Source organism: Lysinibacillus sp. A4 (genome assembly GCF_024919535.1).
GTDB lineage: Bacteria > Bacillota > Bacilli > Bacillales_A > Planococcaceae > Lysinibacillus > Lysinibacillus capsici.
This window is the reverse complement of record NZ_JANWTB010000008.1, coordinates 57,672-115,342: the sequence shown is the minus strand read 5'-3', so window position 1 is coordinate 115,342 and position 57,671 is coordinate 57,672. Positions and strand designations below refer to the sequence as shown.

At 35.4% G+C, this 57,671-nt stretch carries 52 protein-coding genes and 1 riboswitch (2 of these 53 cut by a window edge); of the genes, 25 read left to right on the top strand and 27 right to left on the bottom strand.

Going from position 1 to position 57,671, the window contains the following annotated elements:
* A protein-coding gene (locus NY607_RS16950) for an acyl-CoA dehydrogenase family protein (RefSeq protein WP_259420043.1) crosses the window boundary here: on the bottom strand, positions 1–339 show its 5' end (the start). 861 nt of this gene lie to the left of the window's left edge; only the first 339 of its 1,200 coding nucleotides appear in the window; the start codon lies at positions 337–339; its stop codon lies off the left edge, out of view.
* Between the two features lie 282 nt (positions 340–621).
* On the opposite strand from NY607_RS16950, the gene NY607_RS16945 reads away from it, so the two are divergent.
* On the top strand, positions 622–1,368 hold the full coding sequence (locus tag NY607_RS16945) for a hypothetical protein (protein ID WP_259420042.1): 747 nt from the start codon (positions 622–624) through the stop codon (positions 1,366–1,368).
* 86 nt (positions 1,369–1,454) lie between these two features.
* Here the strand turns inward: NY607_RS16945 and NY607_RS16940 are convergent, their stop codons facing one another.
* On the bottom strand, positions 1,455–1,835 hold the full coding sequence (locus NY607_RS16940) for a VOC family protein (RefSeq protein WP_115673245.1): 381 nt from the start codon (positions 1,833–1,835) through the stop codon (positions 1,455–1,457).
* A 225-nt stretch (positions 1,836–2,060) separates the two neighbouring features.
* Between NY607_RS16940 and NY607_RS16935 the strand changes: the two genes are divergently transcribed.
* Positions 2,061–4,010 carry a methyl-accepting chemotaxis protein gene (locus tag NY607_RS16935; RefSeq protein WP_054548513.1) on the top strand — a complete coding sequence of 650 codons (1,950 nt, stop codon included), beginning with the start codon at positions 2,061–2,063 and terminating at the stop codon, positions 4,008–4,010.
* Between the two features lie 278 nt (positions 4,011–4,288).
* On the top strand, positions 4,289–6,238 hold the full coding sequence (locus NY607_RS16930; RefSeq protein ID WP_259420041.1) for a methyl-accepting chemotaxis protein: 1,950 nt from the start codon (positions 4,289–4,291) through the stop codon (positions 6,236–6,238).
* A 61-nt stretch (positions 6,239–6,299) separates the two neighbouring features.
* Here NY607_RS16930 and NY607_RS16925 read toward each other — a convergent pair whose 3' ends face one another.
* Positions 6,300–6,719 (bottom strand): VOC family protein, encoded by a 420-nt coding sequence (locus NY607_RS16925; RefSeq protein ID WP_016992246.1) that lies wholly within the window; start codon positions 6,717–6,719, stop codon positions 6,300–6,302.
* Positions 6,720–6,954: 235 nt separating this feature from the next.
* Here NY607_RS16925 and guaC point away from each other — a divergent pair, with 235 nt between their 5' ends.
* Together guaC and NY607_RS16915 are read left to right on the top strand one after the other, a co-directional pair.
* Complete coding sequence (gene guaC, locus NY607_RS16920) at positions 6,955–7,938, top strand: GMP reductase (protein ID WP_004233490.1); 984 nt, start codon at positions 6,955–6,957, stop codon at positions 7,936–7,938.
* A 194-nt stretch (positions 7,939–8,132) separates the two neighbouring features.
* Positions 8,133–9,863 (top strand): methyl-accepting chemotaxis protein, encoded by a 1,731-nt coding sequence (locus tag NY607_RS16915; protein ID WP_237898917.1) that lies wholly within the window; start codon positions 8,133–8,135, stop codon positions 9,861–9,863.
* 55 nt (positions 9,864–9,918) lie between these two features.
* Here NY607_RS16915 and NY607_RS16910 read toward each other — a convergent pair whose 3' ends face one another.
* Positions 9,919–10,143: a hypothetical protein gene (locus NY607_RS16910; RefSeq protein ID WP_004233486.1), complete on the bottom strand. Its 225-nt coding sequence runs from the start codon at positions 10,141–10,143 to the stop codon at positions 9,919–9,921.
* A 207-nt stretch (positions 10,144–10,350) separates the two neighbouring features.
* Between NY607_RS16910 and psiE the strand changes: the two genes are divergently transcribed.
* Complete coding sequence (gene psiE, locus NY607_RS16905; protein ID WP_131521775.1) at positions 10,351–10,803, top strand: phosphate-starvation-inducible protein PsiE; 453 nt, start codon at positions 10,351–10,353, stop codon at positions 10,801–10,803.
* Between the two features lie 17 nt (positions 10,804–10,820).
* On the opposite strand, the gene NY607_RS16900 is transcribed toward psiE, so the two are convergent.
* The gene (locus tag NY607_RS16900; RefSeq protein WP_259420040.1) at positions 10,821–12,077 is read right to left on the bottom strand and encodes a GNAT family N-acetyltransferase; all 1,257 of its coding nucleotides are present in this window, start codon (positions 12,075–12,077) and stop codon (positions 10,821–10,823) included.
* Positions 12,078–12,207: 130 nt separating this feature from the next.
* Between NY607_RS16900 and NY607_RS16895 the strand changes: the two genes are divergently transcribed.
* Both NY607_RS16895 and NY607_RS16890 read left to right on the top strand, forming a co-directional pair.
* On the top strand, positions 12,208–13,215 hold the full coding sequence (locus tag NY607_RS16895) for an HAAS signaling domain-containing protein (RefSeq protein WP_237898919.1): 1,008 nt from the start codon (positions 12,208–12,210) through the stop codon (positions 13,213–13,215).
* A 151-nt stretch (positions 13,216–13,366) separates the two neighbouring features.
* Entirely contained in the window at positions 13,367–14,515 is a 1,149-nt protein-coding gene (locus NY607_RS16890; protein ID WP_131521772.1) for a SpoIIE family protein phosphatase, read from the top strand.
* 39 nt (positions 14,516–14,554) lie between these two features.
* Here NY607_RS16890 and NY607_RS16885 read toward each other — a convergent pair whose 3' ends face one another.
* Entirely contained in the window at positions 14,555–15,409 is an 855-nt protein-coding gene (locus tag NY607_RS16885; protein ID WP_237898922.1) for a CheR family methyltransferase, read from the bottom strand.
* Between the two features lie 5 nt (positions 15,410–15,414).
* Complete coding sequence (locus tag NY607_RS16880) at positions 15,415–18,156, bottom strand: ATP-binding protein (RefSeq protein ID WP_259420039.1); 2,742 nt, start codon at positions 18,154–18,156, stop codon at positions 15,415–15,417.
* Between the two features lie 189 nt (positions 18,157–18,345).
* On the opposite strand from NY607_RS16880, the gene NY607_RS16875 reads away from it, so the two are divergent.
* The 7 genes from NY607_RS16875 (at position 18,346) to NY607_RS16845 (ending at position 23,452) form a co-directional block, all read left to right on the top strand.
* Entirely contained in the window at positions 18,346–19,536 is a 1,191-nt protein-coding gene (locus NY607_RS16875) for a M14 family metallopeptidase (RefSeq protein WP_131521769.1), read from the top strand.
* A gap of 180 nt (positions 19,537–19,716) precedes the next feature.
* Positions 19,717–20,046 (top strand): PadR family transcriptional regulator, encoded by a 330-nt coding sequence (locus NY607_RS16870; protein ID WP_004233468.1) that lies wholly within the window; start codon positions 19,717–19,719, stop codon positions 20,044–20,046.
* Entirely contained in the window at positions 20,043–20,450 is a 408-nt protein-coding gene (locus tag NY607_RS16865) for a permease prefix domain 1-containing protein (RefSeq protein ID WP_048395459.1), read from the top strand. The genes NY607_RS16870 and NY607_RS16865 overlap by 4 nt, the downstream gene beginning before the upstream one ends.
* Before the next feature lie 41 nt (positions 20,451–20,491).
* Complete coding sequence (locus NY607_RS16860) at positions 20,492–21,109, top strand: hypothetical protein (protein ID WP_259420037.1); 618 nt, start codon at positions 20,492–20,494, stop codon at positions 21,107–21,109.
* Between the two features lie 12 nt (positions 21,110–21,121).
* A complete protein-coding gene (locus tag NY607_RS16855; protein WP_259420036.1) occupies positions 21,122–22,153 on the top strand; it encodes an alpha/beta fold hydrolase in 1,032 nt (343 codons plus the stop codon).
* Between the two features lie 87 nt (positions 22,154–22,240).
* Complete coding sequence (locus NY607_RS16850) at positions 22,241–22,648, top strand: MarR family transcriptional regulator (RefSeq protein WP_054548503.1); 408 nt, start codon at positions 22,241–22,243, stop codon at positions 22,646–22,648.
* 144 nt (positions 22,649–22,792) lie between these two features.
* Complete coding sequence (locus NY607_RS16845; RefSeq protein WP_259420035.1) at positions 22,793–23,452, top strand: hypothetical protein; 660 nt, start codon at positions 22,793–22,795, stop codon at positions 23,450–23,452.
* 377 nt (positions 23,453–23,829) lie between these two features.
* Here NY607_RS16845 and NY607_RS16840 read toward each other — a convergent pair whose 3' ends face one another.
* The 5 genes from NY607_RS16840 to NY607_RS16820 form a co-directional block, all read right to left on the bottom strand.
* Positions 23,830–24,909, bottom strand: a complete 1,080-nt coding sequence (locus NY607_RS16840) for an ankyrin repeat domain-containing protein (protein WP_237898930.1) — start codon at positions 24,907–24,909, stop codon at positions 23,830–23,832.
* A gap of 247 nt (positions 24,910–25,156) precedes the next feature.
* Positions 25,157–26,638, bottom strand: a complete 1,482-nt coding sequence (locus tag NY607_RS16835; RefSeq protein ID WP_004233452.1) for a malate:quinone oxidoreductase — start codon at positions 26,636–26,638, stop codon at positions 25,157–25,159.
* Positions 26,639–27,028: 390 nt separating this feature from the next.
* Positions 27,029–27,796, bottom strand: coding sequence for a nucleotidyltransferase domain-containing protein (locus NY607_RS16830; protein ID WP_131521763.1), 768 nt, complete (start codon positions 27,794–27,796; stop codon positions 27,029–27,031).
* Positions 27,797–27,888: 92 nt separating this feature from the next.
* Positions 27,889–28,824, bottom strand: coding sequence for a hypothetical protein (locus NY607_RS16825; protein ID WP_131521762.1), 936 nt, complete (start codon positions 28,822–28,824; stop codon positions 27,889–27,891).
* On the bottom strand, positions 28,821–29,378 hold the full coding sequence (locus NY607_RS16820; protein ID WP_259420033.1) for an RNA polymerase sigma factor: 558 nt from the start codon (positions 29,376–29,378) through the stop codon (positions 28,821–28,823). Before NY607_RS16820 ends, NY607_RS16825 begins: the two co-directional genes overlap by 4 nt.
* A gap of 429 nt (positions 29,379–29,807) precedes the next feature.
* Between NY607_RS16820 and NY607_RS16815 the strand changes: the two genes are divergently transcribed.
* The gene (locus tag NY607_RS16815) at positions 29,808–30,299 is read left to right on the top strand and encodes a hypothetical protein (RefSeq protein WP_131521759.1); all 492 of its coding nucleotides are present in this window, start codon (positions 29,808–29,810) and stop codon (positions 30,297–30,299) included.
* Between the two features lie 68 nt (positions 30,300–30,367).
* Here the strand turns inward: NY607_RS16815 and NY607_RS16810 are convergent, their stop codons facing one another.
* Together NY607_RS16810 and NY607_RS16805 are read right to left on the bottom strand one after the other, a co-directional pair.
* Positions 30,368–30,640, bottom strand: coding sequence for a hypothetical protein (locus tag NY607_RS16810; protein ID WP_131521758.1), 273 nt, complete (start codon positions 30,638–30,640; stop codon positions 30,368–30,370).
* Between the two features lie 175 nt (positions 30,641–30,815).
* The gene (locus NY607_RS16805; protein ID WP_131521757.1) at positions 30,816–31,022 is read right to left on the bottom strand and encodes a hypothetical protein; all 207 of its coding nucleotides are present in this window, start codon (positions 31,020–31,022) and stop codon (positions 30,816–30,818) included.
* Between the two features lie 237 nt (positions 31,023–31,259).
* Here NY607_RS16805 and NY607_RS16800 point away from each other — a divergent pair, with 237 nt between their 5' ends.
* The 4 genes from NY607_RS16800 to gnd are packed head-to-tail and all read left to right on the top strand — an operon-like array spanning position 31,260 to position 36,314.
* Positions 31,260–31,991, top strand: a complete 732-nt coding sequence (locus NY607_RS16800; protein ID WP_131521756.1) for a GntR family transcriptional regulator — start codon at positions 31,260–31,262, stop codon at positions 31,989–31,991.
* Entirely contained in the window at positions 31,984–33,525 is a 1,542-nt protein-coding gene (gene gntK / locus NY607_RS16795) for a gluconokinase (RefSeq protein ID WP_259420032.1), read from the top strand. Before NY607_RS16800 ends, gntK begins: the two co-directional genes overlap by 8 nt.
* A gap of 15 nt (positions 33,526–33,540) precedes the next feature.
* On the top strand, positions 33,541–34,887 hold the full coding sequence (locus NY607_RS16790) for a GntP family permease (protein ID WP_131521754.1): 1,347 nt from the start codon (positions 33,541–33,543) through the stop codon (positions 34,885–34,887).
* Positions 34,888–34,913: 26 nt separating this feature from the next.
* Complete coding sequence (gene gnd / locus NY607_RS16785) at positions 34,914–36,314, top strand: decarboxylating NADP(+)-dependent phosphogluconate dehydrogenase (protein ID WP_131521753.1); 1,401 nt, start codon at positions 34,914–34,916, stop codon at positions 36,312–36,314.
* Between the two features lie 53 nt (positions 36,315–36,367).
* Here gnd and NY607_RS16780 read toward each other — a convergent pair whose 3' ends face one another.
* On the bottom strand, positions 36,368–37,912 hold the full coding sequence (locus NY607_RS16780) for a histidine kinase N-terminal 7TM domain-containing diguanylate cyclase (protein ID WP_237898939.1): 1,545 nt from the start codon (positions 37,910–37,912) through the stop codon (positions 36,368–36,370).
* A gap of 95 nt (positions 37,913–38,007) precedes the next feature.
* Between NY607_RS16780 and NY607_RS16775 the strand changes: the two genes are divergently transcribed.
* Positions 38,008–38,340 carry a BRCT domain-containing protein gene (locus NY607_RS16775; RefSeq protein ID WP_131521751.1) on the top strand — a complete coding sequence of 111 codons (333 nt, stop codon included), beginning with the start codon at positions 38,008–38,010 and terminating at the stop codon, positions 38,338–38,340.
* Between the two features lie 48 nt (positions 38,341–38,388).
* On the opposite strand, the gene NY607_RS16770 is transcribed toward NY607_RS16775, so the two are convergent.
* The 3 genes from NY607_RS16770 to NY607_RS16760 all read right to left on the bottom strand — a co-directional run bounded on the left by NY607_RS16770 (position 38,389) and on the right by NY607_RS16760 (position 40,896).
* Positions 38,389–39,477: a DUF4179 domain-containing protein gene (locus tag NY607_RS16770; RefSeq protein WP_259420031.1), complete on the bottom strand. Its 1,089-nt coding sequence runs from the start codon at positions 39,475–39,477 to the stop codon at positions 38,389–38,391.
* Positions 39,474–40,028, bottom strand: a complete 555-nt coding sequence (locus NY607_RS16765; RefSeq protein WP_259420030.1) for a sigma-70 family RNA polymerase sigma factor — start codon at positions 40,026–40,028, stop codon at positions 39,474–39,476. The genes NY607_RS16770 and NY607_RS16765 overlap by 4 nt, the downstream gene beginning before the upstream one ends.
* Before the next feature lie 193 nt (positions 40,029–40,221).
* Positions 40,222–40,896, bottom strand: a complete 675-nt coding sequence (locus NY607_RS16760; RefSeq protein WP_259420029.1) for a peptidylprolyl isomerase — start codon at positions 40,894–40,896, stop codon at positions 40,222–40,224.
* A gap of 461 nt (positions 40,897–41,357) precedes the next feature.
* On the opposite strand from NY607_RS16760, the gene NY607_RS16755 reads away from it, so the two are divergent.
* Positions 41,358–41,804, top strand: coding sequence for a MarR family winged helix-turn-helix transcriptional regulator (locus tag NY607_RS16755; protein WP_259420028.1), 447 nt, complete (start codon positions 41,358–41,360; stop codon positions 41,802–41,804).
* Between the two features lie 224 nt (positions 41,805–42,028).
* On the opposite strand, the gene NY607_RS16750 is transcribed toward NY607_RS16755, so the two are convergent.
* From NY607_RS16750 to NY607_RS16740, 3 genes are all read right to left on the bottom strand, one after another.
* On the bottom strand, positions 42,029–43,498 hold the full coding sequence (locus NY607_RS16750) for an alpha/beta hydrolase family protein (RefSeq protein ID WP_259420027.1): 1,470 nt from the start codon (positions 43,496–43,498) through the stop codon (positions 42,029–42,031).
* A gap of 367 nt (positions 43,499–43,865) precedes the next feature.
* A complete protein-coding gene (locus tag NY607_RS16745) occupies positions 43,866–45,734 on the bottom strand; it encodes a leucine-rich repeat domain-containing protein (RefSeq protein WP_259420026.1) in 1,869 nt (622 codons plus the stop codon).
* A gap of 160 nt (positions 45,735–45,894) precedes the next feature.
* Entirely contained in the window at positions 45,895–46,905 is a 1,011-nt protein-coding gene (locus NY607_RS16740) for a GNAT family N-acetyltransferase (protein ID WP_259420025.1), read from the bottom strand.
* Positions 46,906–47,129: 224 nt separating this feature from the next.
* Here NY607_RS16740 and NY607_RS16735 point away from each other — a divergent pair, with 224 nt between their 5' ends.
* Positions 47,130–48,113, top strand: coding sequence for a tRNA dihydrouridine synthase (locus NY607_RS16735; RefSeq protein WP_259420024.1), 984 nt, complete (start codon positions 47,130–47,132; stop codon positions 48,111–48,113).
* Positions 48,114–48,152: 39 nt separating this feature from the next.
* On the opposite strand, the gene NY607_RS16730 is transcribed toward NY607_RS16735, so the two are convergent.
* Positions 48,153–49,397: a TerD family protein gene (locus NY607_RS16730; RefSeq protein WP_259420023.1), complete on the bottom strand. Its 1,245-nt coding sequence runs from the start codon at positions 49,395–49,397 to the stop codon at positions 48,153–48,155.
* Between the two features lie 244 nt (positions 49,398–49,641).
* Between NY607_RS16730 and NY607_RS16725 the strand changes: the two genes are divergently transcribed.
* The gene (locus tag NY607_RS16725; protein WP_259420022.1) at positions 49,642–50,832 is read left to right on the top strand and encodes an MFS transporter; all 1,191 of its coding nucleotides are present in this window, start codon (positions 49,642–49,644) and stop codon (positions 50,830–50,832) included.
* Between the two features lie 105 nt (positions 50,833–50,937).
* Here NY607_RS16725 and NY607_RS16720 read toward each other — a convergent pair whose 3' ends face one another.
* The 5 genes from NY607_RS16720 to queF all read right to left on the bottom strand — a co-directional run bounded on the left by NY607_RS16720 (position 50,938) and on the right by queF (position 53,978).
* Positions 50,938–51,477 (bottom strand): VUT family protein, encoded by a 540-nt coding sequence (locus NY607_RS16720; RefSeq protein WP_131521743.1) that lies wholly within the window; start codon positions 51,475–51,477, stop codon positions 50,938–50,940.
* A 41-nt stretch (positions 51,478–51,518) separates the two neighbouring features.
* A complete protein-coding gene (queE, locus tag NY607_RS16715) occupies positions 51,519–52,247 on the bottom strand; it encodes a 7-carboxy-7-deazaguanine synthase QueE (protein ID WP_237898955.1) in 729 nt (242 codons plus the stop codon).
* A complete protein-coding gene (gene queD / locus NY607_RS16710) occupies positions 52,240–52,710 on the bottom strand; it encodes a 6-carboxytetrahydropterin synthase QueD (protein WP_259420021.1) in 471 nt (156 codons plus the stop codon). The genes queE and queD overlap by 8 nt, the downstream gene beginning before the upstream one ends.
* Before the next feature lie 3 nt (positions 52,711–52,713).
* Positions 52,714–53,373: a 7-cyano-7-deazaguanine synthase QueC gene (queC, locus tag NY607_RS16705; protein WP_054548829.1), complete on the bottom strand. Its 660-nt coding sequence runs from the start codon at positions 53,371–53,373 to the stop codon at positions 52,714–52,716.
* A 104-nt stretch (positions 53,374–53,477) separates the two neighbouring features.
* Entirely contained in the window at positions 53,478–53,978 is a 501-nt protein-coding gene (queF, locus tag NY607_RS16700) for a preQ(1) synthase (protein ID WP_004233404.1), read from the bottom strand.
* Between the two features lie 126 nt (positions 53,979–54,104).
* A riboswitch (PreQ1 riboswitch) is annotated at positions 54,105–54,151 on the bottom strand.
* A gap of 309 nt (positions 54,152–54,460) precedes the next feature.
* Between queF and NY607_RS16695 the strand changes: the two genes are divergently transcribed.
* Positions 54,461–57,671 carry the 5' portion of a S8 family serine peptidase gene (locus tag NY607_RS16695; protein ID WP_259420020.1) on the top strand. Its footprint extends 533 nt past the window's final position, so the window shows 3,211 of its 3,744 coding nt (coding positions 1–3,211); the start codon lies at positions 54,461–54,463; its stop codon lies beyond the right edge, outside the window.

Here is a 57,671-nt window from a genome sequence, read left to right as displayed (position 1 = left end):
AGAAAAAGCTATTAATAGATCATCAGTCCATAGTTTAGTTTCATAAATTTCCCCAACAACACCTAATGTCCATCCAAGGGAAAGAGAGGCATTTTCGTCATAGCTTGCTAGCGTCTCTTGTACAAGCACCATATCATAAACAGATAACCCTTCTCCGCCATATTGTTTCGGTAAAGTAAGTTGAGGATAGCCAATTTGTAAAAGTAATCGATGAGCTTCGAACGGAAAACGAGATTGCTCATCTACCTCAACAGCCTCTGCCTTGATTGGCTCAGCTATAGCAGCTAGTTGATCTAGCCAATATCGTTGTCGCTCTGTCTTTACAAATAAATTCTTCAAATGAATCTCCTTCTTCCCAATATATATAAATCGTATAAATTTACTAAGGATTGATAATGAAAAAAAATCTCTTGCTACATGAATGTAGTGAGATACTATTTGGTACTGAATTTTCTGATTCGTTGACACTTATAATACTTTTCGCATTAGAAAATGTCAATGGGTGAAATTCAAGTTTTTTTGTAAGTTTAATATGTATTACAAAGTTTCAACTTTTACCTTTGATTTATGCACCAAGCTTTTCTTACAACATATGCTAAGACTAATGAAAGAGGTGCATATATGACCAATAATTTAAATTCGCCACTAAACGGTGGAATCATAACCCATTCGGCTCCACAAGTTATTCAAACTAAGTTTGGAGATATTAACGGGGATGGTTTTTTTGAAACCATTTTTTTAATGGGCACTAAACAGCCTGATAGTCCTTTCTGGAGAAATCTAACACTGTCTATTTTTTATGGTCAAACAAGACAAATGGAGCAAATTCCATTGAAACAAAATATGGGCTATAATCCGACCATTTTCTTGGGCGATTTTACTGGTAATCATATTGAGGATATTCTGGTTGTGTCTGATACAGGAGGTAGCGGCGGAATTGTAAATGGTGAGATTTTTTCCTCCATCAACAATCAAGTTCGTTCCATCTTTGATGCAGAGTCTTTTAATAATAAACTTAAATATAAGGTCAATTATGTAGATCATTATAAGGCTGTTGTTCAGAGTTTTAATCCTGCTATTAAATACACAATTGATTTACAGTATAAAGGAACCGACTACTTAGCTGAAATTTATAATCCAGATGGCACCTTGAAGCAACCGATTGAAGGCTGGGTAGATCCTTTTGGAGGACTATATCCTGTTGATTACGACCGAGATGGAACGTATGAAATTTTAGGATATCAAGAAATTGCAGGTAGATATCATGCTGATGGATTAGGCTATGTAGAAAATATTTTAAAATGGAATGGCCATGAATTTTTAATAGATCGGCAAACGGTTGGTATTTTTGGTGAGGATTTATCATAGACGACAAATCTAGCTATTAAATAATCTAAAACAGGAATCTGCTCATTTTTACTTAACTCTAACAAAAAACAAGCAGATTCCGTTATTTATTTTTTCTTTTCAACCAAGGCAAAGTAGTTATTTTCAGGGTCAGCAAAGTTAAAAACCCTACCCATTGGCATCATGACTAGATCTCCTACTTTTACGCCCTTTGCCTGAAAATCTTGGTACATCTCTTCAATTTTATCAGCGTAAAACATAATAGAAGGTGTTCCTAAATTTAGATCAGGTTGCATTTTAGCAATAATTTCTTTGTTATGAAGCACAAAGGATGTTTGAGCTTCCTTAGTTGGTGCAATTTCAATCCAGCGCATGCCTGCCTCTTCATGTTCAGAAATGACCACAAACCCCACTTTTTCTGTCCAAAACTTAACAATTGCATCTTGATCATTAACATATAACATTACTTGTCCTATTTGATGAATCATGACTTCATTCCCTCCTCTTTTGAGCATTAGTATACATCAAAAAGCAGCTTTATATAGCTTCTAACGCCATCAATTTAAGGAAATTTCAAACAATTGATAATGATATACATTACTAAGAAATAATTAATTCAAAGTACTTAACTTTTATTTTATTTCTGATAGAATGAGTATTATTTACCTTTAAGGGAAAAGTATAGAATAAAATATTATGTGAGGATAATACAATTGAAACAACTAAGTTTAAGAAAAAAGCTTATTTTTTCGTTTTTAGCCATGCTTCTCATCCCAACACTCTTGATTGGAATAGTATCTTACCAAAGTGCTGAACAGCAAATTTCAGAGGAGCAACGCGCAAGTGCGACTGAAAGTGTACGCATTCTAAATTCCAATATTACAAACATGATTGAACCTAAATTGAAAGATGTACAATATTTTTCACAGAAATTTAGTGAAACTTACTTTCAAGATGAGAGCATTTTAGAACTGAAGTCATTATTAAGTGAATATGTCAACATGCACCCTGAAGTAGATCTGATATATATTGGAACTGCTGAAGGCAAACTGTTTGATCAGCCTGTTCAAGAGTATCCTGATGGCTTCGACCCTCGGACAAGACCTTGGTATAAGCAGGCTTTAGCTAATAATGGGAAGACCTCAATTACTGCACCATATGTTACACAATCTACAGGTGACATTGTCATCACAATTACTCAGGCATTACCGGATGGTTCTGGCGTATTAGGATTAGATCTAAATATTTCTACATTAAGTGACATTACGAATAATATTCGTATTGGAGAAACGGGCTTCGCTTCTCTTTTAGATAACAATAAAATTTACATTGCTCAGCCAGATAAAGAAAGTGGTACAGAGGCAACGGAAAGCTACATAACAAAAATTTATGAGCAGGAAAGCGGTACTATCATTGAAAAAGACCGTCACTTACAATTTGTTACGAATGAGTTAACGGGTTGGAAAGTAATTGGTACAATGTTTACTGCGGAAGCTGCAAAAGCTGCAGCATCCACATTGAATATAAATTTAATTATCATTATTGTTTCCATTCTCGTTGGCGTTATTTTCATGCTCTTTATGATAAAGTCTATTGTTAACCCAATTAATCAATTGAAGCAAAGCGCATTAAAAATTAGTGACGGTAATTTAACGGAGTTTATTGAAATCCATTCTAAAGATGAAATAGGTCAACTTGGAGAAGCTTTTATCTCTATGAAGGTGAGCTTAAAAAAATTAATTCGAAATGTTGATCAAAGCTCACAACATGTCCAAACAGCCGCTCAAAATTTATCTGCTAATGCAGAACAAAACATCGCTGCTTCAGAGCAAGTTGCCGATGCCATGCACCAAATGGCAATTAGTACAGAAAAACAAACAACAGGTATTGATCAGAATGCCATTTCAGTTGAAGAAATTGCTAAAGGCGTTGTTGAAGTGGCAGACAGTTCCATGCAGGTTTCTGACCTATCTAGTCATGCTATCCAATTGGCAGAAGAAGGTGGACAATCTGTCAAACAAACGGTACAGCAAATGAATTCTATCCATAATTCTGTAACTCAATCAGATACAATGATTAAAGCACTGTATGATCGCACGAAAGAAATTGGTTCCATTTTAGAAATGATTAGTGCTATATCAGATCAAACGAATTTACTAGCGCTTAATGCAGCTATAGAAGCTGCTAGAGCAGGAGAACATGGCAAAGGCTTCGCGGTAGTGGCAGATGAAGTACGCAAATTAGCAGAGCAATCTCATCAATCAGCAGAGCAAATTTCTGCGCTTATAACTACTATTCAGCAAGATACGGCAAAATCTGTAGAGACAATGGTCAAAGCGTCGACAGATGTTCAAGAGGGCTTACAATTGACAGAAGAAACAAGTAGAAAATTCGCGAGCATTATCGAAAGTCTTCGAAACATCGCGCCGAAAATGGAGGATATTTCAGCATCTGCTCAAGAAATGTCTGCCGTTGTAGAAGAAGTTTCAGCGACTGCTATTGAACTTTCCGATCACGCAAAATTAAATGCTGCTGCTACAGAAGAAGTTGCTGCTTCCACGGAACAAACTTTATCTTCTATGCAAGATATGGCTTCGTCTGCCAAAACCCTACTTGATATGGCGGATGAATTGCAGGGTTATGTTAATCGTTTTAAATATTAATTATTTAACTGCTAGATCTGAGTTCACGATAGTATTGAACTCAGATTTTTTCTATTCCAAAAAGATAGGAAATTACAAAATAAGATATTTTTCTACAAATAATAGCGTTGCATAACTTTATTTTCCAGATTTTTCAGAAAATTGTGTTGATTATTATTCATTTTCCTCTTAGAATCAGATTAAACATTTGAACGACTTAGGAGTCTACTAGTGTAATATAACCCATCTCGTAGTTAATTCTATTACACTTAATAATGTCGTTTAAGGAGGAATACTATATGAAACGAATCAGTTTAAGAAAGAAACTCATCTTTGCATTTTTAGTCATACTTCTCATTCCCGCACTTTTAATCGGGTATACCTCCTTTAAAAGTACCAAAAATCAAATACTCGAAGAGCAGCAAGCAAGCGCCAAGGAAAGTGTGCGTATGCTTAATAGTAATATTACCAATACAATTGCTCCTAGAGTTCATGATATCGAATATTTTGCCAAGAAAATAAATCAGTCTTATTTACAAGATGATAAAAAAGCTGAATTAAAAGGGCTTTTTCAGGAATATGTAAATACACACCCAGAAGTGGAGCTAGTATATATAGGGACTGCTGATGGGCGGATCATTGATGAACCTGTCCATGACTATGCAAGTGATTATGATCCTCGTAAACGTCCTTGGTATATAGAAGCCATTGATAATAAAGGGCATGTATCCATCACTTCTCCATATATCTCAAAATCAACAAATAACATCGTTGTAACAGTTATGCAAGCTCTTCCTGATGATTCTGGCGTAATTGCCTTAGATTTAAATATCTCTCTTCTAAGTGCACTGACAGATCAAACACGTATTGGAGAAACGGGCTTTGCCTCTCTGTTAGATAATAATAAGTTATATATTGCTCAAAAAGATAAGGAAAGCGGCACAGAGGCAACAGAAGATTATATTTCAAAAGTTTACGAAAAGCAGGAAGGTATTATTACTGAAGGTGACCGTCATTTACGCTTTGAAACAAATGAAATCACAGGCTGGAAGATAATTGGTACAATGTTCATTGCAGAGGCTACTAACGCTGCTACCTCAACCTTTACTATTACATTACTTATTATTGGTATTTCTATTATTGTTGGTATTATCTTTATGCTCTCAATGATTAAATCTATTGTTAACCCAATTAAACAACTACAGCAAAGTGCTCTTAAAATTAGTGAAGGTGATTTGACAGAGTATATTGATATTCATACGAAAGATGAAATAGGACAGCTTGCTGAAGCATTTGTCTCAATGAAAGTTAGCTTAAAAAGACTGATCCGCAATGTTGATCAAAGCTCACAACATGTTCAAACCTCGGCACAAGGCCTTTCAGCGAATGCTGAGCAAAATATCGCTGCATCTGAGCAAGTGACAGAGGCTATGCAACAGGTAGCGATTAGTACGGAAAAACAAACAACAGGAATCGATCAAAATGCTGTTTCTATTGAGGAGATTGCAAAAGGTGTTGTAGAGGTAGCAGATAGTGCCCTACAAGTTTCAGACCTATCCAGCCAGGCCATCCAATTAGCGGAAGAAGGTAGTCAATCTGTTGAGCACACTGTTAATCAAATGGTATCCATTCATGATTCTGTGGCTCAATCCGATACGATGATTAAATCCCTTTTTGATCGTACAAAAGAAATTGGCTCCATTATAGAAATTATTAGCGCTATTTCAGACCAAACAAACCTTCTTGCTCTTAATGCTGCTATTGAAGCAGCACGAGCAGGTGAACACGGTAAAGGCTTTGCAGTTGTAGCAGATGAAGTACGTAAATTAGCGGAGCAATCTCATCAATCAGCAGAGCAAATTTCTACTCTGATTACTGGCATACAACAAGATACAGCTAAATCTGTACAAACGATGACGAAAGCTTCTGCAGACGTTCAAGAAGGTTTACAGCTATCCGAGGATACGAAAAAGAAATTTATAAGTATCGTTGGAAGTCTTCGAGAAATTGCTCCTAAAATGGAGGATATATCAGCTTCAGCACAAGAAATGTCTGCCGTTGTAGAGGAGGTATCCGCTACTGCTATTGAACTGTCAGATCATGCAAAACTAAACGCAGCTGCATCTGAAGAGGTTGCCGCTTCAACGGAACAAACATTATCTTCCATGCAGGAAATCGCCTCTTCTGCTAAAACATTGCTTGATATGGCAGATGAATTACAAGGCTATGTAGATCGTTTTAATTACTAAATAAGAAAGCACGATGATACTTGGTTTAGCCCTATCATCGTGCTTTTATCTTGTTATTTAATTATTCATTTACCTCATGGCTAAATTGCCATTCAACGCCAAATTTGTCTGTAAGTGAGCCGTAACATTTGCTCCAAAATGTTTCTTGAAGCTCCATTCTCACGTTACCACCTTCTTTAAGCTTATCAAATGCTTGACGCATTTGCTCTTCATCATCGGATACAACAGCTAATGTGACATTATTCCCTGTGGAAAATGGCATGCCTGGAAATGTATCTGAGAACATAATTCTACTACCGAATACAATAAGTCGTGTATGCATGACAAGATCTTTTGCTTCTTCTGGTAATGGATAGTCTGGATTTTGTGGTGTCTCTCCAAACGTCATAATTTCAGCCTTGTCCGTATTAAAAACGTCTTCGTAAAACGCAACTGCCTCTCGACAATTTCCATTAAAATTCAAATAAACCTCTACTGCCATTTTCAACACTCCTTTGTCATTTTTTGAAACAATTCTATTGTACATGGATTACAAAACATAACACAAATTATAACTAGAATATTTCATCTTCAAAGTAAGTTTGCTCCTTTCTTTTTAAATTTTTTATTTATTTTCACAAAAGCTTTGACATTTACTCAAAAATCATGTAAATTACCAAATGGCGAACAATTTAAATTAAATCTTGAAAAATATTCGTATTTTAGGAGTGTATATAATGGATAACGTATTTGACTATGAGGATATTCAACTTATTCCCGCAAAATGTATTGTAGAAAGTCGTTCAGAATGTGATACTTCTGTTACTTTAGGTGGTCACACTTTTAAACTGCCAGTAGTACCTGCAAATATGCAAACAATTATCGATGAAAATCTTGCTAAGAAACTTGCTGAAAACGGTTACTTTTACATCATGCACCGTTTCCAACCAGAAACTCGTCGAAACTTTATTCTAGAAATGCAAGGAAATGGCTTAATTGCTTCTATTAGCGTTGGTGTAAAAGAAGAGGAATATACATTTATCGAAGAATTAGCAGCTGCTAATTTAGTACCTGATTTTATTACAATTGATATTGCACACGGTCATTCAAATGCTGTTATTCGTATGATTCAGCATATTAAAAAGCATTTACCAAAAAGCTTTGTCATTGCAGGTAATGTAGGGACACCTGAAGCGGTGCGTGAGCTTGAAAATGCTGGTGCAGATGCAACAAAAGTTGGGATTGGACCAGGTAAAGTATGTATTACTAAAATCAAAACAGGTTTTGGTACTGGCGGCTGGCAACTAGCTGCACTACGTTGGTGTGCAAAGGCTGCTACAAAGCCAATTATTGCTGATGGTGGCATTCGTACACATGGAGATATCGCTAAATCTGTACGGTTTGGTGCTTCAATGGTAATGATCGGTTCATTATTCGCTGGTCATGAAGAGTCACCTGGTGAAACAATCGAAATCGAAGGTAGAACAGTGAAGGAATACTTCGGCTCTGCTTCTGAATTCCAAAAAGGCGAACGTAAAAACGTCGAAGGTAAGAAAATGTACGTTGAACATAAAGGTAGCATCAAAGATACATTAATCGAGATGCAACAAGATTTACAGTCATCTATTTCATATGCTGGTGGCACAAAGCTAGAGGCTATTCGCAATGTTGATTATGTGATCGTGAAGAATTCTATTTTCAATGGAGACAAAGTATACTAATCGATGTAAATCCGCTATTTTAAGCTTCAACATCACCCCAATTAAGAGCTGCTTTTTACTCTTGGTTGGGGTGATTTTTTTGGGACTCTTCACTTAAAAGACAATATTTATTTTCAGAATTTTCTATTTTATTAAAAAATTATATATTATAATAGAACTATATTGAAGGAATGAAGGAACGGGGGTTGTATCTTATGAAATCAGTACGTAATAAACTTGTTAGTCTCGCTATTATCGTTATTCTACTATCAACAGGCCTAGTTGGAACCGTCAATTATATGGTCGTGAAAGGAGAACTCGATCAGGTAGGTAGAGATAGTCTTAAAAACGGCACACTTGGCATACTTGAACTTATTGCACAGTTAGATACTCAAGTTCAAAATGGGAAATTAACGCTAGAGGAAGCTCAGGAAAGTGCTAGAACACAGATCGTTGGTCATAAAAATGAAGATAACAAAAGATCCATTGATAATCCCGTTAAATATGGAGATAATTTTTATTTCTATGCTTTCCAAGATAGTGGTATGGTTGAAACCCACCCCTCTCTAGAAGGACAAAATATCTCAGATTTACAAACAGAGGATGGGCGCTATTTTGTACGAGAAATGATTGAAGCAGCAAATGCTGGAGGAGGATATGTACGTTATGATTGGGCCCTTCCCTCAAATCCTGAAATTGTTGCGCCTAAGATTACTTATGTAGAAAAGGACAAGCATTGGGGCTGGATTATAGCAGCTGGTACATACGAAATGGACTTTAATGCGGGTACAAAAAATGTTTTATATTACACACTAGGCATGACCTTCCTTGCAACGATTATTGGTGTATCACTCTTCTGGTTCTTCTCTGGACGAATGACAACCTATATACGAAAAATTATGGTCATTACATCTGATATTGCTAAAGGCAAGCTAACTGGTGATGACATACCTGTTACTACAGAAGATGAACTCGGTATACTAGCTAGTAACGTGAATAATATGAAACGTAGCTTATACGAAATGGTCAACAATACAAAGGATAGCGCGTCCCAAATGCGCGTTTCTTCAGAAATGCTGAGTGCCATTACTGAGGAGACGACTGCCTCTGCTGATGAAATTCATCAAGCCATCAATGATATATCTAAGGGAGCTGTAGTACAAGCTGAGGAAGCAGAAATGGCCATTAGTAAAGTAGAAACATTGTCCTCACTTATCTCAAATGCTACAGATAAATATAGTGAGATTACAGAAAATATGAATATCATTAATCAATCTCAAGAAAACGGTAGACAAAAAGTAGATGTATTACTTCAAAATTCAAGTGAGTTTACGCAAGTGATTGAGGAATTGAGAACAACTTTTTCAAGTTTGACGAGCCAAATGAAAGAAATTCATCAAGTCGTACAAACAATTACATCCATTTCTGAACAAACAAATCTATTAGCACTAAATGCAAGTATTGAAGCAGCCCGTGCAGGTGAACATGGCAAAGGGTTTGCTGTCGTAGCTGAGGAAGTCCGTCATTTATCTGAGGATACGAATGAAGCCACGAATCGGGTTAGAAATCTATTACAGCGTATTGAGGTCGATACCGCTAATTCAGATTCAAAAATGATACACACGCTCCAACTGTCACAAAATCAGGCAATGTCGATTACGGAAGTAAAGGGAGCCTTTACTTTCCTAGCAGACTCCATTCATGACATTACAAAGCACCTTGTTTCTTTAGACAAAGGAATGAATGACATGGCGGAAAATCGAATAGTCGTGATGAACGCCATCAATGAAATAGCAAGTGTCGCTACACAATCTGCCGCAGCTACTGAACAAATTAATGCTTCTATTGACGAACAAAAGTCAGCGGTGACATCTATCATGCACTCCTCTATGGAGCTTCATACAGAGGCAGAGCGTATGTACGACTTGGTAGAACGCTTTACATGATAAAATACTATATAAAAAAGAATGCTACGCATATCCGTAGCATTCCTCTTTTACATTATAGTTTGTTAATTACTGCGTGGATTGTTTCCTTAAGCTCTGCATCGTGATCTGCTAGATCTACAAGGTTTCCTAGACGTTCACGTAATACAGGACGCTCAATTACTAGCTTTTCATCAAGTACTTGTACCAGTAGCTCGATAATAAGTCGATCACGAACATTTAACGCTTCTTCTAAACGTTCTGGTGTAATTTTCGCATCAGTTTTTGCAGCTTTTGCCATTTTAAAAACCCCTTTTATATTTTATATTCATGCACATCTATTTTAGCATACCACTAAATTATTTTGAAAACTTTCTTTCATTAAAATATACCAAAACTTTACAAAATCATAAGAAAAGATTTACGACAAATTGTTATATTTATATCATAATACACAGCTACTCGACCATATGATGATGTATTTACAAAACTCGATTGGAGGAATGGGATGAATCAAAAAAATACGACTTATTTACAGCTCATTAAAGTTGTGCCAAAATCTCTACAGCTCTTTCTCAATGTTTGCCTTGTACTATTAGCACTCATTCTCTGTTTTTTGTTATTTAAGGAGCTAATTGAATTTCTTAAAATATTACTATTCGCTAAGGAAGATGGTGATTATAAACTATTCCTTGCCAATATTCTTATTTTCTTTTTATATTTCGAATTCATCACAATGATCATTAAATATTTTAAGGAGGATTACCATTTTCCACTTCGATATTTTATCTATATAGGTATCACAGCGATGATTCGATTAATTATTGTGGAGCATGATCATCCTCTAAATACGTTAATTTATTCATTAATTATCCTCATACTAATCATAAGCTACTTTATTATCAATATAACGCCACTTGAAAGGCCAACACGTTCTTCCATTCTCATCAAAAAAGATTAAAAGCCCTCACGCCCATTCTAAAATGCCGATATACATGTGGGCTTTTCAAACACATAGAAGAATTGCTGTAAAGCCTGTAAATACTGATTATCGCTAATCTGTATTCGACTCAGCATAAATAGCTCTTGGACCGTTACGACGCCCATTACTAGTGATGAAAGCTCAGCTACATCTATCGTTACTTCAACATCATAGCTATCACTTTCTAGCAATTTAATTGTACCGTTAACAGCCTCAACAATAAGTTGCTGATTATTTTTTGCCAGTAACGAATCCATAACATTCAATTTAAATGTCAAAGTGACACCGTTAAAATTGCGTGTTAGGAGCTCATCAAAAAAGCCCTTCACATTTATGATACGGTACATTAGACCAACTCCTGACACGGCACTTGCGTAATATACACTTGGAATTAAATGATTTGTACCATTTCTTACATCCTCTAAAAAGAAATGGACATTTTCTTCTTGTGTATTCCATTCGATTCGGGTTACTTGATCCGCTTGACTGTTTAAAAATGTACTAAGCTCTAGCAAAGCCTCAGGAGTTTCATAGATCCACTCTTTAATGACCAAATTATTGAGCATAAAATTACTATCGCTTTGTTTATTAAAAGAAAAGGCAATATAGCCCTGAACTGTACCTTCCTGTTCCATTGCAATCACATAGTTATCTGGATTATTAAAAATAAAAGATAGTTCCGATTGTGTTTTAAGAAACATCCCATGTTTTTTTGCTACTACCCTGTTGTAGCAATCTACTAGCTGTTGTTGATCTTCAACTGTCAAATATTTAAGGTGCTTTTTGGTTGGTCCTTTAGGGAAGCTCGAAGGCTCTACCAAGTATTGATAGATTTTCGGTCCATAGCCAAAACCCATTTTCTTATAAAAATCTGGTCTAAACGGATACAAAGCCACAAAATGAATATTTTTTTCTAAAAAGATGTTAAAGAAATGTTGGATTAATTCTTTTGCAGCCTTCTCTTTTTTATGTAATAAATCAACTGCAACAAGTCCTACCCCACCAATTGGTAACATTTTAGAGAATAGATTCATTTGAAAGTCATGTAGTCGCATACCACCAATGAGTTTGTCCTTTTCCCAAAGTCCATAATAATGAAGAGATTCATCGTTGCTCTGATTTTGCATAAAATGCTTTTTCAGCTCTTCTTTTGTTGTATGTGTTCCATTCAATCTTCCTGGATATGCACCTACAACGATATTTACAAAGGCTACAAAATCTTGCTCTTTTAATAATTTCTCTACGACCCTCATTATGTCCCCTCCATTTTCAAATTGTTGCATGTTGTTCACGAATTTTTCATATTAATTTTTATACCCCATAATAACATATATTACCACGACCAATTAATGAGTACTGAAAATGATTAAAGGAGGAAAATGTATGACTTTAATTGATTCATATATTCACGAAGTGACTAAAAGGCTACATAAAAATAAACGTGAGATAATCAAGGTTGAACTAAAGGCTACTATTGAGGATATGTTGCCAGAGCAATATACAGAATCTGAGGTGAAGGAAGTACTTAGGAAGCTTGGAAGCCCTTCAGAAGTTGCTGCGAGCTATCAGGTTACTCCCCACTTTTTAATTGGTCCAAAGAATTTTGAACAATATACAAGAACCATCAAGCTAATTATTCCTTGGGCAATTCTTATTACGATCATTGTTCAAATAATAGAGAAGATGGTTCTCTATTCTGGAGAAGAAGCACTTCTCACAACCATTATTACAGCATTTGTAGGGATTATTGTTGCAATTATTGCTGTGTTATTTCACGTTTTGTTTTGGCTTACGGTTATTTTTATTATTAAGGACCGTTCTGGGGCTGAAAAGTTTTCGATCCCTTTTCTGAGAGATACCAAGCCATGGTCACCTGATGATTTAATACAAATTAAAAAGATTCCCAAAGATAAAATCATTCCTATAAGTGATACGATTTTTAGCCTTTTAGGAATACTTATTTTTTCTTTTGTTTACTGGAATGCCTATCGTCTTTTAGGTATTTATACAACGAATGACAACGGCAGCTTGAAATTTGTTATGCCTATCTTTAATCAAAATATTTTACAAGCGTTTGTTCCCATGGTCTTACTATGTATTATCCTAAGTCTAACTTTAACCTTATTAAAATGGCGTGCAGGACAGTGGACAATGCCTATCGCCATCACTAATGCACTACTTCAAAGTGTAGGAACAATTGTGTTTATTTTAATAGCGATACACCAAGATTTTATTCACAGCGCCTCTATTCCTTATATTGCGGCTATAACAGAAACAACCTCAGCTAAAGTTGCCTTCACTATTGATAAAATCCTACTTGTCAGTATAATTATTGCTGTTTTAGCAAATGCATTTGATATCTACCAAGGATTTAAAAAGGCGAAAATATAAATTCCTTTTAATTCATGTATTTAGTAAATCACACATTCAAATCGCCAAAATACCTTTATTCTTTGATGTTTTGTATAATGATAAAGTTGAAAGTATTTTATATACATGAAAAATAATCTGCACAATTCAATCAGAGTAAGGGGAAAGTACTATGACCATTCTTCTAGTTGATGACAATCAAGTCAATTTATTTGTCATTGAGAAAATACTAAAAAATGCAGGTTATGAAAACTGTGTTTCTCTTTCATCTGCTTATGAGCTATTTGATTATTTACAATTAGATGCACCCAATCCGACAGGAAATTCAGTAGATTTAATTTTGTTAGATATTATGATGCCGGAAGTAGATGGTATTGAGGCCTGCAAACGCATTAAGCAAAATGAGAGATTAAAAGATATTCAAATCATTTTTGTTACAGCACTTGAGGATAAAAACAAACTGGCAGAAGCCCTAGACATTGGTGGTGTAGATTATATTACTAAACCAATTAATAAAACAGAGTTGCTTGCCAGAATGCGTGTTGCCTTACGTTTAAAGGCGGAATTAGACTGGCACACACAGCATGAAAAGAAAATACAATATGAACTAGATTTAGCAACCCATGTACAAAGGAGTCTTCTTAGCCCACCGTTAAATGAGAAGGACATCCGTATTGAAGTTTCTTATTTACCATCCTCTAATTTGGCAGGAGATATGTATTATTGGTACAAAATAGACGATCATCGTTATGCCATTATATTATTGGATATGATGGGTCACGGTATATCGGCAGCGTTGGTTTGTATGTTCATCTCCTCTGTTCTAAGAGAGGCGGTTAAGCAATTGGTGGAACCTGAACTTGTCATCCAAGAACTGAATCGTTATATGACGCTATTACAAGATGGGAAAGAGAATAATCTTTATTATTTTACAGCGATTTATTTAATCATTGATACAGAGCAAAAAACAGTCGAGTACATAAATGCTGGCCATCCTCCTGGATATGCACTAATCGATGAAAAATCATGTATTCCATTAGATCAGGGTAGCTGTGCAGTCGGTTTCTTCGATGAAATAAAAGTAAAAAAGCAATCTATTCAATATGAGCATGACATTCAAATCGTGTTATTTACAGACGGTGTATTAGAGGCAATGGGACCCTGTGAATTAGAATCAGAAAAGCATTTGCAAACGCTAACATCCTCCAAGTGGGATTATTCACAATGCCTAATCGATAACCTTTTGCCTAAGGATAAACAAGAGAATCAGCCTGATGACATGTGTGTTTTAATGATTCAAGCTAGCACTAAAACTATATAAAAAAGCAGAGGCTATCCGTTAAAGATAGCCTCTTACTCATTAATACATTTTTTGATAAATTCTTTCGTTTCCAGAAATCTCCTTATACTTTGAAATAACCTCTTCAAATCGCAATGTTTCTTTATCCCCTAAGCATAAAAAACCTTTGTCACTTAGACTTTCATAAAATAATTGATGTACCTGGCTCTGCAGCTTAGGTGAAAAATAAATAAGAACATTTCTGCACAGAACAACATGAAATTCATTAAATGAATGATCTGTTACTAAATTATGTTGAGCAAAAATAATATTTTTCAATAATGTTGGATGAAAGTAAGCATATTGATAATCTGTTTGATAGTATTCTGAAAAAGCATGGGCACCTCCAGCAAGCATATAGTTTTTTGTATATGCCTGCATTTTATGAATTGGAAAGGCCCCCTTCTTAGCTTTTTCCAATACTTGCTCGTTCATATCTGTTGCATAAATTACAGATCTCTCTATTAGCCCCTCTTCTTGAAGCAAGATAGCCATAGAATATACTTCTTCACCTGTTGCACAACCTGCATGCCAAATACGGATTTCTGGATATTCTCGTAAAACGGGGATGACCGTTTCACGAAAGGCCTTAAAAAAGGTTGGGTTGCGGAACATCTCTGTTACATTTATCGAAAAATCGTTTAATATCTGCTCTAAAAATTCTTTATCATGAATGACCTTTTCTTGTACACGTGAAATCGTTGGGATGTTATTTATCCCCATCCTATTGTAGATTCTGCGCGAAATGGATGAACGATTATATTGACGAAAATCATAGCCCGATAAACGATAAATAGCCTCTAGTAACAAATCAATTTCTAAATTTGTATGCTTATTTAATTGTATATTTTGCTCCAAAGGCTGAAATTGTTCCATGTTCATTAACTCCCCTTAGAAACTAACCATACTCTTAAAACTGATATTAATTGATCTAAATTTAATGGCTTACTAATATAATCAGATGCACCTGCCTGCAATGATTTATCACGGTCATTTTTCATCGCTTTAGCAGTCAATGCAATGATTGGCAAATCGATACGTTTCATTTGCTGACGAATAATAGTCATCGCTTCATAGCCATCCATATTAGGCATCATTATATCCATCAGAACAAGATCGATATCTGGATTAGCCTGCAAGACCTCTAAACATTCTAGCCCATCTTTGGCAACTAGAATGTGCATGCCTCTTTTTTCTAATGCCGTTTTTAACGCATAAATATTACGGTTATCATCATCAACTATTAAAATATTTTTCCCTTGAAACACCTCAACCTCAAGTTGAAGGGCTTCTTCCATTGCTACTGGCTGCTCTTTGATTTGTTCCTCTTCCACCGTCGTAACAGCCACTTCGTTCATGGCAAGCTTTTGGCAGTGCTCCTCTTCAATTCCATTTGGTAGGCTCGGAAGCGTTAACGTAAAGCTACTACCTTGCCCTTCAGTACTTTGTAAAGTAATCCAGCCACCAAGTAATTTGGCAAATTCCTTACAAATAGAAAGACCAAGACCCGTTCCACCATATTTTCGGACCGTAGCTCCATCTGCTTGCTGGAATGATTCAAAAATCAGCTGGTGTTTGTCTTTTGGAATACCTATTCCTGTATCTGAAACTGTAATTTCTAACCAATCAGTACTTATATCCTGCATATTGTTTGTTAGTTGTTCTGGTGTAAGCTGGTTAATGTCTAATGTGACAGAACCCTGCTCAGTAAATTTAAAGGCATTCGATAATAAATTCTTTAAGATTTGCTGGAATCTCTTCTCATCCGTATAGAATACATCCACTACATGATCTGCCTTCGAAATATGGAATGCTAAGTTTTTCTTCCTCGCAACTGGTGAGAAGGTATGTTCAATTTGTACAGGTACTTCGCTCATATTCACTTCGTTAAAAATAATATCAAGCTTCCCTGCCTCGACTTTAGATAAATCTAATATGTCATTGATTAAAGCAAGTAAGTCCTCTCCTGAAGAATGAATAACTTTAGCAAACTCTGCTTCCTCGTCTGTTAGATTGTGTTGGCTATTTTCTGCTAGCATTTCCGATAATATTAATATGCTGTTTAAAGGTGTTCTTAATTCATGTGACATATTCGCTAAAAATTCGGATTTGTAATTGGAATTAAGGATAAGCTGCTCTGCACTTTCTTCTAATTCCTTCTTCGCTTTCTCTAGCTCTCTTGATTTGGACTCTGCCTCTTTCGTGCGTTCCTCAAGCTGTTCATTAATCATTGTCAGCTCTTCCGTCTGCATTTGTAATTCCTCAGATTGTGTCTGAAGCTCCTCTGATTGAACCTGTAATTCCTCAGTCATTGCTCTTGATTCATTCAATAGACGAACAATTTCCATACGCCCTAAAACGCTATTCACTGTTAGCCCAAAGGTTTCAGTGACCTGTCTCACGAGTTCTTGCTGTAACTTACTGAACTTAGCCATTGTTGCTATTTCAACAACCGCTATAACTTCATTTTCAAAAATGACAGGAATCAATAAAATATTTTGTGGTCTAATCTCACCTAATCCCGTTTTGATTAAACGATAGTCTCTCGGAATATTATCATAGAATAGTACTCTTTTTTCTAATGCACATTGACCGATTAACCCTTGTCCTATTTTGAAACTCTCCATACCAACACCTTCATCCGTGTCAGCAAAAGCAGCCTTTTTCACAAACTGTACTTGGTTCTCTGTAACTTCCCGAACATAAAATGCGCCAAGGGATGCTTGGGTTTTTTGTGCTACTTCTGATAGGAAAGTCTCCGCTAATTTTGTAATTGCTGAAATACCTTGATAATTTGTCACGATTTCAGCTACATTGCTTTGTAGCCACTCTCTTTTTTCAACTGACTCTAAAAGTGTATTCGTTGCATTAGCAAGTTCATTCACTTCATCATTTGTATTCACATGAATTCTTCTTGTGAAATCACCTTTTGTAGCTGCTATTTCTTGAATTGTTTGTGTTACTTCCGTTATCGTTTTTACAATTGAACGGGAAATACCACTAGCGATGGCAATGGCTATTGTAGAAACTAAAATTAAGATCCCAAATAAAGCACTAGTTAATTTACTATTTCGCTTGTCTAACTGACTAGCCTTCGCCTGTGTATAAGCATTTTCAGTGGCACGGAATGAATCGAATAATTTGCGCATTTTTTCCATATCCTGACGACCATTATCCACTTTAAAAAAATTATTTACTGCTTCTACATCATTATCCTTTTTATATTGAATAGTTGGTTCCCCTGACGTTGCAATCCAATGTTCAATTGTTTCCTCTATCTCTTTAAGTTTGTCCTGCTGAACTGGTTTATCTTTCATTTGTTGATAGAGTTCATTAAAATCTATTTTCCAATTTTCAGCTGCATTATCGTAGGGTTCCAAATAACTTTGCTTACCCGTAATGATGAAAGCTCGCTGACTTGATTCCATATCCAATATATATTTTTCAATTTCATTCGTTAAAGTTAGAACATTGGAATCGTACTTAATAATAAAATTTCTTTCCTTCTGCAAAGATGTAATTTGATTATTTAATATGACAACCGTCGCAAGTAGGCAAAGAATGATTACGATATAACCTAATGAAATCTTTGAGCGTATACCCAATTTTAATCTATTTAACATTTGGTTTTCCTACCTTTACCTTTCTTTTACTTTAGTATGATTACTAGTATACATGTAAAAATAACTAATTATCTCCTATTTTAGATTCTTAATAAAGTAATTTTGCTGAATTTGTATCAATAAGTCTATGCATTTATCATATACATTTTATATTGAACCATTTCTAATTTAATTAAGGAGAGAAAACATGTGGATATTATCGTAAGACCAGGAGATTCACTTTGGCATTTCAGTGAGGTATTTAAAATTCCTCTTCAACTCATTTTAGATTCTAATGAAAATATAAATCCCCAATTTTTAAGAGTTGGACAACGGGTTCGTATTCCTGGTTTTGTGACCAACAACTATCAAATTAAACAAGGAGACTCTTTTTGGCAGATTGCCCAGAGCCGAAACCTTCCCCTAGTCGCCCTCTTGCTTGTTAATCCTGAGTTCAGTCCAAATCGATTACAAATCGGTCAAATGATTCGCATACCTCAACGTATCACATGGCGTTTAGTTGAAGGTAAGCAAAATTACACGTATACCCATATGATGAACGATCTCAAAAAGCTCCTTGACGCATATCCTTTTCTTCATAGCTCAAACATTGGCAGCTCCGTTTTAGGGAAAGAGCTACCTGAGCTGTCAATTGGCCATGGTGCAAAACGTGTACACTATAATGGCTCCTTCCATGCAAACGAATGGATTACTACACCTATTATTCTAACATTTTTAAATGACTATTTGCTCGCCCTCACCAATCAAAGTAGTATTCGTGGAATTTCTCCATTTTCTCTTTATCAGCAAACATTCCTTTCTATCGTTCCTATGGTAAATCCTGATGGCGTAGATTTAGTAATACAAGGCCCACCAAATGATGAAGCATTAAGAAATCAACTAATTGCATGGAATAATGATAACGCTGATTTTTCTGGCTGGAAAGCAAATATTCATGGGATTGATTTGAATGACCAATTCCCTGCCAAATGGGAGCTTGAAAGTGCCCGTAATCCAAAAACACCAGGGCCAAGAGATTATGGTGGTGAAAGACCACTATCTGAACCTGAAGCCATTGCAATGGCTGATTTGACCAAGCAACGTGATTTTTCAAGAGTATTAGCCTTTCATACACAGGGACGTGTCATATATTGGGGTTTTGAAAATCTAGAGCCCCCAGAATCAGAGGTGCTTGTAAATGAATTTAGTAGAGTAAGTGGCTATGAGCCCGTTCAATCTGCTGGAAGCTATGCTGGTTATAAAGATTGGTTTATTCAAGATTGGCGTAGACCAGGCTTCACTGTTGAATTAGGAAGTGGTACAAATCCTTTACCAATCAGCCAGTTTGATGACATTTACGAGGAGTCTTTAGGGATTTTCCTTGCTGCATTGTATATGTAAAAAGAGTACTCGAACTCCATTCGCTATGAAATAGTCCTTTTGGGCTTTTCAGCGAATGGGTTTTTTTATTGAAAATCTCATCATCATTGTAAAAAAAGGGGAATAAATTACTTTGACAGACAGAGTAATGTTTGCTACTATTACTCTGACAGATAGAGCAATAAAAAAAGTAGGTGACTTATGGTTCGCAGTGATATTATCCGAGGACATTTGGATTCGATTATTTTACGGTTAATTTCAGAAAAAGACCGTTATGGCTACGAAATTTCTCAGGAAATAAGTCTCCGTACAAACAATCGGTTTCAAATCAAGGAAGCAACTTTGTATGCAGTTTTTCAACGTCTCGAAAAAAAAGAAATTATTGAAGCCTATTATGGAGATGTCTCACATGGAGGCAAAAGAAAGTATTACCGTATTACATCATTAGGTAAGGCCTATTTAAATGAGCTAGTGAAAGAATGGTCGGAAGTAAAGGAAATAATCGATTTATTTATGGAGGGCTTAGAATGAAAAGAATAAAAAACCATATTGATGAGCTTTTTAAAGACATTCCTCGAACTAACGAAACGGAAATGGTTAAACAAGAAATCATTGAAAATCTTGAAGAAAAAGTATTTTATTTGATGGACCAAGGTAAAGAACAAGAGGATGCCATTAATAAAGCCATTGTAGAATTTGGAGATATCGAAGACTTAAAGCAAGAGTTAGGTGTTAAAGAACCAGCAAAGAAAAACATGGCTAAATTAAACTTAGAATTTTCAATTTGGGGTAGTGGCTTAATCATTGCATTTTTTATTTTTATTAATCTTTATTACACACCACATACTATTTGGGCAATCTATCCGATTTTCGCCATTCTTTGGTGGCCTTTATCGATGTACTTTGTGTGGTCTCGTAAGAAATGGGGTGAATAAACATGAGGAACTTTATTAACTTTTCTATAGCGGGGAGCTTGATGACAATGATTTTTTTAGGGGTTGTTAATTATACGACATCTCCTCAAACAATGTGGTTTGTATATCCATGCTTATTGCTACTGTTTTGGCCTATTACGTTATTCTTTATGGCTAAAAAATTGTATAAACAATACTCAATTGTTTGTAGTGCCTTAATTATTACATTTCTAATAGTTGAAAATTATATTTACGCACCAGATCATTTATGGTTTATCTATGCGATTTATCCAATTATCTGGTGGCCAATCCTCATGTACTTAGATGAAAAGGCAAAAACGTTAAAAACAGCTCTAATTGGATGTGCTTCTACCATCATCTATTACTCTATATTGAATATGATTGTATCTCCTCAATACCCTTGGGCAATTTATCCTGCTTTTTTAGTGATATGGTGGCCTCTAGCTTTATATCACGCGCAACGAAAAACCTTTGTAGCATTCTCCGTTACAGCTACGATACTAATTAGTATCTTTTTCATTACAGTAAATGTTGTTTCTTCACCAAGCGTTATATGGGCGATTTACCCTATTTTTGTGACACTTTGGTGGCCTCTGAGTATGTATTTTTATGTGTATAAAAGAAAAATGTATCATGCTAGCTTTATGAAACGCATGTAAAGTAGGTATTGTATGAAAAGGATTAAAAAGTTCATTAAATATCTTGTCTTGATTATGACCTCCTTACTATTATTAGCACTTGTATTTCCAACATGGACATCATCTATAGAGGACATGAACAGCATCAGTACGCTAGAACAGGTAGAAATTAACGGCAGTGACCATGAAATCATGATACGGGGCCATAACAAAAATAATCCTGTCATCATCTTTGTCCATGGCGGACCAGGTCGCTCTGAAATACCCTACGCTAAAAAATATCAAGATTTATTGGAAACCGAATTTACAGTGGTAAATTATGATCAAAGGGCTAGTGGGAAGTCTTATCATTTTTTTGAGGACTACTCAAATCTTTCATCTGATTTGCTTGTGGAGGATTTACTAGCACTGACTGACTATATTGCTAATCATCTAGATAAAGAAAAAATTATCTTAATTGGTCATTCCTACGGTACCTATATTGCCACACAAGCAGCTGCTAAAGCTCCTGATAAATATGAGGCCTATGTAGGGATTGGTCAAATGAGTAATACCGTTGAAAGTGAGATGGACAGTTTACACTTTACGATCAAACAGGCTCAGCTTAAGAGTAACACAGAGGAAGTTGCACATTTACAGAGGTTAATGGAGGAAATTGGTAGTGGTAAAACATTTACGCCTCGTCATTTAGTGAGCAAATACGGTGGCGCTACAAGACTTATTACTAACCCTGATGGAAATATGTTAGGGATGCTTTTTAGTACCGAATATAATTTGTTAGATATTATTCGCTATAGCAAGGGGATATCCCTATCGCAAGAAGTCTTAGTAAACGAAGTCTTGCAGTCCCCACTTCCTGCGAAAGTCAATTCACTGACTCTTCCCTTCTATTTTGTAATGGGGGATTATGATTATCAAACATCATCGAATAGCGCTAAAAAGTACTTCGACCAAATTATCGCGAAGAAAAAGGAATTCATAGCATATGAACAATCTGCTCACTACCCCCAGTTCGAAGAAAAAGAGAGATTTTTCGAATGGATGCGTACGACTTTTAAAAAATAAATATTTCTTAAAGTAATTCTACACTTGGTAGCATTTATTTAATTGCTATATAATTTAATTATTAAATATTTTAGCGGACGTGATTATATGCCAGAAAATCTAAACAATGTAGAAATTATTATGAAAGAAATGCTGGAAATACAGCAGAAGTCGAAAATGTTTGTAGATCTTTTATCTGAAGGAGAGGCGTTATCACAAAACCAATTAATATTACTCCTACAGCTAAAAATAAATAATGGGATGAAGGCAACAGAAATTGCTGAATTCTTTAGTGTAACACCCGGAGCTGTAACTTCCATGTGCGATAAACTGGAAAAACTCGAACTCATACAAAGAATTAGAGAAAATAATGATCGACGTGTGGTCAAAATGGCTTTAACCAATATTGGTGACATGAAGGTTCAAGAAATCTTTTTAAAGTTTTCTCAGGATAAACTCATAGACATGGCCAACATCTTACGCGAAGTAAACCAATTAATGAATAAAATTTTTTAGGATTTCAACAAATTGAAATCCTTTTTTTATTGTTTAATTTAAGCAGTGCTTTTGTTCTTGACAAATGGAAGTAGCATATAATTTAATTAATATATATTTTAATAATTAAAATATATATTAATTAAATTATAATGAGGTGACTTTATGTTTCAAAAACTCCGTACCCTTACACAAACGAATGGCACCGTTAAACATTTGGATGCTGATTATGAACAATTAAACATTCGAGGCGCTGTATCGTTACAACAAGAAGTACACTTAATAAAAGTGTCCACTCATGGTCATAGCTCCTTCTATTATCCAGTTACAGCGCAGATATTTAATAGTACTGGCTCGTGTAAGTTAAAGGATTATTGCCAAATCGGAGAACTTACAAATGCCGGGAATATTAAAATACGTAATGGTTTTATCAAAAAAATCAATAGTTCTGGAAAGCTAATGGTTGAAGAGAAATTACAGAGCGAGCAATTTGATGCCATTGGAATAGTCAAGGCTGAGGAAATAGTCGCTAATCACTTTCATTTGAAGTTATCGGGAGAAAGCGGAATTGACAGGTTAAGGGCTGAAAATGTGGTAATAGAAAAGGATAGGATAACTCTTCTTCCGTTATTTAAAAAAATATTACGTTGTCACACAATTAGTGGAAAACACCTACAATTATCTAATACAAATGCAGAGTTTGTGGAAGGGGAAGTCGTCCATGTTGGGGAAAATAGTGTGATTGGGACACTTTACTATACGGATGATTATTCGATAGCTTCGAATTCAAAGGTGCACCACATTATACGGAGGGAAAAAGAATGATACTTCTAAAAATGCTAAAGACTTTTTTTTGCTCATTAGCTTTAGTGGTATTATCTGTACTTTATGTTGGATTACTTTTAAGCGCTGGCTTATCCATACTCGCTGGTTTTTTACGAACATTCGGAGTCGATCAAATTAAAATGGGCCTTTGGTATGGCGTAGAACTTCCTGTTATGTTCAGCATCCCCTTCGCCCTATTAATAGCTCTTCTATTGTTCTTTTGTACCACATATATTAAACGTTCTATTGTTTTTTGTTTGTCAAATCTTCGAATATAAAGTAATAAAAAAGTAAGCATATTTTTTAAATAGAATATGCTTACTCTCAACGACTTTAAATAAGTTGATTCACAATTTTATCAGCAGTTTTAAGCATTGCTAAAGCTCTCCTTCAAGAAAACGGATAAGGTATACTTCAGGTCTACCAATAAATTCTTTAAAACTACATAAGTTAGCATATTCCTCATGCTCCACATCATAGCACCCTATTTGGCCTTCTCCTTTTGGATTCCAGACTATTTGCAAATCAGAGTAATTGTCGATATTTGCGGAAAGAAGGAGGAGCTTTCGATGACCTAGCTTCATCTCAATTGTATCAGTTAGTTTGAAAAAATCGATAAAGTGAATGTCATAATCATTTGGTGCAAGCTCAAGATGCAGTCGATCTCCTGTCAGAAAATTAATCAATTCATCTGGTAACTTGTATTTTTTCAATGTCTCTTTTTTGTTTTCAATAGTATGGAGTTCTATTGGTTCTAGAGCCTTTAAGTAATTTGCTAGTTCCATATTTTTCATACGTACAGCAATTGTATAAGCTCTCTCACCATCTTTCTCCGCTAAAGTGACGTTTGCACCTCGTTCAATCAAATAGTTCACCATAGCTATATTTCCCATTCTTGTTGCAACTGTTAATGGTGTTGCTTCATAGGGATAGACCATATCAGGCATTTGATAATTAATATCTACTCCTTGATCAAGTAAATAAGTGACTGTTTTTTTATCAAAATTCGACACAGCCTGACGCAATACAGGACCTCCATGCTGCTTTATATCAAGCCCAAGTTCATGAATAAGAGGGATATTTCTTTTATTGCCATAGTAGGCCTGAGAATAGGCTCCAGAGCCCACTTGGTTATAGCCATCTAATTTTGCTCCTTGTTCAACAAGGTAACGTACTATATTTTCTTTACAATATCGAACAGCTCTTAAAAAAGAAGGATTTTTTTCCACATTTAAATTAACCCCATATCCAACTAATAATTTTACTACATCCAATCTTTGTGCAATCAACGCTAAATCCAATGGGCTTAATGATGTATGCTGACTTAAACATATCTCTTCTTCAATATTCCAGCCTTTATCCCTCGCAACTCGCAAAGCTGTAATATTGCCAGTATAGATATACATTGCAAGCTCTGGTAGTGCTGAAAATGTTCCAATATCTTGTAGCTTAATCATCTATAGATTAGCTCCCTTCTTATTGTATATACAAAGTATAGAAAACTACCATCTTTATCACAATGGGACATAAAGCTATAGTGTCATAAAATAAAGGGCAAGATTTATAGCAAATTTGATGGTTCTTTTATTAAAAAGAAGGCAATTGAATTTAAAATTTCCCAGGAAAGAATTTATTCAAATTAAAAAGAGCTCTCAATCAGAATAGATTGAGAGCTCTTTCTTAAACGCTTACCATGACTTATTTTTATTTTAAGCCAAGTGCTTTATCTGTTGTTGCATTTATTTCTTTTAGAAGCTCAGGGTTTTCTGCTAATGATAGACCATAAGATGGAATCATTTCTTTAATTTTTGGTTCCCACTCCTTGATATGTTGAGGGAAACATTTATTAAGAACCTCAAGCATAACATGTACAGCCGTAGATGCACCTGGTGAAGCTCCTAGTAAAGCTGCAATCGAGCCATCAGAAGCACTTACAACTTCTGTACCGAATTGAAGTGTTCCTTTACCGCCAGCTTCTGTATCTTTAATTACTTGTACACGTTGTCCAGCTACGATAATATCCCAATCATCACTTTTTGCATTTGGAATGAACTCACGTAACTCTTCCATACGTTGTTCTTTTGAAAGCATAAGCTGTTGGATTAAATACTTTGTTAAGCCCATCTCTTTCACGCCCGCAGCTAATAAAGTTGTGATATTATGCGGTTTTACAGAAGCAAATAAATCCATATTTGAACCTGTTTTTAAGAACTTAGGAGAGAAACCTGCGAACGGTCCAAATAGTAATGATTTCTTGTTATCAATATAACGTGTGTCAAGATGCGGAACCGACATTGGTGGAGCACCAACTTTTGCTTTTCCGTATACTTTTGCATGATGTTGTTCAGCTATTTCTGGATTATTACATGCTAAGAATAAACCGCTAATTGGGAATCCACCAATATGTTTCCCTTCAGGAATACCTGATTTTTGTAGTAATTCTAAGCTTCCTCCACCAGCTCCAAGGAAGACAAATTTTGCTGAATGATATTCCATTTTACAGCCATCTAAATCGTGCACACGTACTTCCCATGTACCATCACTAGCTTGTTTTAAACTTTCAACACTATGGTTATAGTTAACATCTACATCTTTTGCTTTTAAATGATCAATTAACATACGTGTTAAAGCACCAAAGTTAACATCTGTACCAGTGTCAATTTTCGTTGCAGCAATGTCTTCACCAGCAGGACGATTTTCCATAATAAGTGGAATCCATTTTTTTAGTGTTTCAGGGTCATTAGAAAATTCCATTCCTTCAAATAAAGGATTTTTTGTCATCGTTTCATGGCGTTTCTTTAGAAACTCAACATTTTCTTTCCCTTGTACTAAACTCATATGTGGTAAAGGCATAATGAAGTCTTGTGGATTATTGATCAGCTTATTGTTTACAAGATACGACCAAAACTGTCTTGAAACATGGAACTGTTCATTAACATTAATCGCTTTTTTGATATCGATTGATCCGTCTTTTTTCTCTGATGTGTAGTTCAGCTCACATAATGCAGCATGTCCAGTTCCCGCATTGTTTAATTCGTGAGAACTTTCCTCGCCTGCTTTTTCAAGCTTTTCAAACACTGTAATTTTCCAATCTGGTGCTAATTCTTTGAGTAATGTTCCCAAAGTTGCACTCATGATTCCGGCACCAATTAAGATAACATCTGATTTAATTTGTCTGTTACTCATTTTTACCTTCCTTATATGTTAAGATTTGCAGAAAGGATGTAAGCACTCCCACTTTAGAAGTACTGTAGCCATGGAGCAACCTCGGAGCACACCATTTCTGTATCAATTATTACCTTATTGCAGTTTATCACAATTAGTTCAAGAATAAAATATCAACTATTTATATGAGAGTTATCAGCTTTTTTCGAGCCTTTCCAATCATAATTCAAGCAAAAAAATCACTTTTTGTTCTAGATAAAAATTGAATTATTTAAGCTTATTTGGAATAATCGGCCTAAAAATGGTTGACATTTTCATAAAAAATAGGTTCTTTTTATTATTATATCTGTATAATAACATATAAATATGAAGCTCGTCTTGTATCTGAACTAACTTTTCTTACCTCAAAGATTAACTTTCGATTGGGCTTTTTATATGCCAGCCATCTATTTGAAAACCGCCCATTTGTATGAACACATACCTTACTACTGCTTCATATGACGCCATCATCTTTTCAGCATTGTCCTCATGCATTGCTCTCATAAAAATTTCTCTAAAGTCCTCATCTGGAAATGCTGACTTACTATATTTTTGCAGGTAAATTGGATCTTCAAGATAGGCATAGATTTGATAAAAGGGTATCGTTTCATGGTTTAAAAACTGACTGTACACCAAAAATAAATTGGCTAATGAGTTATGGTAGGTAAAGGAAAAGTCCATTCTATCCTGCTCATAACAATCCTTTAAATTATCTAGTGTATCCCACAATTCATATTTTTTTATTTCTAAGACCGTTTTATTCATTGTTTTATACTTTTCTTTGAGCCATTCCTCTGCTTCAAATTTTAAATCTTTTATTATTCCAGTATAATCAAATAAAATTCTACCTGTTTTAAATTGGACCATCGACATGGTTCTTCTTTTGTTAAAATCATCTTGAAAATACCCACGAATTTGACTTGGTGGATTCGCAAAGTATTCAATTAAAAAACCATCAATAACGCGATTCCCTCTTTCCCTCCATCCCACATTATCTGCCAAAATAATATGGACATCGATATCAGAGCGCTTAGAAGGATTTCCAGTAATATAGCTCCCACATACGAGCGCTCCTACAACTTCCTCTTTATCTTGCCATTCTTTCAGGAACGTTTCTAAGGCTATTTTCCATTTTGCCATTGATCATTCACTCCCTTTTTAATTGATTTATTTCTATAATACTATTGAAAAAACAGAAAACCTCTAATACGTTTTCTGTTTTTATCTACTTCTTATTTAATTTCTTTAACAGTTAATTTCTTTTGGCTAACTTCATAAGTGACTACCACGTTTTTAATAATCGCCGTATCATCATAGGAGAGACTAGCTTCAAATTCTATGGTAGCATCTCCCTTCCATCTAAGATGATCCACATAGCTATAGTTTTCATGATCTGTTCGAATCCAAGTATCTAACCCTTGCTCAGCACCATATTTAACCCTTGAAGATTCTACTAACTCTGGGCTTACCATTCGCTCTTCCACATTGATGACTTCAACAAATTCACTTTTATTAGAGTTCGTGACAATAGTAATTAATTTCTGATCAGGTGAAGGAATTATCTCTTTAATATACATTGATGGACTGGAGAAGCTAGAATATGCCTCTAGCACATCATCTTTTATACGCCAAAGAACATTTTGGCTTCCGTAATCTGAATAATTATTGAATAAAGTAAAGAAGACGCTCCCATCTGCTAATTTATATACCTGCTGACTTTTAAAGCTTCCCGATAAAATATCGACAGCAAAAATAGCCGAATTTGCAATTTTTTTGTTATCACTTTGTATAAATGGCTGAATAGCCTTTAACGCCTTATTTCTCAACTTTTCATCATTATAGCTCTCTACTAGTCTATTTATTGCAATATAGATATACTCCTCTTTGTCACTATCTAGAGCTTTTAGAAATTTATCTGCATCATATTTTGTAGCTGGCATTAGTTCCATATCCTCTGCTGATAAATAACGAATATAAAGCTCATTATTTTGGTGTTTATAGTAAGCTGCTGCTATTGTGGCAGTAGAAACTGAGCTTACGATCATCATACTTATTACCACAGCGAGCCATTTTTTAGAAAAACTTTTCTTCTTTACTTCATAGTTGGCGGCTTCAATTAATTCTTCCTCTATAAATCCAATTTCACGATATAACTCCTCTTTTTTCATATATATAATCCCTCGCTTTCCAAATAAAATCTTAGTTTATTACGTGTCCTAAATAAGTTGGACTTAACTTTACTACTACTCATTTGAAAGTGTAAGGAAATATCTTTTATAGAATAGGAGTACCAATATCGTTGAATAAATATATTTCTAGATTGTTCATCTAAGGTATATAAAAATCGGCTAATGTATTGAGCAAGTTCACCCGCTTCATAGGATGTTTCTACCGTATGAGAAGAAGCTAGACATTCTTCCAGCTCTGTGAGAATGACCTCAAACTCATTGTTTCTCTTTTTGGCTGTATTATAGCTATGCTTATCAAGTGCAATATTACGTATGATTCTCCCTAAAAAAATAGATAGTTTTCTTGGTATCTGTGGAGGGATTGTGTTCCATGCAGCTAGGTAGGCATCATTCTCACATTCTTCAACATCCCTCAAATTTGCCAAGATTCTTCTTGCTATTACTCTACAATATGCTCCATATTTTTTCCTTGTTTCCAAAATAGCCTGCTGTGAGCGTTGTATGTATAAAGCAACTATTTTTTCATCGTCCATTTGCATTTTCTCCTTTTAGGTACTCTTACTTATAAAGTAGATAATCCAAACAATTGGTTGCATGTTGTGACAAAAAATCTGCTAATGAAAAAACCGCACTCTTTTAGGTACGGTTCTCCACATTTCAAAATAAATTAGATAAAAATATTTGTATTGATGTAGGTAATAGCTGAAAGAATAATCCCTCATATTTAATATCCAGTATACCAGCGACGACAATAACAACAAAAATTAACAATAGAAAGATTCTCTTATTTTTAGAAATCCAATTCAATAGATGCCACTCCTCTGATCTAATCGTTAGCATGTTAAGTATAAGTCGATTGCTATCAAATAGCATCCTATTAATCGTCTGTCACCTAATTTTACAATGCTACATAAATTAAAATGATACGCTAAAAACGAGAAATATGTAAGAAGGGAATGGGTATGGTCAATTTTAAATCTTTTCGAGGTGTTATCACTCAAATCAATGATTTTCCTGTTGGACAAAACGGAGATAAGAACGGTTGTTATAAAATAATGACCTTAGAAGATGGTGCTGGTGGGGTCGTCAATTTTATTATTTCTCCCTCCACCTATTTTGTTAATCGTGAAATTGTCACAACTGGTGAATGGGTAACAGGATATTATGATGGAGATGCACCTGTACCGATGATTTACCCGCCACAATACCGTGCTTTAATTATTGTAAAAGAAAGCAACTATCATAATGTAAAGGTAGATTTCTTTAATCAACAATTACTGAGTAGTGATGGACAATTACAATTAAACCTTTCTCCTACTACGATTATTTCACTTAAAAATGGGCAGCCTTTTACCAATAGTCCTGCCAATCGAAACCTCATTGTTGTTTATGGCCCTACCACTAGGAGTATTCCTGCTCAAACTACTCCCTACGAAATCATTGTTTGGTGTTAATTTAATCACATTTAAACAACGGCTTAAACCTCACTACGTGAATTTAAGCCGTTGTTGACTGTTATTCATTATTCATTATCATTTTTCATTTCATGTAATTGTTGTTTAATCTGCTCTAGATATTCTTTATTTTGCTGAACCGTATCCAAATGCTCACCATATTGTTCTGCATTGAAACGTGCATTTTCAGCATGCTTAATTTGATTAAATGCATGTTCTATTGCTATTTCCTCTGGATGTGATTTTGCATGCTTTAATAGACGATCCGCCTTTTGCACGGAGTTACTAAACAATGTGCTAGGATGATCCTGCTTCCAACTTGTATCGGAGTGCTTAGCCAATGTATATATCTTCCCTTCTTAAAAATGTTTTCATTGTTCTAGATGTAGTATTATGAAATGCTCTGATAATATGTATGGAAGAAAATAAACACAATATTTCCCAGGCTATAATCAAAGAACTAAGGCATATGCCTTAGTCCTTCTCTCAATGTCATGAATAGTTGTCAAATATAAATTAGTGCCATGCAGTCCTCTCACTGACTGGTTGCTTGATACCCGTTTTTCCTTTGGTTTCAGCAAAGTTATTGATTTGTGCTGAAGCTGAATCAAGCTCAAATTCAGCACCAAACTCCTCACGATGAAGTGTCTGACGCTGTTGATTTGTTTTATTTGCACTTTTCGTACCATTTGATCTGTTACGATTTGTATCCATATTTGACATAACCATCCTTCATCGATTATTTGAAAAGCTATAAAACCTTGTATAAGCTTTACGAACTTTTCATTCTAAAGTTTGTCCAAGGAGGAAAAAAGAATGTACATTAATTATTATTTTTAGCTAAGTATAGAGTTGAGGAATTTTCAATTTTTGATTGTTAGTAAGTCGCTTGCAATCTTATTTTCTTTCTGACTATAATACTTGTATACAAGTATACTCAAAATCAAAAAGGGTGATATTATGAGCGAATATAATGATTATTTATATCCACAAAAATGGCTTTCTAAGGCTTCTACAGGTGATCGCGTAGCCTATGAACTTAGAATGCGTATTATTTCAGGTTTAATTGAAAGCGGTACCATTCTTTCAGAAAACAAACTGGCAGCTGATTTTGAAGTAAGCCGTTCACCCATTCGTGAAGCCTTAAGAATATTAGCTTCTGAAAATATCATTCGATTAGAGAAAATGGGTGCTGTTGTCATTGGTTTATCTGAAAAAGAGATTGAAGAAATTTATGATGTTCGATTGCTGATTGAAACATTTGTGTTTGAACGTCTCATAAAAATGGATACAACTAGCTTAGCACTAGAACTTAGCAAAACATTAGAAATGATGAAAGTTGCCATTAAGTATAACGATGCAGACGAATTTTCTTATCAGGATGTTATGTTCCATGAGACAATTATTCGTTCCATCGGACATTCCTATATCACCATGATTTGGAATAATTTAAAGCCAGTAATGGAAGGCTTGATTTTACTATCTATGCGCATGCGCTTTAAAGAGAAATATGAGGATTTTACTCGTATTGTGAAAAATCATGAGCTCTATATTGACGCTATTAGAGCCAAAGATCGAGAGCTTATGATTCAATCCTTACATGAAAATTTTGATGATGTTCAAGGCAAAGTAGAAGATTTATGGCGGTCACAGCAAATGCTATCTAAAGGGGTTGAGCCACAAAATGACTAACTATATGTTAGGTGTTGATATAGGGACTACTAGCACTAAGGCCGTATTATTTAGTCAACATGGGAAGGTTATTCAACAAGAAAATATTGGGTATCCATTATATACACCGGATATTTCGACAGCAGAACAAAATCCAGAAGAAATCTTTCAAGCTGTACTACAAGCCATTACCAACATTATGAAAGTCCATTCAGATAAACCATTACTATTTGTTTCCTTTAGTAGTGCTATGCATAGTGTGATCGCTATGGACGAAAATGATCAACCGTTAACATCTGTCATCACTTGGGCGGATAATCGTAGTGAAGCATGGGCACATAAAATTAAAACTGACTGGAATGGCCATGAAATTTATAAAAGAACAGGTACACCTATTCATCCAATGTCACCACTAAGCAAAATTACTTGGCTTGTGCATGAACATCCTGAAATTGCGCGCAAAACGAAGAAATATATCGGTATTAAAGAATACATTTTTAAAAAGTTTTTTGATCAATATGTCGTCGATTATTCATTAGCTTCGTGTATGGGTATGATGAATCTCCATACATTAGATTGGGACGAAGAAGCTTTAGCTGTTGCAGGTATTGCGAAAGCACAATTATCCACACTCGTACCAACAACTCAACTATTTTTAAATTGCAATGACCTTTTAGCTAAGCAAATGGGTATTGACCCACAAACACCTTTTGTCATTGGTGCAAGTGATGGCGTGCTCTCTAATCTAGGTGTGAACGCCATTCGAGAAGGCGAAATTGCTGTCACTATTGGGACAAGCGGTGCTATCCGTACCATAATTGATAGACCCAAAACAGATGTAAAGGGTAGAATTTTTTGCTATGCACTAACAGAAAACCATTGGGTCATTGGTGGACCCGTAAACAATGGTGGTATGGTATTACGCTGGATTCGCGATGAGTTTGCCTCTTCTGAGATTGAAACAGCTAAAAGACTAGGTATTGATCCATATGAAGTGTTAACGAAAATTGCTGAACGTGTTAGACCTGGTGCTGATGGGCTGCTATTCCATCCCTATCTATCAGGTGAACGTGCGCCTTTATGGAATCCAGATGTCCGCGGTTCATTTTTTGGTTTAACCATGTCTCATAAAAAAGAACATATGATACGAGCTGCCCTCGAAGGGGTTATCTACAATTTATATACTGTCTATTTAGCATTACTGGAGTGTATGGAAAGCCCTGTCACTCGTATTCAAGCAACAGGCGGGTTTTCACGCTCTGAGATTTGGAGACAAATGATGGCGGATATTTTTGAATCCGAAGTGGTAGTACCTGAAAGCTATGAAAGCTCCTGTCTAGGCGCTTGTATTTTAGGCTTATATGCTACAGGAAAAATTGATTCCTTTGACGTTGTCGCTGATATGGTTGGTGACACTTATAAACATACGCCAATCGAAGAAGCAGCCAAAGAATATAGACAGCTACTCCCAATTTTCATTCGTTTATCTAGAGTTTTAGCAGATGACTATACGTCAATTGCTCAGTATCAAAGGAGCTTAATTAAGCCCGACTAAAGAGGAGGAGAATACATGCCATTAGTTATTGTAGGTATTGGTATTATTGCGCTGTTAATTTTAATAATGGGCTTTAAATTAAATACGTTTATTTCATTAATCATTGTTTCATTCGGTGTTGCTTTAGCTCTTGGGATGCCTTTAGATATTATCGTAAAAACGATTGAAGCAGGGTTAGGCGGAACATTAGGTCACTTGGCCTTAATATTTGGTCTTGGAGCGATGCTAGGAAAATTAATTGCCGATTCTGGGGGTGCACAGCGTATTGCCATGACCCTTGTGAATAAATTTGGAGAAAAGAACATTCAATGGGCAGTCGTAGCAGCATCCTTTATTATCGGTATCGCACTTTTCTTTGAAGTAGGTCTTGTGCTATTAATCCCAATTGTCTTCGCTATTTCAAGACAATTAAAGGTTTCTATTTTATATTTAGGAATTCCAATGACCGCAGCCTTATCTGTCACACATGGATTTTTACCACCACATCCTGGACCAACTGTTATTGCTGGCGAATTTGGGGCAAATATTGGTGAGGTGTTGCTTTATGGCTTTATCATCGCCATTCCGACTGTTATTTTAGCAGGACCATTATTTACAAAATTAGCGAAAAGGTTAGTGCCTGAATCATTCAACAAAACTGGAAATATTGCTTCTCTCGGTGAACAAAAAACATTTGAACTAGAGGACACACCGAGTTTTGGAATAAGTGTTTTTACTGCACTATTACCCGTTATTTTAATGTCCATTGCTACTATTATTACACTGTTACAAAAAACAATTGGCTTTGAAGACAATGGCTTCTTAGCAGGTATCCGCTTCATCGGTGAAGCTGGTACATCCATGTTAATTTCCTTATTAGTTGCCATCTATACAATGGGTATCGCAAGGAAAATTCCTATTAAGCAAGTAATGGAGTCATGTACAACAGCAATATCCCATATCGGTATGATGCTCTTAATTATTGGGGGCGGTGGTGCCTTCAAACAAGTTTTAATTGATGGTGGTGTCGGTGATTATGTAGCTGAACTCTTCCATGGAACTACCTTATCGCCAATTTTACTAGCATGGATTATTGCGGCTATTTTACGCATTTCATTAGGGTCAGCTACGGTTGCTGCTTTAACAACAGCTGGGTTAGTCATTCCAATGTTAGGTCAAAGTGATGTAAACCTTGCCTTGGTCGTGTTGGCAACAGGTGCAGGAAGCTTAATTGCTTCACATGTTAATGATGCAGGTTTCTGGATGTTTAAAGAATATTTTGGATTGAGCATGAAGGAAACATTCGCTACTTGGACCTTGCTAGAAACAATTGTATCTGTGGCTGGTTTAGGGTTTATTTTATTACTTAGTTTATTTGTTTAAAAAATGTTTAAAAAGGAGCAAGTACAATGTTAAATACAATTGGCGTTATTGGATTAGGTGTTATGGGCAGTAATATCGCTTTAAACATGGCTAATAAGGGCGAGCAAGTAGCCGTTTATAATTACACACGAGATTTAACCGACAAACTTCTACAAAAAGTTGAAGGACAAGCGCTTACTCCTTACTATGAAATAGAAGAGTTTGTACAAGCTTTAGAAAAACCAAGAAAGATTTTTTTGATGGTGACAGCTGGAAATGCTATTGATTCAGTTATTCAATCAGTAGTGCCTTTCCTTGAAAAGGGCGATGTCATTATGGATGGCGGCAACTCTCATTATAAAGATACAGAGCGTAGATACGATGAACTTAAAGCTTTAGGAATTGGGTATTTAGGGATTGGTATTTCTGGTGGTGAAGAAGGAGCTTTGACAGGACCATCTATTATGCCTGGTGGTGATCAAGAGGTCTATAATAAAGTAGCACCTATACTGACAAAGATTGCAGCACAAGTGAATGATACACCATGCTGTACGTATATTGGTCCCAAGGGCGCAGGACACTTCGTCAAAATGGTACACAATGGAATCGAGTATGCAGATATGCAACTCATTGCGGAGGCTTATACGTTTTTAAGAAAAAATATAGGATTATCCGTTGAGGAAATTGCTACTATCTTTGAAACATGGAATCAGGGCGAATTGAAAAGCTATTTAATCGAAATAACAGCTGAAATCTTAAGGAAAAAAGATGAGATAACAGGATTACCACTGATTGATATGATACTTGATAAAGCTGGTCAAAAAGGTACTGGGAAATGGACAAGCCTGCAATCTATAGACAATGGTATTCCTACATCAATTATTACGGAGGCCTTATTCGCTCGCTATATTTCATCATTAAAAGAGGAACGAATTCAAGCAGAGGCAATACTATCTGGACCAAATTATAAACAGCAAAATTTAGATAGAGATGTCTGGATTGAATACGTCCGCCAAGCGCTATATATGGGGAAAATATGTGCTTATGCGCAAGGATTTACACAATATAAAATGACATCAGAGCTTTATGAATGGCGTTTACCATTAAAAGAAATTGCATTAATTTTCCGTAGTGGTTGTATTATTCGAGCAGAATTTTTAAATGTTATTAGTGAAGCCTATCAAAAGCAACCTTCGCTAAATAATTTATTAATTGACCCATACTTTGCAGAAAAGACGATGGACTATCAAAATGGATTAAGAAAAATAGTTTGTGAAGGCATCCAAGCAGGAAACGCGTTCCCTTGCTTAAGTGCTTCTCTCACATATTACGATAGTTATCGAACAGGTTCATCTAATGCTAATATGTTACAGGCACAACGTGATTATTTCGGTGCGCATACGTATGAACGAATTGATGCACAAGGTGTTTTCCATACAAATTGGTAAGTAAAAAGCTAACATATACATCATTGCCTCAATGATTGTATATGTTAGCTTTTTTATTCTAGAAAAACATGTACTCGGTTACGTCCTGCTTGTTTTGCCGCATACAGTGCTTTGTCCGCATTGTTTAATAGCTGATACAGTGTCTCTTGTCCCTTTGTACCTTCTGCTACACCACAGCTAATAGTAGTACGAATTGCTCCCTCAGTAGTCATAAGTGGCTGGGATTCTACGCTATTACAGAGCAAATTAGCTAATGCTTGCCCCTCTAATAATGTAGAGTCCTTGAGTGCAAGAACAAATTCCTCACCGCCATACCGTGCAAACAGTTCTCCTTTTTTCAACACACTCTGACAAACCTTTACGACATGAACTAGTAATTGATCACCGATAGCATGCCCATACGTATCATTGACGTTTTTAAAATGATCGATGTCCATTAAAATGACAGTAAAAGCTGAGGATGATTCTCTTGCCTCGCTGTAAGCCTGATTACATTGTTGAAAAAAAGCTCGACGATTATAAATTTGTGTAAGTTCATCGTAAAAAGCGAGTTGCTCTAACTGTCTTTGTAGCTCCTTCAACTCTGTTATATCAGTGAAAATAAGTAATAACCCCTTACCATGATTAACATGTTGCAGCTCTGTAACACGCACTTGATAAGTATGATCAGAAAGCACCATCTCGATGTCTTGCGTATTCACCACTGCCTCCAATGTAAATGGCATCAATTGTCCAGTTACTTCAATCCATGTTTCCCCAATATCCCTACCAATCATGAATCTAGTTAGCTGAGGAAATACCTTGCTGCAGGCTTGATTAAACTCTATTAATCGAGCAGATTCATCTAACACAATAACCCCATCATTGATACTATGAAATATTGCATCCTTGGCAACAGGCATCACCCTAAATAATCGTGAGGAATTAATAGACCATAAATATAAAAATGAAGAAGCCCATAATACCATAGGAACAGGATCAACTCCTTGAGGTGTTAAGCCCAATAAATAGATGAATGCTGTTATCATAGGAATAAGTTGACCACACATTAAGGCAATTAATTGTTGCCGGTAGGCCTTAGTAGTCTCTTTCCAATGGATTAATACTAATAAGAAGGATACGAACATACAGCCAAAAGTAAATATGCCATGAATGATATACCATATACCAATTTCCTGATGAACATAAGGTGCCCCTAATATAGGATCTATTTCAAATACTCTATAATGAAAATGGTGTATATCATTTGTAGCAACCATGATTAAGCTAATAAATGGAATGGCAAGAAGAGCCATTATCTTTTTCCTTGTCAGATGAAAGCCTAGGTATTGCATGATAAACAATAATCCGAGAGGCGTTGAAAAAGCCATACCTACATATTGGATGGCCGTCCAAACCTTTATGGCACTCAATGTTGTAGCGATTAAACCAAAAGCAGAGGCAAAACAATATACCGCAATTAATGCGGTATAACTAATAAACAATTGAGCAATTTTTGTATAATTGTAGCGTTTTAGAAATACGTATAAACATAAATACAAATTTAGTACACCTGATGTACAGCTAAGAGTAATGAAAGCAGTCAATTGCGAATTCATGTCTATGTACCTCTTTATATTTTTAATTTTAATGTAGCATACATATAAAATTTTGTGGATTTATTTATCGATTAATTTTTTAAGGAGTAACGAATATGATCAATAAGAATAACTCAGAAATCATTTTCTTTTCTGATCCAGTTGAAAATCTAACCCACCCCTTTTATAACAAACAAATTGTATTCACAGGCGCCCTTTCTACCATGACACGATCCGAAGCCGCCAAACAAGTAAAAGCCTATGGAGGGTATTTACAGGGAGCTGTTACACAACATACTGATTTCGTTGTTCTTGGTAATAAACGTAGGGGTATAAGCGCCAAGCAGCATAAAGCTGAGCAGCTAATTCATCAGGGGCAAGACATTCAAATATTAATAGAAGATGATTTTTTATGGCTTATTTCAATCCCAAAGAAAGATGATAAGTAAAAGAGTATGTAAGGTTGTTCTTCTTACATACTCTTTAAATTTTTTACTTTATCGGAACGGTACAGCAATAGGCTTTAATGTATATGGCTCTTTTATCGGTTCTAATGCCCCTGTGCTATCCTTAATTTTGTATACACCTACTACAGGGGTAATCCTAATCGAGGTAGCTTGTTCATCAAATTTGTTTACAACAATACGTGGAAAATTTTCACGCCCTTTGAAATCTGTAGTATGACTAGTTCCTCTAAAATGAATGACATTATAATCATTCCCTAAATCATCTGTCACAATATAGTCAATGAAAACTCCTCGCCAAGCTTCATTTTCTTTTCCCACCAAGACTTCTTCGGAAAGATAAAATGTTGTAGCGATAGGTGTTTTCGTTATTTTAAAAGCTTCAATTTTTATACCTTCCCCTTCTGTTTTCATACTATCCTTTTCCACCCTTATTGTTTTACTTTCAAGCTTCTCTAAAGTAAATTCAAATGCCCAGTCCCCTGCTACTGAATTATTTACATTATTTAAATCAACAATTTGATTTCCTTGAAAATTAATGTGAACTTGCTCGGGCTTAGAGCCTCTAATGAGTTCAAAAATATGCAATACTGCATACTCATTGCTGTTTATCTTTTGAACCATATAATTTGTTGAATAGCCTCCATATCGATACCTATTTCCAAATTCCTTAGCAGTTAGTTCACGATTGTCACCATATAAAACTGGCCTTTCTCCTAAATCCTTTTCACTTTTAATAGTGTAAGCAATAGTAATATTTTCGCCATCATATACAGCATCTGTGACAGTGACTTCAACTTCATTACTTTCTTGGCTCACTCCAACACTTGTAGAATACTGATCATAATTGTTAAATACATACCTTTCATCATCAATAAACAATTCGAATATACTTCCGATAAACGGTAAATTTGCAGCAAATGTAGGAAACGTATAACCAAGTGTCATGCTGGATGCAATAAAAAAAGTAGCTGCAACAATAAAATTTTTAATGAAATGCCTTTTCTTTTTGACCCTCATGACATTTCTTTTCACTCTCTCTTTTTCAAGCGAGCTCACTTCCATCGGCTCTATATTTATATCAAGATTTAAATCATTAAATTGTTTATACAGCTTTTTCATGTCATACTTCCCCCCAAACGAATTTGCTGTAATCGTTTTTTCCCACGATATAATCGATTATCAATAGCGGCTTTTGTTAAACCACAATGAGTAGCAATTTCTTCGTTTTTCATATTTAAAAAGTATTTCATCGTAAAAATATCACGGTCTAATTGCTCTAATTGCGTCATCATGATGAGCACTTCCTCCGTTGTTGTCTTGATTAAGTATTCCTCTTCAGCCGATATTGCGGCTTCACCTGTTTCATTTAGCTCATAAAAATATGGCGTTTTAGACAACCTTCTTTGTTTCGAAATGGCTTTAAACTTTGCTATCGTGCAAATCCATCTTCTAAAATCCTCTTTATCGCCTCTAAATTGTTTAGCATTTTCATAAGCCCCTAGAAATGTATCACTAATACATTCCTCTATTATTTGAGGATCATTATAGGATTTTAGAGCATTATAAATAATCGCTTTGATAATCCCCATATATTCATCAATGACATATTGAAGTGCTTCTTCTCGTTTTTTCTTAAGATGTTTTATAAAATTTTCATCTGTTACCCTCATGCAAACACCCTTTCTTCCACAAACATAAAGGATCCTTTATATAAAACATCGCTCAATCTTAAATTTCTTCTCATATTACTCAAAAATATTTATAATTTCAATTTTTTAACAAATATAAAAGGCCAAATCTCAATTGATTTAGCCTTTTTAATGTTTATAGTATAGATTTTAACCAATAGCATTGGGACGAAAACTATTTGTTTACCTTAGGTGCTGGATAATCAAAGCCCTTTGTATCCACCTCTACCTTTTTCATCTGCTGATCTTCTAGTGGTTTATTTGTAGCATCTCGCTCTGCTCCAACAATGGCATCAACTGTTTCCATACCTGCAATCACCTTGCCAAAAGCAGCATATTTTCCATCAAGATGTGATGCTGCCTTTACCATAATGAAAAATTGTGAGCCTGCTGAGTTTGGATCATCTGAACGAGCCATCGAAATAACACCACGTTCATGCTTCATATTATTTTCAAATCCATTTGAGGTAAACTCACCATCAATCGAATAATCAGGTCCTCCAGTACCATTCCCTTTAGGATCTCCACCCTGAATCATAAAATCAGGAATAACTCGGTGGAAAATAAGACCATCATAGAATCCATCTTTTACTAAAGCAATAAAGTTAGCTACAGTATTCGGTGCTACAGTAGGCTCCAATTCAATAACAATTTTTTCATCATTGCTCATCGTAATCGTCACAATTGGATTTTCCTTCACTTTTGACGCATAATCCACTGCTTCTTGTGTTTCTTTAGCCGTGTTTCCCTCAGTTTTCTCACTATCCTTAGCTGTACCACAACCTGTCAAAACAACAATAATGGCTAGCAGAGATAGCATAAAATACAAACCTTTATTACGAACAAACATATCCTTTCAACTCCTCCTGTTAAGCATCCATTCATTATAAAACTATCCAAACTGTAGGACAAATCTTAATAACTTATAAAAAATGGGCATAGGTTCTTTAATCCTACGCCCATTTTATCTGAAGTCATGAGGAAACATAAATACATTAATGTATCATACTTCCTGATTATTCAATTCAATCTCGGTTCATTGTTCTTTTTCATAAATTTAAAATCACTACTAGGATATTCACACATGGATCACTTATAAATTTCTGACACTTTAAAAATGTCCACACCCTTTTAATAATCCGTATATACTCTTTTAATCTTCATTTTGTTTAATGAAAAAGATGTTTCTTTCATTAAATGTACAATTGTCTATAGTTCATCTATACCTTTAAAATTGACAAATATATATTAGTTAAGCAAAATTAACTTAACTAAAAAGATTTAAATAGATATATGAAGGATGATAAATCTGTGCATGATTATTTAATAATAATAGACAAAATCAATCAACAATTTGAGCAGTTTAAATTGTTAGTTTTACAAGAAACAAAAGAGGTCGAAGAATTACAGAATTTCCACTTAACCCCCCAACAGGAAATTATTATGAGTTATATAATTCGAAATGAACCAGTTATTGCAAAAGATTTAGCAACTCATTTCGATATTTCAAAAAGTGCAGTTAGCCAAGTTATTTCAAAACTTGAAGAAATGAATATGATTTATCGTCAAGAAAATTTAACAAACCGTAGAGAGACCTTTATTTATCTTGGAAATAGAGGAAAAGAGTTTCATCAGCTTATTAAAAAAATCGATGAAATTCTTGTGGAAAAATATTATTCCAAAGCAAGCTTAATAGAGTTAAAAAATATTCTTGATACATTAAATAAAATTGTCGGAAATAAAAATCAAATTGATTAAGGACTAATAAAATTATCTACCTATCTAAGCTTACCCATTTTTCAAACAGTGTAGCAAAGACTGTCTTTGGTAGATTAGATTAAATTAACTTTAATTGTAGATTTAGAAAAAATGATTCAGAAATAAAGAATACCTTTGAAAATTTCATCCTAATTTATAATGTTCGAATAATGTATAAAGAAATATATTACAGTTTTCCTACACAACTATATTATTTTAAACTATTAATCATTTTTAATATTAGCTTCGAAATAGTAAAACTGGTCTTCTATTATCTCTTTTCTAAGCAATGGATCAGGCGCTTCGCCCTTCACATATTGATCAAAAAAGGCCAAAATATACTTATTCATAACTTCATGAAAATGATCTATATCAATATTCCATGACAATAAAGGAGAGAGATAAGGGAAATCAGTAAAAGAATAATGATCTCCTGCTATAAAAGTGAGCATAAAGGTATCTCCCCTGATCCCCTCCTTATAGTGATAATCAGCAAGCTCTGTAATTTTATCATGGTACTTTTGAAATTCTTCTGTAGTTATATTCGTATATTGTATTTCTTCATCAGGTATGTAAAGATAATTTTCATCTAAAATAAACATAAAAGGCTGATTAAATCCTGAGCTGGCTACTGGCTCATGCAATGGACCATCTATATTGATTCCTGCTGAAATTCTTCTATCATCCAACAATGCTTGAGCAGCTGTTGAACCTCCATATGAATGACCAAATATACCTATTTTGTTCATATCTAACTTTCCAGTAAATAAATCTACAGGATCCTCATCATTTATGATAGTTAATTGATCAATCACATAGCTCATGTCTGTCGATCGAGTTTTAACATCTTTTTCATCTGCAATATTAAAGGAATAAGAATATGCGTTTTTCTGATTCATTATTTCTCTTCCATCTGGAAACTTCGTATAAGCTGCATCATCTGTATGGTCAATGCTTACAACAATATATCCATGGCTCGCCATTTCCTCCATTTGAGAAAAATTTTGCATTCTTGTACTGCCATATCCATGAGAAAATAATAGTACAGGGAATTTTTCGTGTTTATTGGTTACAGCTACATCTTTTATACTATTAGTTTGTCCATACTTTAAATATTCAAATAAAACGCGCGGTGTAGAAAAAATGAATTCCATTGTTCCTGACCATTCTTCGTATGGGAAGGGTTCATAATGTGTTTCCTTCACATCCTTTTCCACATCTGTCGGATACCATATCTGTATCATCAATTCCCGAACTTTTTGTGCTGAGCTCTGCCTGGATTCGTCTTTCAGATGTCTTGAATTCATGCCTACTTCAAAAGGTCCTGTAGGCTTAGGAAGTTGAAAAACAGGCATGACTGTTACTAACACAAAGCTACTAATCGAGTAAATGATAATAAATAAGATATATAAAAACTTTCTTACCTTTCTTTTATTTTTCACGTTCCCAACCATGGATTTTACTTTTTTTCTGTTCGTTTGTATGAGTACATTCATTGTTAATACAGTTAAAAGAATAAATAAAATATAACTTAATCCCATTTGCCATCGATAACCCTCAAACCCCAAATGAATAATTAAAACGATAAATGCACTGATGTTAGTTATTAATTTTATTTTTACATCAAATTTAATAAGAAAAGAAAATAACCATATAATATGCACTACAATTAATATCTCTTCAAACAGCCTCAATAATATCATCCCCTATCAATAAACCATTTAGTTTAGTTAACTTTACTTAACTTTAAATTACAATAATCTTATTGTCAATTTTTTCTGAAGCTTTTTATAAATATTGTTTAAATACCATAAGGTCATATGATCAGAATATTCCAAATGCTATATAACAAAAAAATACTTACAGTACAAACCAAGATAATGGCTTGTATTGTAAGTATGTTTCTAAAAGAATTTTTTTACTTTTTACTAATTTTAATTTTGCATCTTTAAAATGTACTGAGATATCGGTTTTAATTACTGTACTATACAATTCATTAAAGTTTGAAAAATTAGGAGTAGCCTAAATTTAATTATTTCACGTTTTATAATAAGTATAGCGTCAATAAATTTCAATCCCTTTGTCTAATACAGATTGATTTTGTACCTGATTCCCTAAAATATATAGCTTTTTTAAGTTAGGCAAATTCACTAAAGGTTCTACATTCAAAATGGCATTATTTTCTAAATGGAGCACCTCTATTTGTTGCCAATTTCCCAAGAAATTTAACGATTGTAGTGAATTATCTTGTAAAGTGAATGAACGTAAATTTGTAAAGCCAGCAAAGTAAGGCATGATCTTATCTACTTCTTGCATCCATTCCCCATTACCAATTTGAATGGAGACATCATTTAAAGTTAAATGCTCCAGCACGTTGTTCGTAAATGGCTTGCTATTCACCTGAAAATTACATTCATGGCAGTTTAACATTTTTACATGCTGTAAATTGAATAAGTCATTGGTTTCATAAAAGAGAGTCTCATTTAAATTGATTGCTTGCAAATGAGGTAGGTCATTTAATGAACGAATACCTGTAAGAGTTCCATACTCCATGACTGTAAGCTGTTCTAGCTGTGGATATTTCAGTAGTTCTGCACCATTCAATTGCGAATCCGATCCACTTATAGAAACCGTCAAATCTCTTAAAGCGGGTGCCTCTAGCTTTGGTAAAAATGAACTCTTCAGCTCCGCCTTTTTCAAATGGGGCGCTACAATCGATGAAATATCACCATGATAGCCAGTTAACGATAACTCCGTCAATGACGTTAGACTGTTAACCATATCCAACAATTCCACTTGACCAGGAGAAGCTAAACGTAGCTTTGTTAAAGATGACATATTTCTAAGTCTATCTAAATTGATGATATTCATGTTTTCAAGATCTAAAGATTGTAGTTTAGGCATGTTTTGTATAAAATCAAGCGTTTTTAAATTTCTTACTGACGTAAGCTTCAATTCTTGTAATTGAGTCAATGAGTAAAGTGGGCTAAAATCCGTAGCTTCACTAATGTCTATTGCTAACGATTCTAGATTAGTTAGTGTTGACAGCCACTTTAAATCATTGATTGATTTTAAGGAAAGTGATTTCAGCGATAATTTATTTAGAATCTGAAAATCTGTCACCTCTTCAGCCACATAAGATAGTTCAAGCGATTGAAGATTGGGGAACTCTAATAATAAAGCAAGTTCATCATTACTTCTTATTTGGATAGAGAGCTCTTTAACATTTGACTTATCACTAAAATATCCTGCGATTTTACTAAATGATTCATTAAAACTACCTGTATAACTTTTTAAGTTTTCAAGATGTTGGAAGCTTACTTTTTCACTTTGTGATATTTCATAATCATTCATGAGCTTTAAAACCGTTAATCCAGTAAAGGCCTCAAAGTCCTTTTGTTCAATTTTTTGCGTATTTAATAATTTATCCATAATGATATAAGTAGAAATTTTAGCTTCCTTATTTGTAAAAGTATCTTCTAGACTATAATCAAAATGCCATTGATCATCAGAATAGTAGGCAGCCAAATATCGAATACTTGCAATCTCTTCTTTTGCTGGCATCGTCCCACCTTTATCAAAAATATCTTTTAAAAAGAACAGAAGAACTTCACTTTCAGGCATTGTTCGAACGGATAGTTCTTCACGGTTTCCATCCTCTGTTTGATTACTACTTAAAAGAAAATACCCAAGGAATACACACATCATGACAATTGGTATCATAAAGAGCAGCTTTAAATTTGTTTTTGGACGGGATGTTGTATTCGGAGAAGCTGTTCCATAATAATTATTAATCGTTTGATCAACATAATAAATTTTATTCTCTTTCAACATGATTTCCGTGTCACAAAAAGGACATTTGAATGTTTGCTCTTCTTTATATTCAATTTTCCCATTACAATTTGGACAATTTAATTTAATAAATTCCACTGGCAGCCCCCCAGCACTATTTTTCCATTAAGCTTAGTTGTCTAAAAAATAAATGTCAATATTTACGAAATATAGGCAAGCAATCTAAAACTAAATTTTAAGTGCCTAGTCAGCTGTTTGAATCCTCCATAACAGCAGAATTTGAAATATCTAACTAAATTTACAATAACCCTATACTTGGGTTATTAAAGTTTGCCCAAGCTATATCACTGTTAATGTACCTAACCATTCTATAAGCTACTGGCTTAAAACCGCACTTAGGCCAAAATGTCGATGCAGCAAGATTAGTTATTCTCCAATCTGTAATGATATTCTCATAGCCCGCCTCTTTCATCCTTCTATAGCCTTCATTCATCAGCTTTTTTCCCACACCTCTTCCCATTTGAGAAGAGTAAGTACCTGCAATCGTTAGCTCTATTGCATGCTCAGGTGTCATCAAATCTGAATGTATAGGATAATATTTTTGAAATCCTAATTCCTGCCCATCCTTTACTGCAACGAAACATGTATCATCATTCTCCTCTACTATATTTTTATATGAGTCTTTTATGCTCATGACAACCTCAGGGAATACAGGCTCAAATGTAGGTGTGGAGTTTTGATACGATTGAATGATCCTAGACATTTTCCCCAGCATTTCACTATCCATTTTATTTGCAACCCTAATCTCTGCATTACATATATTCTCAAATGGTTTATAATCCCCAATGTTCATGACCCCATGTACTTGTTGTATAGAAAAGCTTAATCGTTGGTAGGCATCATAGTAAGCCTGATTTCCAAGAGGGATGATCGTGTAATGCATAAAGCAACCTTGCTCTAGCCATATCACTGAAATCTCTGCATATAATTTTCTAATAAGCTCAGCGGATTGATCCTTTCTGATTGCCAATCCTTCATATGGTACCCATACATGTCTGCCTCTTAGGGAGTCATTCTTGATGACTCCGATTAAATATCCTACTAGGTCATCTTTAATAAATGCTCCAACCCCCTTAATAGTATTATGAGCAAATAAGTTTTCAAGCATATTTGTTATATGTTCAGCATTAAGACAGCTGTTGTTTAGAAATGGATATACTTCACCTTCAAGGCTCTGTCTATTTACCAGTAATTCAGCCATTGTGGGTATATCATTCATACCGATTGTTTTATATTCACATTTTCCCACTTCAACTCTCCCCCTAAATTTCTACATTATATTACATATTATATCATTATGGGTAATACAGGTTTTTGTTGGACTTTTATGATTACTTTCTAATCTAAGAGAGCCTAAGTCTACTTACAATGATGTATTTCTATCCTTAAGCTAAGCCAATTAACTATGTAGAAATAAAGTAAATATGATATCTTTTTGCAAGGTAGTATTTTGGAAAGAGAGGATTTTTAGCAATGAATCAAAAAAATTTCTGGCTTGATTTACCACGGCCATTCTTCATTTTAGCTCCAATGGAGGATGTGACAGATGTTGTATTTCGTCATGTCATTCAGGAAGCAGGGAGACCCGATGTATATTTTACGGAATTCACCAATACGACGAGCTATTGTCATCCAGATGGGTTAGATAATGTGCGTAACCGCTTAGCTTTTACAGAAGATGAACAGCCTATTGTTGCACATATTTGGGGGGACAACCCTGAACATTTTCGTCAAATGAGTATTGGTATGAAGGAACTAGGCTTTAAGGGAATTGATATTAATATGGGCTGCCCAGTTGATAATGTAGCAGAAAGAGGTAAAGGAGCTGGATTAATTCTTTATCCTGAACGAGCCGCAGATATTATTCAAGCAGCCAAAGCAGGGGGCTTACCCGTTAGTGTCAAAACAAGACTTGGCTTTACAGATGTAACAGAATGGCGTGAGTGGCTTACACATATTTTAAAACAGGATATCGCCAATCTTTCTATTCATCTCCGTACACGGGAAGAGATGAGCAAGGTTGCTGCACATTGGGAATTAATTGGAGATATCAAAAAACTACGTGATGAAGTTGCTCCCCAAACATTACTGACGATCAACGGTGATATTCCTGATCGTTTAACAGGTCTAAAACTAGTTGAGCAATACGGTATCGATGGTGTAATGATTGGTCGCGGGGTGTTTTCAAACCCATTTGCCTTTGAAAAGGAACCTAAAGAGCATAGCCCTAAGGAATACCTTAATTTACTATACTTACACCTTAATCTTCATGACCACTATTCCAAGGAATTCGAAACACGTTCATTTAAAGCATTACAACGTTTCTTTAAAATATATGTACGTGGCTTCAAAGGAGCTAGTCAATTGAGAGTTCAATTACTGAATGCACATTCTACGAATGAAGTCCGTGAATTACTAGCTGCGTATATTGCCCACGAACTAAAGGAGAAAAAATAAGAGGAGATTGGCTATCGCCACTCTCCTTTTTATTTGCTTTTACTTGTAATCATTTATTGGGCCTTTATCCATTAGAACTTCTACCATATTAGAAGAGCCCATCTTCAGCTTAGGTCTACGTTCAGAATTTGGTTCACTATAAAGCTCTAATGGGCTGATAATCACACCATCTGAAGTATTATGAAGTATTCCAGGCACACAGGAATAAATTCTATCATTATTATTAGCATTTTTAGCAAAAATAGTAACGGAGGTTCCATTATGATTATCTATACTCATGGACACCTTATATCTGTAGAATGAGCCTGTGCCATTTGATTGGGCGGAGTAAACCACAGGAACAACAGCTAAAACATTATTATTTAATCTCAATTTGATTACTTCAGTTTTTGTTGAACCAGCATCTCTCCCAACATCCCCCATATGTTCGACTACCCCGTTGTGAAAACTCCTAAGTGGGGGTGTTTTTTTCGCCCCAAACATAGCTACATCGATCTGCTGACCATCCTTTGTATAGACTAAAGCATATATATCGTAGTCAGTACCGGTTTTCCATGATACAGTAGCAGTAATTTCAGGTGTTTTATCAATGATAACTGGCTTTTGACCTTTGGTGAGACTGACATTCCCCTTTACCTTTTCAAGATTTATCGGTAACATGTTTTGTCTATTTGTACTTTCTGGAACATTTAATGATTGATCAGGTTCTATCAGCATTTGTTTTTTTATAGTTGCTGATTCAGAAAGCTTGTTTTGTTCTTCAGGTTCAACCTCAACACCGTAATTTTTACATAACCCCTCTAACCCAGAATCAAATCCCCGCCAAATAGATCTCACCTTTGTCTGACTATTTCTTAGATATAATTCTACTACTACGATTCCATTTTCATTTGCAAAATTAGCTGGTGCTAAATTGATAATATTGTTATCAGTACGTATTTCTGCCTTTAAATTTTTCACATTTGAAAAACCTCGGCTATTATCTTCTGTAAGTGTTATAGCTATTTTAGTAATACCTTCAGGGATTTTACTCATGTCAAAATTCATTTTATGTATTTTTATATTCCCTACGTTCTCAGATGGTATCAGGGTAGCTGCACCCGATAAGCTAGTTGGTTGATTATAAAATATAATACCGCTATCTCCTTGTACCTTGTTTGCATCCGTTAAAAGGAATGCAGTTAACGAAATATCGATCGAATTAGACATTTCGTAGCTAATAGTAACACTACCCTTTTGGGAACTTATAACTGTATTTGCTCCCATCTGAAGGAATTGAATCATGTAAATCCCCCTTTTCCTCTCATTATTTATACATATTCAATAGATAAAATTTTAAAGTTAATCTTCCAAATAAAAAATTCGAGTTAGATTTACAAAATCCTTCTTTAGAGGAGAATTGTCTAAAACAAACACTAGCATATAGGGAAAACTAATCTAATTTCTCATAAAAACATTTTATGATATGATGTTTAAATTGTGTGTCTACTAAGTAACACCGTTATATTCATCAAAGAAAGAGGTATTTATGCATCATACACAGTTATCCAAACAACATTGGTTACTTATCTTAACACTTGCATTATTAACATTTGTTCTCGGGACAAGCGAATTTGTTATTGTTGGGATCTTAACTGAAATTTCTTCAAGCCTTCATATGACAAATGCAAAAGCAGGCACACTCGTTTCTGCGTTCGCCATCACATTTGCCATCGCTACACCACTCGTGATGTCAGCAACAAGCCATTTTCCAAAGCGTAAATGGATGTTGTTTTTGATAGGTTCCTTCATTGCCTTAAATGCTCTGTGTGTAATTTCAACGAGCTATATTATGCTCCTTATACTTCGAGTTATGACCGCGATTGTAACAGGTGTATTGATCTCTCTAGCCATGATTGTTGCAAGCGAAACCATGCCGATTAATAAACGCGGCCTTGCTATATCATTTGTTTTCGGTGGTTTTACACTGGCCAATGTAGTTGGAGTACCCATTGGAATTGTAATCGCTGAATGGTACGGCTGGAATGCCACTTTTATGTTAACCACTCTTCTCGGAGGGTTGGCGTTTGCGGCATCTTTTTTCGTCTTACCTACTCGACTCAGCCAAGTACGAAGCTCAATACGGGATCAATTTTCTTTAATAATTCAGCCTCGAATTTTAATTGCCTTTTTCATTCCTGCTCTCGGGTTTGGTGCAACCTATGCAGTCTTTACGTACCTTGTTCCTATTTTAAAGGGAATGGGTGCACCAAATAATTCTATAAGTTTAATCTTATTCGGCTACGGCTTTCTTTCGATTTTCAGCAACATTCTTGCCGGTAAAATTGCCACTCACAATGCCATCGGCCGACTTCGGTTTATCTTTCTCGCACAAGCTATTGTATTGACAAGCTTATTTTGGACAACAAACCATTTTATTTTAGGATTAGCGAACATCGGACTAATGTCCCTAATGGCCATCCTCTTAACAACATCTACTCAACTGTATTTAATAGATTTGGCCGAAATTTATAAACCAGATGCTAAAGGACTCGCTGCTTCCCTTATGCCAGTGGCAAGTAACGTAGGCATCGCTTTTGGGTCTGCATTAGGCGGCATTGTATATCATCAAGGAAATTTGATGAATGTCACATGGGTCGGTGGTATAGTTGCCGTCGGTGCAAGTCTACTAACTTTCTTTAGTTATCATTTAGACCTTAATCAAAAGAAAACAGCATAAAAAATGCAAGAGGTTCATTAGAAAGAATATAAATCAAACAGACCCATTCGAATAAAGCGAATGGGTCTGCTTACATGTAATCCATATCTTCATAATAAGGAATAATTATTCTGAAATAATATATTCCCCTTTCATTGGACCAATTTTATTTAAAATAATTGCACCAATCATTTGTATAATCGTCTTCACAATAATTTGCCCCAAAATGGCGGCAGGTACCGCTTCCCATGGCAATATATTGGCACCAAGTGGACTTAAGCCGATTACTACGAAAATTGCAGAATCTAGAAATCCTCCAACAATACCACTGTAGAACACACGCCAAGCCATTGGTAATTTTAATCGAGTATAAATTTCAGTATCAGCCGTTTCAGCGACAACAAATGATAGTGCTGAGGCTACCACAATTAAAAGTGTATCACCTAGTAGGAATGACACCACAGCTGATAAAATTAAAGCTGTAATAATAAATAAATACGTCTTTTTTCTACCATATTTATTTTGTACTAGATCCCGAAAAATAAAGGTTGCCCCAATTAAAAGCGTTCCCATTGGGACAATAAACATACCAAAATGGAATGGTGCAAATGCTGCCGTTACCACATTAGCAATAACAATAGATAATAAATAAAATAATATTCTCAAACTATTACTCCTCAAGTAAATTTAATTTTTGTAAGAGCACCCTACACGCCTCTTTTATTTCCCCAAACAAGGGCATGTAACTGTGGCAGTACCTTAACATCTCTTAAATCCTCATCCTTCATTACTCTATCAATTAGTGCACGATATTTATCCAATAAATGCATTATTAATAGTGAATCATCAGTTGTCGTGAGATTATCATTACCGACTTGAAGATAAAAGGGAATCATGGGATATCGATGGTGAATTTGTTTAGCATAATCGTAATCCTCTTGATTAAAAACGACTATTTTAAGGGATACATGGTGATTATTGTTTCGATATTCAAGTTTTTCGAAGATATAAGAAAGCACCGAGTAATCTGTGGTCATCCCAGAGCTAGGTGGTTTTGGTGAAATTGTCAGTTCATCAACCTCATACATCCATTTTTGCCACCTACTCCCCTGTGTTTCCACCCCAATTTGTATATCATTTTCTTTTAAAATGGCAATAAGCTCTGCTAGATTCGGATTGAGTGCAGGATTCCCCCCTGAAATCGTAACAAATGAAAAACCATTGCCTCCAAGCCGCTTCAGCTCAGACCAAATCTCTTCCGCTGTCATTTGGACAATAAGGTGCTTTCCACTGCCATCCCACGTAAACGATGAATCACACCAAGAACAGGAATAATCGCAGCCCGCAGTTCTTACAAACATTGTCTTCTGGCCAACGATCATACCCTCTCCTTGAATCGTTGGCCCAAAAATCTCGATAACAGGTACTTTACTCAACTTCCATCCACTCCCTTCTAGCTTCTGCATAGCTTGTTGGAGTCTCGTAAAGCCTGATAAACTCTACACGTACACCGTTATATCCTTCATCACGCAAGGCCTCAGTCAACTTTTCGTAAATCCAAACAACAATATTCTCTGCCGTCGTATTCATGAGTGGAAGCGTTTCATTTAAATAACGGTGATCCAAATGAATCTCTATTTTTTGTTTCCATATTTCTTTTATATCGCAGAAATCGATCATCAAACCACGTTCATCAGTGTAGCCACTCAGTCCTAATATGACTCGATAGGTATGCCCGTGTAGATTTTTACATTTCCCTTCATAATGATGTAGATGATGGGCAGCATCGAAGGTAAATTCTTTGCTTATGAGAACACGCTTTGCATGATATTTCAATTGATTTCTTTGAATATCCACATCAATTCTCTGGAGTCTCTCAACGATTTTAAAATCTGACATGCCTTAAGACTCCTTCCTATAACTTAAATACTCATCAAGCCCTTTATTTCGCAATTTACATGCTGGGCATTCACCACATCCATCTGCTATAACACCGTTATAGCAAGTCAACGTTCTTTGTCGTACAAACTCAAGTGCCCCAAGCTGATCAGCTAATTCCCATGTTTGTGCCTTATTCAGCCACATCAAGGGTGTATCAATCACAAAGGAATCATCCATCGATAAATTTAACGTTACATTTAAGGATTTAATAAAGACATCTCGGCAATCCGGATAGCCACTAAAATCAGTTTCACAAACACCTGTTACAATATGCTTTGCCCCTACTTGGCTCGCTAAAACGCCCGCAAATGAAAGAAAAAGGAGATTGCGGCCAGGCACAAAAGTCGATGGGAGCTCACCATTTTCTCCGTCCTTCACCTTTATGTCTTGTCGTGTCAATGCATTCGGAGCAAGTTGATTCAGGAGAGACATATCAAGTATGTGATGCTTGATACCAAGCTCCTCTGTTATCACCTTCGCACAGTCAATTTCAAGACGGTGCCTTTGACCATAATCGAAAGTTACTGCCTCAATCTCTTCAAAGCGTTCTTTTGCCCAGAACAAACAAGTTGTGCTGTCCTGACCTCCACTAAATACTACAATTGCTTTTTCCTTTTTCATCTATAAAAACTCCCTTATATCGAAAAAACAGCACTCTAAGAAAAAGTGCTGCTTTCTTCTTAGTTTTTTTAAGAGGGTAGCTAAAAACCTCTGTCTTGCTTCATTTATCGATTATCAATTTTTTCTGGGTTAAGATCGTGGTTCATTAAACGATAATTGGCGATTTCTTCGTATTTAGTTCCTGGCTTCCCATAGTTACACCATGGATCAATCGAGATACCCCCACGTGGAGTAAATTTCCCCCAAACCTCTATATATCTTGGATCAAGTAATGCAATTAAATCATTCATAATGATATTCACGCAATCTTCATGGAAATCGCCGTGATTTCTAAAACTGAATAAATACAACTTTAGAGATTTACTTTCAACAATTTTTTTATCTGGGATATATGAAATGTACATCGTAGCAAAATCCGGCTGATTTGTAAGCGGACATAAACTAGTAAACTCTGGGCAATTAAACTTAACAAAATAATCTCGATTAGCATGAAGATTATCCACTGCCTCTAATACCTCAGGTGCATAATCATAGGAATACTTTGTACCTTGATTACCTAATAGGGTCAAATCCTTTAATCCTTCTTCATGACTTCTGCCAGACATAAAAAAACCTCCTTGTAAAATGTTTCCCAACACTTTTCAAGAGAGGCATCACCAATCATTCTATTTAAAACATAAGTAAACAGATAAAAAAAAGCCACGTCCGATATGGACATGGCATATTGTCATGTTTCCATAGTTTTTTATAGAGGGTATCAGCTATGAACCTCTCCCGTTCTAGTCCGGGCATTCTTTTCTTCAATATCGTACAAAAAATAATACAGGACGTCAAATAGATTTTTTATAAAACTCTTAAATGATAAAAAGTACGAATTACTGTAAGTCTATACTCATTTGAAAGTTCTACTTTTTTATTAAATTACTAGGAAAATAGAATTAATCCATTTTTGACAAAGTAATACTAATTATCAATATTTTGAGATTTTTCAATATTCCGATATTCGAATTATCTCACCTGTGATAAATTGGAAATATCACATTAAACTGAAAAATGTGATAATTAAGAGCGGAGGGAGAAATGAGATTTGAAAAAGTTTAAGTTTACGAAGTTTTTAAGTAGTATGATAGCTTTCGTTATGGTGCTTTTTCTATTGGTTCCATTATCGAGTGCTAATGCTGAAGATTCGAAGCCATTCAAGCAGGATAGCCAAAGTGAAAGTATACTTCAATTAAAGGCGGCTATCGCTGAACAGCTAAGCTTGTCTAAAGATGGTCCAACTCTTCACGAAAGCTTACAAAATGTATCAGGCAATCAAGAAGTTGCAGTCATCGTACATTTATCTGAAAAGCCTGTGGCACTAGAGCAAGGAATGAGCCAATTGAAAGGCCAAAAGTTCTCTAATGCGCGAGCAAATGAAGTTCGAGCAAATGTAAAATCTCAACAAGCTCAAGTTAAGAAAGAATTAGCTACTAAAAATGTTCAAATGACTCAAGGCTACACATTTGATACTGTTTTAAACGGTTTTGCAGCAACTGTGAAAGCAAATGATCTCCCAAAGCTGCTTTCAATAGAAGGAATAACATTAATTGAACCTGATGCAATTGTTTACGCATCTGAAGATAATACAATGAAATCATCAGAACTGATTAAGGAAGATCAATTAGAGGCTCAAATGAATACAAGTATTTCTTTCCTCGGCATCGAACAGCTTTGGAATGAAGGAATTGAAGGACAAGGTATAAAGGTAGCAGTATTAGATACTGGTATTGACACAGATCACCCTGAGTTCGCCGGAATTTACAAGGGTGGGAAAAACTTCATTCCAAATTCATCAACTTACACAAAGCCTCGGGCAGATGACGATGCATCGGAAACCTTGCCTTCTGAGCGTCCTGCTGGAACACCTGAATTTAATGAAAAGGGAAGCTCGTTCTATACTTCTCACGGTACTCATGTTGCTGGAACTATTGCAGCAATTGGAGCTAACAATTTCGGCATTAAAGGAATTGCTCCAAAAGTAGACCTTTATGCTTACCGTGTTCTTGGTGCATATGGAAGTGGGGCTACATCTGGTATTGTTAAAGCAATTGAAACGGCTGTCACAGAAAAAATGGACATAATCAACCTTTCTCTTGGTGGGGGGGCTAACTCTGAAACGGACGCTGGTTCATTTGCTATTAATAATGCAATGATGGCTGGAACAATCGGAGTAATTGCAACTGGGAACTCCGGCCCAAATCGAGGAACAATGGGCACGCCTGCAACCGCTCGTTTAGGAATTGCTGTGGGTAACACAACAAATCCAGAAACAATGTATAACGGTGAAGTGAATGTTACAGTTGGTGACTACAACTTAACAAAACAGCTCCCATTAATGGGAACAACTTTTGGAAGGGATTTAGCAACACAGCTTCAAGGAGAATTTGACCTAGTTGCTATTCCTGGAAACGGAGAAGTAAAAGACTATGAGGGAATCGATGTAGAAGGTAAAGTGGCATTAATCTCTCGTGGCAGTATCGCATTTGTTGATAAAATTGCGAATGCAAAGGCAAATGGAGCAGTCGCCACAATTATTCATAACTTTGCTGGTGGAACAAATGCACCTAATATTTCAGGTACATTCCTGGGTGATTCTTTTGCTTTTCTACCAACTTTTGATATGTCCCAAACGGATGGCAATGCAATTCGTGCTGCATTAGCCGGTGGAACTGGAAAAGTTAGCTTTAGTCAATTTACTTCCACAAAGACACTGGGAGATGAAGTAAACGATTCAAGTTCCCGTGGCCCATCTACGCCAAACTTTGATATTAAACCTGATGTAAGTGCACCTGGAACAAACATTATGTCAACGATTCCAATGTATAAAAAGGATTTCCCTGATGCTGATTACGCAGAGGCATATGATCGTAAAACAGGAACCTCTATGGCAACACCGCATATTACAGGTATTGTTGCATTACTTAAACAAGCAAATCCTGATTGGAACGCGTTCGACATAAAAGTGGCGCTTTCTAATACAGCAAAGGTTTTAGATAAAACAAAATACGATGTGTTCTCTCAAGGTGCAGGTCGTGTAAATGCTTATGCTGCAGCACATCCAGAAATTCTTGCCTATGCATTGGATAGTGCAATTTTAGATGGAACAGGAGCTGTTTCAGAAAACTTAAAAGGGACAGTTACCTTTGGTCCACAATCACTTAAAGACCAGGATATTTCCGTAACGAAACAAGTTTTAGTAAAAGATATAAAGGGGAACGGCGGTAATTATAATGTATCAATTGATGTGACAAAATCATTTGGTGATGCAACTGTTACAGTCGACCAGCCAACATTTAATCTAGTTGGTGAGCAAGTGTTAAATCTTACATTAACGGCTTCACAAGCTACAGCTCCAAACGGCTCGGAAATACTGGGGTATATTCACATCAGCGGTGGTGCTACAGAAATTTCATTGCCATTCGCAGCTGACTTTGGAAGCGAGGCAGTAACTGAAATTAAAGATTTAAAGATTACAGAAACAGATCTATCCTTTAATGGAGATGGCGTGAAGGATTCAGCTGTACTTTCATTTACATTAACTGGCGATGTAACAACTAACTATATCGAGCTATGGGATATTATGAATCCTCAGGGTGGAGAATATGGTGATGGCTACATCGGTTATCTACATGCAGGTACTGCGCTAGGAAAAGGCTCTTATACGCTGAATATCGCTGGGCAATACAAACCATGGGGAACAGAACCTGCCAAAACAATTCCAGATGGTCTCTATACTATTGACTTTACTGGTCTTGCGGCATCAGGGGTAGTTTCCGATTATGTTGGACCAATTATCGTGAAAACGACTAAACCAGAAATTACTGGTTCAGTAGCTGAAGGTGTCGCTACAGGACAGGTAACAGATAAGTATATCGACTACAATGAAGAGTTATATTTATATGGTTTAAACTACAATTTAAATGATAAATTAAAAGCTTCCTATATTTCGACTGTGAATGGTGAAATACAAGCGCCAGTTCCTTTTGAATTAAATCAAGACGGTAGCTTCACATTCCCAGTAACAACAGAAACTAATGCTGTATCAGTAAAAATTGAAGACGTTGCAGGGAATGTTGGTGAAGCACTAATATTTGAAAAAGATGTAGTTGAACCAAAAGTAACACTTTCTGTCAATCCAACTGAGCTAGACCTAACAGCTGGGGAATCTGCACAACTTACGGTAACAGAGACATCTACTCCTCCAGAAGGTGAAGCAACAGAGGAAGATGTAACTTCAAAAGCAACTTATGTTGTGG

Excerpts from the sequence above, each read along its gene's own strand:
- NY607_RS16925 (WP_016992246.1), bottom strand. The coding sequence starts at position 6,719 with ATGGCAGTAGAGGTTTATTTGAATTTTAATGGAAATTGTCGAGAGGCA.
- NY607_RS16860 (WP_259420037.1), top strand. The coding sequence starts at position 20,492 with ATGACAATGATTTTTTTAGGGGTTGTTAATTATACGACATCTCCTCAA.
- NY607_RS16885 (WP_237898922.1), bottom strand. The coding sequence starts at position 15,409 with ATGGAACAATTTCAGCCTTTGGAGCAAAATATACAATTAAATAAGCAT.
- NY607_RS16765 (WP_259420030.1), bottom strand. The coding sequence starts at position 40,028 with ATGAGGGTAACAGATGAAAATTTTATAAAACATCTTAAGAAAAAACGA.
- NY607_RS16845 (WP_259420035.1), top strand. The coding sequence starts at position 22,793 with ATGTTTCAAAAACTCCGTACCCTTACACAAACGAATGGCACCGTTAAA.
- NY607_RS16940 (WP_115673245.1), bottom strand. The coding sequence starts at position 1,835 with ATGATTCATCAAATAGGACAAGTAATGTTATATGTTAATGATCAAGAT.
- NY607_RS16840 (WP_237898930.1), bottom strand. The coding sequence starts at position 24,909 with ATGATTAAGCTACAAGATATTGGAACATTTTCAGCACTACCAGAGCTT.
- NY607_RS16830 (WP_131521763.1), bottom strand. The coding sequence starts at position 27,796 with ATGGCAAAATGGAAAATAGCCTTAGAAACGTTCCTGAAAGAATGGCAA.
- NY607_RS16865 (WP_048395459.1), top strand. The coding sequence starts at position 20,043 with ATGAAAAGAATAAAAAACCATATTGATGAGCTTTTTAAAGACATTCCT.
- NY607_RS16890 (WP_131521772.1), top strand. The coding sequence starts at position 13,367 with ATGACCATTCTTCTAGTTGATGACAATCAAGTCAATTTATTTGTCATT.
- psiE (WP_131521775.1), top strand. The coding sequence starts at position 10,351 with ATGAATCAAAAAAATACGACTTATTTACAGCTCATTAAAGTTGTGCCA.
- NY607_RS16780 (WP_237898939.1), bottom strand. The coding sequence starts at position 37,912 with ATGAATTCGCAATTGACTGCTTTCATTACTCTTAGCTGTACATCAGGT.
- queD (WP_259420021.1), bottom strand. The coding sequence starts at position 52,710 with ATGTCAGATTTTAAAATCGTTGAGAGACTCCAGAGAATTGATGTGGAT.
- NY607_RS16725 (WP_259420022.1), top strand. The coding sequence starts at position 49,642 with ATGCATCATACACAGTTATCCAAACAACATTGGTTACTTATCTTAACA.
- NY607_RS16895 (WP_237898919.1), top strand. The coding sequence starts at position 12,208 with ATGACTTTAATTGATTCATATATTCACGAAGTGACTAAAAGGCTACAT.
- NY607_RS16770 (WP_259420031.1), bottom strand. The coding sequence starts at position 39,477 with ATGAAAAAGCTGTATAAACAATTTAATGATTTAAATCTTGATATAAAT.
- gnd (WP_131521753.1), top strand. The coding sequence starts at position 34,914 with ATGTTAAATACAATTGGCGTTATTGGATTAGGTGTTATGGGCAGTAAT.
- NY607_RS16870 (WP_004233468.1), top strand. The coding sequence starts at position 19,717 with ATGGTTCGCAGTGATATTATCCGAGGACATTTGGATTCGATTATTTTA.
- gntK (WP_259420032.1), top strand. The coding sequence starts at position 31,984 with ATGACTAACTATATGTTAGGTGTTGATATAGGGACTACTAGCACTAAG.
- NY607_RS16825 (WP_131521762.1), bottom strand. The coding sequence starts at position 28,824 with ATGAAAAAAGAGGAGTTATATCGTGAAATTGGATTTATAGAGGAAGAA.
- NY607_RS16730 (WP_259420023.1), bottom strand. The coding sequence starts at position 49,397 with ATGATTCAATTCCTTCAGATGGGAGCAAATACAGTTATAAGTTCCCAA.
- NY607_RS16930 (WP_259420041.1), top strand. The coding sequence starts at position 4,289 with ATGAAACGAATCAGTTTAAGAAAGAAACTCATCTTTGCATTTTTAGTC.
- NY607_RS16850 (WP_054548503.1), top strand. The coding sequence starts at position 22,241 with ATGCCAGAAAATCTAAACAATGTAGAAATTATTATGAAAGAAATGCTG.
- queC (WP_054548829.1), bottom strand. The coding sequence starts at position 53,373 with ATGAAAAAGGAAAAAGCAATTGTAGTATTTAGTGGAGGTCAGGACAGC.
- NY607_RS16915 (WP_237898917.1), top strand. The coding sequence starts at position 8,133 with ATGAAATCAGTACGTAATAAACTTGTTAGTCTCGCTATTATCGTTATT.
- queF (WP_004233404.1), bottom strand. The coding sequence starts at position 53,978 with ATGTCTGGCAGAAGTCATGAAGAAGGATTAAAGGATTTGACCCTATTA.
- NY607_RS16855 (WP_259420036.1), top strand. The coding sequence starts at position 21,122 with ATGAAAAGGATTAAAAAGTTCATTAAATATCTTGTCTTGATTATGACC.
- NY607_RS16815 (WP_131521759.1), top strand. The coding sequence starts at position 29,808 with ATGGTCAATTTTAAATCTTTTCGAGGTGTTATCACTCAAATCAATGAT.
- NY607_RS16775 (WP_131521751.1), top strand. The coding sequence starts at position 38,008 with ATGATCAATAAGAATAACTCAGAAATCATTTTCTTTTCTGATCCAGTT.
- NY607_RS16790 (WP_131521754.1), top strand. The coding sequence starts at position 33,541 with ATGCCATTAGTTATTGTAGGTATTGGTATTATTGCGCTGTTAATTTTA.
- NY607_RS16760 (WP_259420029.1), bottom strand. The coding sequence starts at position 40,896 with ATGTTTGTTCGTAATAAAGGTTTGTATTTTATGCTATCTCTGCTAGCC.
- NY607_RS16880 (WP_259420039.1), bottom strand. The coding sequence starts at position 18,156 with ATGTTAAATAGATTAAAATTGGGTATACGCTCAAAGATTTCATTAGGT.
- NY607_RS16900 (WP_259420040.1), bottom strand. The coding sequence starts at position 12,077 with ATGAGGGTCGTAGAGAAATTATTAAAAGAGCAAGATTTTGTAGCCTTT.
- NY607_RS16800 (WP_131521756.1), top strand. The coding sequence starts at position 31,260 with ATGAGCGAATATAATGATTATTTATATCCACAAAAATGGCTTTCTAAG.
- NY607_RS16835 (WP_004233452.1), bottom strand. The coding sequence starts at position 26,638 with ATGAGTAACAGACAAATTAAATCAGATGTTATCTTAATTGGTGCCGGA.
- NY607_RS16910 (WP_004233486.1), bottom strand. The coding sequence starts at position 10,143 with ATGGCAAAAGCTGCAAAAACTGATGCGAAAATTACACCAGAACGTTTA.
- NY607_RS16820 (WP_259420033.1), bottom strand. The coding sequence starts at position 29,378 with ATGGACGATGAAAAAATAGTTGCTTTATACATACAACGCTCACAGCAG.
- NY607_RS16735 (WP_259420024.1), top strand. The coding sequence starts at position 47,130 with ATGAATCAAAAAAATTTCTGGCTTGATTTACCACGGCCATTCTTCATT.
- NY607_RS16945 (WP_259420042.1), top strand. The coding sequence starts at position 622 with ATGACCAATAATTTAAATTCGCCACTAAACGGTGGAATCATAACCCAT.
- NY607_RS16805 (WP_131521757.1), bottom strand. The coding sequence starts at position 31,022 with ATGTCAAATATGGATACAAATCGTAACAGATCAAATGGTACGAAAAGT.
- guaC (WP_004233490.1), top strand. The coding sequence starts at position 6,955 with ATGGATAACGTATTTGACTATGAGGATATTCAACTTATTCCCGCAAAA.